The sequence below is a fragment of the Curtobacterium sp. MCBA15_008 genome (genome assembly GCF_001865065.1).
Taxonomy (GTDB): Bacteria; Actinomycetota; Actinomycetes; order Actinomycetales; family Microbacteriaceae; genus Curtobacterium.
This window is the reverse complement of sequence record NZ_MJGN01000010.1, coordinates 54,203-111,873: the sequence shown is the minus strand read 5'-3', so window position 1 is coordinate 111,873 and position 57,671 is coordinate 54,203. Positions and strand designations below refer to the sequence as shown.

The 57,671-nt window shown below is 71.3% G+C and carries 50 protein-coding genes and 4 tRNA genes (1 of these 54 cut by a window edge); 18 read left to right on the top strand and 36 right to left on the bottom strand.

The window, feature by feature from the left end:
* Both BIU96_RS04850 and BIU96_RS04845 read left to right on the top strand, forming a co-directional pair.
* Window positions 1-72, top strand: partial view of a hypothetical protein gene (locus BIU96_RS04850; protein ID WP_071291478.1) — the end only. 2,193 nt of this gene lie to the left of the window's left edge; the window shows 72 of its 2,265 coding nt (coding positions 2,194-2,265); its start codon lies beyond the left edge, outside the window; the stop codon is at window positions 70-72.
* Window positions 69-2,234, top strand: a complete 2,166-nt coding sequence (locus BIU96_RS04845; RefSeq protein ID WP_071291477.1) for a phosphocholine-specific phospholipase C — start codon at window positions 69-71, stop codon at window positions 2,232-2,234. Before BIU96_RS04850 ends, BIU96_RS04845 begins: the two co-directional genes overlap by 4 nt.
* A gap of 31 nt (window positions 2,235-2,265) precedes the next feature.
* Here BIU96_RS04845 and BIU96_RS04840 read toward each other — a convergent pair whose 3' ends face one another.
* The 6 genes from BIU96_RS04840 to BIU96_RS04815 all read right to left on the bottom strand — a co-directional run bounded on the left by BIU96_RS04840 (window position 2,266) and on the right by BIU96_RS04815 (window position 11,381).
* Complete coding sequence (locus tag BIU96_RS04840; protein WP_139199817.1) at window positions 2,266-3,180, bottom strand: hypothetical protein; 915 nt, start codon at window positions 3,178-3,180, stop codon at window positions 2,266-2,268.
* Between the two features lie 2 nt (window positions 3,181-3,182).
* On the bottom strand, window positions 3,183-4,289 hold the full coding sequence (locus BIU96_RS04835) for a zinc-binding dehydrogenase (protein ID WP_071291475.1): 1,107 nt from the start codon (window positions 4,287-4,289) through the stop codon (window positions 3,183-3,185).
* Between the two features lies 1 nt (window position 4,290).
* Window positions 4,291-5,337, bottom strand: a complete 1,047-nt coding sequence (locus BIU96_RS04830; protein WP_083402667.1) for an ABC transporter permease — start codon at window positions 5,335-5,337, stop codon at window positions 4,291-4,293.
* 10 nt (window positions 5,338-5,347) lie between these two features.
* The gene (locus BIU96_RS04825) at window positions 5,348-6,934 is read right to left on the bottom strand and encodes a sugar ABC transporter ATP-binding protein (protein WP_071291474.1); all 1,587 of its coding nucleotides are present in this window, start codon (window positions 6,932-6,934) and stop codon (window positions 5,348-5,350) included.
* Between the two features lie 71 nt (window positions 6,935-7,005).
* Complete coding sequence (locus BIU96_RS04820) at window positions 7,006-8,010, bottom strand: substrate-binding domain-containing protein (RefSeq protein WP_071291473.1); 1,005 nt, start codon at window positions 8,008-8,010, stop codon at window positions 7,006-7,008.
* A gap of 59 nt (window positions 8,011-8,069) precedes the next feature.
* Window positions 8,070-11,381, bottom strand: a complete 3,312-nt coding sequence (locus tag BIU96_RS04815; protein ID WP_071291472.1) for a DUF5107 domain-containing protein — start codon at window positions 11,379-11,381, stop codon at window positions 8,070-8,072.
* Window positions 11,382-11,473: 92 nt separating this feature from the next.
* Between BIU96_RS04815 and BIU96_RS04810 the strand changes: the two genes are divergently transcribed.
* Window positions 11,474-12,340 carry an AraC family transcriptional regulator gene (locus BIU96_RS04810; RefSeq protein WP_139199815.1) on the top strand — a complete coding sequence of 289 codons (867 nt, stop codon included), beginning with the start codon at window positions 11,474-11,476 and terminating at the stop codon, window positions 12,338-12,340.
* A 3-nt stretch (window positions 12,341-12,343) separates the two neighbouring features.
* Here the strand turns inward: BIU96_RS04810 and BIU96_RS04805 are convergent, their stop codons facing one another.
* From BIU96_RS04805 to BIU96_RS04795, 3 genes are all read right to left on the bottom strand, one after another.
* Window positions 12,344-12,946 (bottom strand): GNAT family N-acetyltransferase, encoded by a 603-nt coding sequence (locus BIU96_RS04805; RefSeq protein ID WP_071291470.1) that lies wholly within the window; start codon window positions 12,944-12,946, stop codon window positions 12,344-12,346.
* Window positions 12,947-13,117: 171 nt separating this feature from the next.
* Window positions 13,118-13,369, bottom strand: a complete 252-nt coding sequence (locus BIU96_RS04800) for a hypothetical protein (RefSeq protein WP_071291469.1) — start codon at window positions 13,367-13,369, stop codon at window positions 13,118-13,120.
* A gap of 363 nt (window positions 13,370-13,732) precedes the next feature.
* Window positions 13,733-14,227, bottom strand: coding sequence for a hypothetical protein (locus BIU96_RS04795; RefSeq protein WP_139199813.1), 495 nt, complete (start codon window positions 14,225-14,227; stop codon window positions 13,733-13,735).
* 97 nt (window positions 14,228-14,324) lie between these two features.
* Here BIU96_RS04795 and BIU96_RS04790 point away from each other — a divergent pair, with 97 nt between their 5' ends.
* On the top strand, window positions 14,325-15,314 hold the full coding sequence (locus BIU96_RS04790) for a hypothetical protein (protein WP_071291467.1): 990 nt from the start codon (window positions 14,325-14,327) through the stop codon (window positions 15,312-15,314).
* Here the strand turns inward: BIU96_RS04790 and BIU96_RS04785 are convergent.
* The 6 genes from BIU96_RS04785 to BIU96_RS04765 form a co-directional block, all read right to left on the bottom strand.
* Window positions 15,311-16,285 carry a hypothetical protein gene (locus tag BIU96_RS04785; protein ID WP_071291466.1) on the bottom strand — a complete coding sequence of 325 codons (975 nt, stop codon included), beginning with the start codon at window positions 16,283-16,285 and terminating at the stop codon, window positions 15,311-15,313. The two genes, BIU96_RS04790 and BIU96_RS04785, sit on opposite strands and share 4 nt — an antisense overlap.
* A gap of 127 nt (window positions 16,286-16,412) precedes the next feature.
* Window positions 16,413-17,558 (bottom strand): DUF1963 domain-containing protein, encoded by a 1,146-nt coding sequence (locus BIU96_RS18950; RefSeq protein ID WP_217642236.1) that lies wholly within the window; start codon window positions 17,556-17,558, stop codon window positions 16,413-16,415.
* Window positions 17,555-17,686 carry a hypothetical protein gene (locus tag BIU96_RS20370; protein ID WP_302847714.1) on the bottom strand — a complete coding sequence of 44 codons (132 nt, stop codon included), beginning with the start codon at window positions 17,684-17,686 and terminating at the stop codon, window positions 17,555-17,557. The genes BIU96_RS18950 and BIU96_RS20370 overlap by 4 nt, the downstream gene beginning before the upstream one ends.
* 325 nt (window positions 17,687-18,011) lie before the next feature.
* Window positions 18,012-18,086 (bottom strand) — tRNA-Val (locus BIU96_RS04775).
* A 48-nt stretch (window positions 18,087-18,134) separates the two neighbouring features.
* Window positions 18,135-18,208, bottom strand: a tRNA-Cys gene (locus tag BIU96_RS04770).
* An 82-nt stretch (window positions 18,209-18,290) separates the two neighbouring features.
* A tRNA-Gly gene (locus BIU96_RS04765) sits at window positions 18,291-18,362 on the bottom strand.
* Window positions 18,363-18,610: 248 nt separating this feature from the next.
* Here BIU96_RS04765 and BIU96_RS04760 point away from each other — a divergent pair.
* From BIU96_RS04760 to BIU96_RS04735, 6 genes are all read left to right on the top strand, one after another.
* Window positions 18,611-18,686, top strand: a tRNA-Val gene (locus BIU96_RS04760).
* A 134-nt stretch (window positions 18,687-18,820) separates the two neighbouring features.
* On the top strand, window positions 18,821-20,026 hold the full coding sequence (locus BIU96_RS04755) for a hypothetical protein (protein WP_071291465.1): 1,206 nt from the start codon (window positions 18,821-18,823) through the stop codon (window positions 20,024-20,026).
* Window positions 20,027-20,229: 203 nt separating this feature from the next.
* Complete coding sequence (locus tag BIU96_RS04750) at window positions 20,230-21,780, top strand: DUF3375 domain-containing protein (protein ID WP_071291464.1); 1,551 nt, start codon at window positions 20,230-20,232, stop codon at window positions 21,778-21,780.
* A complete protein-coding gene (locus BIU96_RS04745) occupies window positions 21,777-22,580 on the top strand; it encodes a DUF4194 domain-containing protein (RefSeq protein ID WP_071291463.1) in 804 nt (267 codons plus the stop codon). The genes BIU96_RS04750 and BIU96_RS04745 overlap by 4 nt, the downstream gene beginning before the upstream one ends.
* On the top strand, window positions 22,577-25,942 hold the full coding sequence (locus BIU96_RS04740; RefSeq protein WP_071291462.1) for an ATP-binding protein: 3,366 nt from the start codon (window positions 22,577-22,579) through the stop codon (window positions 25,940-25,942). Before BIU96_RS04745 ends, BIU96_RS04740 begins: the two co-directional genes overlap by 4 nt.
* Before the next feature lie 228 nt (window positions 25,943-26,170).
* On the top strand, window positions 26,171-26,455 hold the full coding sequence (locus BIU96_RS04735) for a hypothetical protein (RefSeq protein ID WP_071291461.1): 285 nt from the start codon (window positions 26,171-26,173) through the stop codon (window positions 26,453-26,455).
* Between the two features lie 154 nt (window positions 26,456-26,609).
* Here the strand turns inward: BIU96_RS04735 and BIU96_RS04730 are convergent, their stop codons facing one another.
* Window positions 26,610-28,067 (bottom strand): peptide MFS transporter, encoded by a 1,458-nt coding sequence (locus BIU96_RS04730; RefSeq protein ID WP_071291460.1) that lies wholly within the window; start codon window positions 28,065-28,067, stop codon window positions 26,610-26,612.
* 212 nt (window positions 28,068-28,279) lie between these two features.
* Between BIU96_RS04730 and BIU96_RS04725 the strand changes: the two genes are divergently transcribed.
* Window positions 28,280-30,370, top strand: a complete 2,091-nt coding sequence (locus BIU96_RS04725; protein WP_071291459.1) for an acyl-CoA dehydrogenase — start codon at window positions 28,280-28,282, stop codon at window positions 30,368-30,370.
* Window positions 30,371-30,497: 127 nt separating this feature from the next.
* On the opposite strand, the gene csrA is transcribed toward BIU96_RS04725, so the two are convergent.
* The 13 genes from csrA to BIU96_RS04660 all read right to left on the bottom strand — a co-directional run bounded on the left by csrA (window position 30,498) and on the right by BIU96_RS04660 (window position 41,046).
* The gene (gene csrA / locus BIU96_RS04720; protein WP_071291458.1) at window positions 30,498-30,770 is read right to left on the bottom strand and encodes a carbon storage regulator CsrA; all 273 of its coding nucleotides are present in this window, start codon (window positions 30,768-30,770) and stop codon (window positions 30,498-30,500) included.
* A 4-nt stretch (window positions 30,771-30,774) separates the two neighbouring features.
* Window positions 30,775-31,695, bottom strand: a complete 921-nt coding sequence (locus tag BIU96_RS04715; RefSeq protein WP_071291457.1) for a hypothetical protein — start codon at window positions 31,693-31,695, stop codon at window positions 30,775-30,777.
* Window positions 31,670-33,724 (bottom strand): flagellar biosynthesis protein FlhA, encoded by a 2,055-nt coding sequence (locus BIU96_RS04710; RefSeq protein WP_071291456.1) that lies wholly within the window; start codon window positions 33,722-33,724, stop codon window positions 31,670-31,672. Before BIU96_RS04710 ends, BIU96_RS04715 begins: the two co-directional genes overlap by 26 nt.
* Window positions 33,721-34,902 carry a flagellar biosynthesis protein FlhB gene (locus BIU96_RS04705; protein ID WP_071291455.1) on the bottom strand — a complete coding sequence of 394 codons (1,182 nt, stop codon included), beginning with the start codon at window positions 34,900-34,902 and terminating at the stop codon, window positions 33,721-33,723. Before BIU96_RS04705 ends, BIU96_RS04710 begins: the two co-directional genes overlap by 4 nt.
* 4 nt (window positions 34,903-34,906) lie before the next feature.
* Window positions 34,907-35,665 (bottom strand): flagellar biosynthetic protein FliR, encoded by a 759-nt coding sequence (locus tag BIU96_RS04700; RefSeq protein ID WP_071291454.1) that lies wholly within the window; start codon window positions 35,663-35,665, stop codon window positions 34,907-34,909.
* Entirely contained in the window at window positions 35,665-35,940 is a 276-nt protein-coding gene (gene fliQ / locus BIU96_RS04695) for a flagellar biosynthesis protein FliQ (protein WP_071291453.1), read from the bottom strand. The genes BIU96_RS04700 and fliQ overlap by 1 nt, the downstream gene beginning before the upstream one ends.
* A 24-nt stretch (window positions 35,941-35,964) precedes the next feature.
* Window positions 35,965-36,711, bottom strand: coding sequence for a flagellar type III secretion system pore protein FliP (gene fliP, locus BIU96_RS04690; RefSeq protein ID WP_254785971.1), 747 nt, complete (start codon window positions 36,709-36,711; stop codon window positions 35,965-35,967).
* Between the two features lie 68 nt (window positions 36,712-36,779).
* The gene (locus tag BIU96_RS04685) at window positions 36,780-37,313 is read right to left on the bottom strand and encodes a flagellar biosynthetic protein FliO (protein ID WP_071291451.1); all 534 of its coding nucleotides are present in this window, start codon (window positions 37,311-37,313) and stop codon (window positions 36,780-36,782) included.
* An 8-nt stretch (window positions 37,314-37,321) separates the two neighbouring features.
* Window positions 37,322-38,032 carry a flagellar motor switch protein FliN gene (fliN, locus tag BIU96_RS04680; protein WP_071291450.1) on the bottom strand — a complete coding sequence of 237 codons (711 nt, stop codon included), beginning with the start codon at window positions 38,030-38,032 and terminating at the stop codon, window positions 37,322-37,324.
* Window positions 38,029-38,907: a flagellar motor switch protein FliM gene (locus BIU96_RS04675; protein ID WP_083402663.1), complete on the bottom strand. Its 879-nt coding sequence runs from the start codon at window positions 38,905-38,907 to the stop codon at window positions 38,029-38,031. Before BIU96_RS04675 ends, fliN begins: the two co-directional genes overlap by 4 nt.
* Before the next feature lie 99 nt (window positions 38,908-39,006).
* Window positions 39,007-39,936, bottom strand: a complete 930-nt coding sequence (locus BIU96_RS04670) for a flagellar motor protein MotB (RefSeq protein WP_071291449.1) — start codon at window positions 39,934-39,936, stop codon at window positions 39,007-39,009.
* A gap of 2 nt (window positions 39,937-39,938) precedes the next feature.
* Entirely contained in the window at window positions 39,939-40,763 is an 825-nt protein-coding gene (locus BIU96_RS04665; RefSeq protein ID WP_071291448.1) for a motility protein A, read from the bottom strand.
* A 1-nt stretch (window position 40,764) separates the two neighbouring features.
* Window positions 40,765-41,046, bottom strand: coding sequence for a flagellar FlbD family protein (locus tag BIU96_RS04660; RefSeq protein ID WP_071291447.1), 282 nt, complete (start codon window positions 41,044-41,046; stop codon window positions 40,765-40,767).
* A 223-nt stretch (window positions 41,047-41,269) separates the two neighbouring features.
* Between BIU96_RS04660 and BIU96_RS04655 the strand changes: the two genes are divergently transcribed.
* The 5 genes from BIU96_RS04655 (at window position 41,270) to BIU96_RS04635 (ending at window position 45,926) form a co-directional block, all read left to right on the top strand.
* Complete coding sequence (locus BIU96_RS04655) at window positions 41,270-42,133, top strand: DUF4397 domain-containing protein (RefSeq protein ID WP_071291446.1); 864 nt, start codon at window positions 41,270-41,272, stop codon at window positions 42,131-42,133.
* A gap of 14 nt (window positions 42,134-42,147) precedes the next feature.
* A complete protein-coding gene (locus BIU96_RS19340; protein ID WP_175477459.1) occupies window positions 42,148-42,786 on the top strand; it encodes a class F sortase in 639 nt (212 codons plus the stop codon).
* 85 nt (window positions 42,787-42,871) lie between these two features.
* Window positions 42,872-43,417 (top strand): RNA polymerase sigma factor, encoded by a 546-nt coding sequence (locus BIU96_RS04645; protein ID WP_071291445.1) that lies wholly within the window; start codon window positions 42,872-42,874, stop codon window positions 43,415-43,417.
* Window positions 43,414-44,238: an anti-sigma factor gene (locus BIU96_RS04640; RefSeq protein ID WP_071291444.1), complete on the top strand. Its 825-nt coding sequence runs from the start codon at window positions 43,414-43,416 to the stop codon at window positions 44,236-44,238. Before BIU96_RS04645 ends, BIU96_RS04640 begins: the two co-directional genes overlap by 4 nt.
* 119 nt (window positions 44,239-44,357) lie before the next feature.
* Window positions 44,358-45,926, top strand: a complete 1,569-nt coding sequence (locus tag BIU96_RS04635) for a UDP-N-acetylglucosamine 1-carboxyvinyltransferase (protein WP_175477458.1) — start codon at window positions 44,358-44,360, stop codon at window positions 45,924-45,926.
* 168 nt (window positions 45,927-46,094) lie between these two features.
* Here BIU96_RS04635 and BIU96_RS04630 read toward each other — a convergent pair whose 3' ends face one another.
* From BIU96_RS04630 to BIU96_RS04600, 7 genes are read right to left on the bottom strand one after another with little or no spacing between them, the layout of a single operon-like run.
* Window positions 46,095-47,702, bottom strand: a complete 1,608-nt coding sequence (locus tag BIU96_RS04630; protein ID WP_071291443.1) for an ABC transporter ATP-binding protein — start codon at window positions 47,700-47,702, stop codon at window positions 46,095-46,097.
* Entirely contained in the window at window positions 47,699-48,589 is an 891-nt protein-coding gene (locus BIU96_RS04625; protein ID WP_071291442.1) for an ABC transporter permease, read from the bottom strand. The genes BIU96_RS04630 and BIU96_RS04625 overlap by 4 nt, the downstream gene beginning before the upstream one ends.
* Window positions 48,586-49,566 (bottom strand): ABC transporter permease, encoded by a 981-nt coding sequence (locus tag BIU96_RS04620; RefSeq protein ID WP_071291441.1) that lies wholly within the window; start codon window positions 49,564-49,566, stop codon window positions 48,586-48,588. Before BIU96_RS04620 ends, BIU96_RS04625 begins: the two co-directional genes overlap by 4 nt.
* Window positions 49,563-51,128: an ABC transporter substrate-binding protein gene (locus BIU96_RS04615; protein WP_071291440.1), complete on the bottom strand. Its 1,566-nt coding sequence runs from the start codon at window positions 51,126-51,128 to the stop codon at window positions 49,563-49,565. Before BIU96_RS04615 ends, BIU96_RS04620 begins: the two co-directional genes overlap by 4 nt.
* 39 nt (window positions 51,129-51,167) lie before the next feature.
* A complete protein-coding gene (locus BIU96_RS04610; RefSeq protein WP_071291439.1) occupies window positions 51,168-52,490 on the bottom strand; it encodes an NtaA/DmoA family FMN-dependent monooxygenase in 1,323 nt (440 codons plus the stop codon).
* Window positions 52,487-53,839 carry an LLM class flavin-dependent oxidoreductase gene (locus tag BIU96_RS04605; protein WP_071291438.1) on the bottom strand — a complete coding sequence of 451 codons (1,353 nt, stop codon included), beginning with the start codon at window positions 53,837-53,839 and terminating at the stop codon, window positions 52,487-52,489. Before BIU96_RS04605 ends, BIU96_RS04610 begins: the two co-directional genes overlap by 4 nt.
* Entirely contained in the window at window positions 53,836-54,909 is a 1,074-nt protein-coding gene (locus tag BIU96_RS04600) for an LLM class flavin-dependent oxidoreductase (RefSeq protein ID WP_139199807.1), read from the bottom strand. Before BIU96_RS04600 ends, BIU96_RS04605 begins: the two co-directional genes overlap by 4 nt.
* Before the next feature lie 135 nt (window positions 54,910-55,044).
* On the opposite strand from BIU96_RS04600, the gene BIU96_RS04595 reads away from it, so the two are divergent.
* Complete coding sequence (locus BIU96_RS04595) at window positions 55,045-55,854, top strand: DUF427 domain-containing protein (protein WP_071291436.1); 810 nt, start codon at window positions 55,045-55,047, stop codon at window positions 55,852-55,854.
* A gap of 188 nt (window positions 55,855-56,042) precedes the next feature.
* Complete coding sequence (locus tag BIU96_RS04590; RefSeq protein WP_071291545.1) at window positions 56,043-57,623, top strand: Na+/H+ antiporter; 1,581 nt, start codon at window positions 56,043-56,045, stop codon at window positions 57,621-57,623.
* Window positions 57,624-57,671: the final 48 nt, after the last annotated feature.

The window sequence follows — 57,671 nt, the reverse complement described above, 5'->3', positions numbered from 1 at the left end:
CGGCTGGACGGCGATGCGGTCGGCCCTGACGACACCACTCCCCACCACCTCGACCTGGAAGGCCCCCGATGAGCACGAGGAAGCCCGAGCGCGGCGCCCCCGACGTCACCCTGACCGGCGCACCGCCACTCACTCCCGACGCCAGGTACCCCACGACGGTCCGCTCCGGCGTCAGTCGGCGGGCGCTCCTCGTCGGCGGTGCCGCGGCGATCATGGCCGGTGTCGCCGCCGGCTCCGCGTTCGGTCGCGGTGCGGTCGCGAGCGCTGCGGCGTCCACGGCCTCGCGGAGCGGAACGATCAAGGACGTCCGACACGTCGTCGTGCTCATGCAGGAGAACCGGTCGTTCGACCACTACTACGGCACGATGCCCGGCGTCCGCGGGTTCTCGGACAAGCAGGCGCTCGAGCTGCCCACCGGCCAGGACGTCTTCCACCAGCCCGCGCCGGCGCGCACCGACGGTGGCGTCATGCTGCCGTTCCGCCTCGACACGACGAAGTACAACGCCCAGAACGCCGGCGGGCTGGACCACTCGTGGAGCGGCGGCCACACGGCGTGGAACGACGGCGCCTGGAACCAGTGGGTCGACGCCAAGAGCGCCCAGACGATGGGGTACTTCACCCAGGAGGACATCCCGTACCAGCGGGCGCTCGCCAAGGCGTTCACGATCTGCGACGACTACCACTGCTCGCTCAACGGCCCCACGACCCCGAACCGGCTCTACCAGTGGTCCGGGACCATCGACCCCACGGGCGGCCGCGGGGGTCCGGCGACGGACAACCCGGCAGACTACGACCCGGTGTACTCGTGGACGACGTACGCCGAACGACTGCAGGCGGCCGGTGTCTCCTGGAAGACGTACGCGAACGACGAGGTCGGGGACAGCGGCGCCGACCCGTACGTCGGCGACTACGGCGACAACCCGCTCTGGCTGTTCGGGCAGTACCACGAAGCCCTCGCGTCGTCCGACCCGGCGCGGCAGCAGCTCGCTGAACGGGCCGGACTGCACGACGGCTGGAAGCCGAACTCCGGCAAGGGTCTCGACGTCCACCACCTGCTCGGCCAGTTCGGGCACGACTGCGCCACGAACAGCCTGCCGACGGTCTCCTACGTCGTCGCGCCCTACGGCTGGTCCGAGCACCCCGCCGCGAGCCCGGACTACGGCGCCCACTACACGAACGCCGTCGTGCAAGCGCTCTTCAGCAACCCGGAGACCTGGGCCTCGACGGTCCTGCTGGTGAACTACGACGAGAACGACGGCTACTTCGACCACGTCGTCGCGCCGTTCCCGGAGCCCGGCACGCCCGACGAGTTCGTCGCAGGGTTGCCGATCGGGATGGGTGCCCGCGTCCCGATGACCGTCGTGTCTCCGTGGAGCCGTGGGGGGTGGGTCAACTCGCAGGTGTCCGACCACACGTCCGTCATCCGGTTCCTCGAGCAGGTCACCGGGGTACGCGAGCCGAACATCTCCGCCTGGCGGCGCACGGTCTCCGGCGATCTGACGAGCTGCTTCGACTTCACGACACCGGACACGAGCATCCCCGGGGCGGACGTCGTGCCGGGCCTCGACCAGACGCAGGCACTCGTCTCCGCCGCTGACGCCGATCACACCAAACCCCCGATCCAGCAACCCGCGGTCGGCGCCCAGCGCATGCCGGCGCAGGAAGCCGGAAGCGCCAAGCACCGGGCGCTGCCGTACCGGCAGCGCGCCGACGCCGCCGTCGACCGGCGGACCGGCCGGGTGACCCTGACGCTCGCGAACGACGGGACGCAGGGCATCAATCACCTGGTGTACCCGAACATCGCGCTGCCGTTCCGCGCCGAGCCGCGGACGATCGCCGCAGGCGCCTCGTCCGAGTGGGTGTGGGAGACCGCGGCGACGGACGGCCGTTACGACGTGAGCGTCTACGGACCCGACCGGTTCCTCCGCCGCTTCGCCGGTACCGTCGTGCCCGGCGACCGGACCGATGTGGGCCTCCCCCACGCCTCGGTCGTCGCGGACCACCGGGGTCGGCCTGCATTGCAGGTCGTGCTGGAGAACGACGGACACGCCGAGGTGCGGTTCGACCTCTCCTCGAACGACTTCGTCGAGCACACCGACACCGCCCACGTGCACGGGACGGGACGGGAGACCGTCCGGTGGCCGCTCGACCCCTGGGGGTACTACGACGTCGTCGTCACGGCGAACACCGGCACCGGCTTCCGGTACCGCTTCGCGGGGCGCGTGGATCGCTGAGCGACAGCGGATCGTCGGCGGCCCGGTGCGTTCAGGAGGCGGCGTGGCCGACGTCCCAGCGGACCGTGACGGTACGGTCGTCCCCCGGGTCGAGCGGCGTCCGCCGACCGAGCACCTCGAGCTCGACGAGGTGCGCGTCCGGTCGGAGGTCCTCGAGGTCGGCGATGGCGGCCGACACCGGGCGTTGTGCCCACAGTTCGAAGCGGCATCCGCCGTCCGGGAACACGGCGGATCGGTCCTCGCCGTCCTCCTCCGCCGCGTGCAGGCGGAGGACCGTGCCGGACGCGCGCCGGTACGTGATCGCGGTCCCGGCCCGGTACCCGCGCTTGGTGACACCCTCGCCGACCGGCAGGGCGACCCCCCGGGGCTGCTCCACCGACGGCGCGCTCCCCTCCCACGTGCCGAGGTCGACCTCGTCGGTCAGGGCTGCACCCTCGACCAGGACGGTCCCGCCGTCGTCGGTCCGGACCTGGCAGACCTCCCACGGAGCCCACCGGGAGGTGGTCGCGCCGCGGTTCTCGAACGTGATCCGTTCGGTGATGCGGCCGGCCCCCTCGAGGATGAACTCGCGGACGATCCGCAGACCCGTGGCACCGTCGTCCGGGCTGCGCAACGAGATCATGGTCGCGGTCTCGTCGAGGACCTCCCACCTGCCCGAGTCGAACGCACCGTCCGGCGGGCCGTGCCACTCGTCCGGCGTCGTCCATCCCTGGGGCGCCGGCCACGTCTTCGATCCGCCGGTGTTCGCCCAGGTGCTCATCCCGCCGGTTCCGTCCGGCCACTCCTCCAACGGCAGTACCGGCCGGAAGCGCGCGTCGAGCAGCTCGGGGTTCTGCCAGAGGACCTCTTCGTCGTCGACCCGGAGGGACAGCAACCGGCCGCCGAGCGACGGGGCGAAGACCGCCGTGAGACCGTCGCGCCGCAGCGTGTGGAGCGGGAGGTCCACGCTCACCGGACCGGAGCAGTCGGCGGGACGAGCACGACCTTGCCGGTCGCGCCCGCCGCGGCGATACGGTAGCCCTCGTCCGCGTCGAGGAGCCCGAGCCGGTGCGAGACCACGACCTCGGGGTGGAGCCCAGCGGCGGCCAGCATGCCGGTCACGTCCTCCATTCCCTGCAGGGACGTCACCCAGGACGCCGTGACGGTGAGCTGCTTGTGCAGCAGCGTGTCCGAGACCTCCGTCTCGAGCCGCCCGCCCTCCCCGATCAGACCCACCCGTCCCCACTCGGCGGCCGCGTCGACGGCCGTCGACCGACCGGGAGTCGAGCCCGAGCAGTCGACCGTGACCTGGCAGCCCACGCCGTCGGTGAGCTCCATGATCCGGTCGACGGCGTGCTCGTCCGCGAGGACGACGTCGTCGACGAGTCCGGTCGATTCGACGAAGGCGATCCGCTCCGGGCTGCGCTCGACGCCGATCACCCGGCGGGCGCCGAGCAGCCGGCCCAGCATCGCCGCCGCGAGACCGACCGGACCGAGTCCGACGACGAGCAGGTCCTCTCCGCCGTGGACCCTCGTCCGGACGAGTCCCTCGTACGCGGTGCCGAAGCCGCACGCGATGAGCGCACCGTCGACGTACGTCAGGTCACCGAGGAGCGGGACGAGGGTCGACTCGTCGGCGAGCACGTACTCGGCGTGCCCGCCGTCGCGCTGCCATCCGTAGGACGCCTTGTGTGCTTGATCCGTGCAACTGATGAAGTACCCGCTCCGGCAGTTCCGGCACCGGCCGCATCCCTGAATGTGGTAGACGATGACGTCGTCCCCCACGGCGAAGCGGGTCACGCCGGGGCCGGCTGAGACGATGCGTCCGGACGGCTCGTGCCCCGCGACGACGCCCTTGTAGGCCGGCGCTCCGTCCAGACCCTTGTGGGTCTTGTAGCCGCGGTAGATGAACCCGATGTCGCTGCCGCAGATGCCCGAGGCACCCACCTGCACGAGGACCTGCCCGGGCCCGGGTACGGGCACGGGAACCTGGCGGACCTCCGCCGTGGAGTCTCCGGGGAGGTAGACGCCGGGCATGGTCGTGGTGGTCGTGTGGGTCACGTCGGTGATGGTCATGTCAGTCGTCCTCTCGGGCCCCGCGACGGCGGGACAGGGTCACGTTCAGCAGGACCGCGAGGACGATGATGACGCCGCGGACCACGTTCTGCAGGAAGGAGTTCACGCCCAGCAGCACCAGGCCGTTGCCGATGAGCGTGATGAAGATCACCCCGAGGAACGTGCCGATGAGGCTGCCACGGCCGCCGGTCATCGCGGTGCCGCCGACGACGACCGCAGCGATGACGTCGAACTCGAGGCCGTTGGCGGCGGTCGAGTTGCCCGAACCGAGGCGTGCCGTGAGCAGCACGCCGGAGACCGCCCCGAGGAATCCCGTGATGGCGAAGAGCGCGACCCGTACCCGGCGCACCGGGATGCCGGCGAGGCGCGCCGCCGGCGCGTTGCCGCCGATGGCGAAGACGGAGCGGCCGAACGGGGTCTTCCGGGCGATGAACCCGAACACGAGGAACGCGACGATCATCACGATGGCCGGTGTCGGGATGCCGAGCACGTCGCCGTTGAGGAAGTCCATCACGGGGTCGGCGTCCGGGATCTGCACGGGCAGGGCGTTGGTGACGAACTGGGCCAGGCCGCGCAGGACGCTCCACAGACCGAGGGTCGCGATGAACGACGGGACGGCGAAGCGCGCCCGGAGGATGCCCGCGAGCGATCCCCACGCGGTGCCGATGGTCAGGGTGAGGATGATCGCCAACCACGTCGGGAGCCCCCACTGCGAGATGGCGGACGCGGCGACGACGCTGGAGAGGGCGACCGCAGGGCCGGTGGACACGTCGATCTCGCCGGCGATGATGACGAGCGTCATGCCGGTCGCGGCCACCCCGATGAGCGCAGCGTCTCGGAGCAGCCCACTCTGGTTCGCAGCGGTGAAGAACCCGACTGCGTTGAAGGTCAGGTACACGTAGAGCAGGACGATCGCGACGAGCAGCCCGACGATGTTGACGAGGGTGGTGTTGCCGCCGATGGCGCGTCGGGCGCGCGTGAACGGGCCCGGCCGGGCGTCGGCGACACCGGTGGTGGTCTCGGGAGTGTTCTCCACGGTGGTGGTCATGTCGGTTCCTTCACTCGGCACGGACGTCGACGTCCGTCGGGTCGGTGGGTTGTGCGGGTGTCGTCGCCGGGTGGTCGCCGGGATCGGAGGCGACCCCCATCGAAGCGGCGAGGACGTCGGGCACGGTGATGTCGGGCGCGCGGAACTCCTCGCGGATCCGGCCGCCACGGAGCACGAGGACCCGGTCGCACGCGAGCGGGAGCTCTTCGGCCTCGCTGGAGACGAAGACGACGAGCTTCCCGCTGTCGGCGACCTGGCGCATGATGTCGTAGATCTGCGCCTTGGCTTGCACGTCGACGCCCCGGGTGGGTTCGTCCAGCAGCAGGACGTCGCTGTCGGCGTGCAACCACCGCGCGATGACGGCCTTCTGCTGGTTGCCTCCGGACAGGGTGTTGATCGGTCGGGTCATGTCGTCCGCCTTGATCGCGAGCCGCCCGGCGAGGGCCCTCGTCGCCTCGCGGATCTTGCCCGACGCGAGGACACCGCCCGAGGACACCCGCCTCCAGTCGGACATGACGATGTTCTCGTCGATGCCGAGCCCCGGGATGATCCCGGTCCCCTTCCGGTCCTCGGGTGTCATGCCGACACCGAGTTGCCGCATCCTGCGGGGGGTGGGGTGTTGCTCGAGCCGGCCCCGGACGGAGACGGCTCCCGAGCGGATCCGGTCGTACCCGGCGATGGCTCGGAGCAGTTCGGTCCGCCCGGTGCCGAGGAGCCCAGCGATGCCGAGCACTTCACCGGCGCGGCCCTCGAACGAGACGCCGTCGAGCTTCGGGGCGAGGACGACGTCGTCGACGCGGAGCAGGACCTCGCCGTCCGTCCGTGCCGTGCGGACGGCAACCGTCGACTCGAGCGCTTCCCCGAGCATCAGGTGGATGATCCGGTTGGTGTCCGCACCGCTGATCGAGACGGTCTCGATGACGCGCCCGTTCCGCATCACCGTCGCCGTGTCGGCGATCTGTCGGATCTCGTCCATCCGGTGGCTCACGTACAGCACGGCCACTCCCTCGGCGGAGAGACGCTGGACGGTGCCGAGGACGACGTCGACCTCGGCCGAGGCGAGTGCGGACGTCGGCTCGTCCAGGATCAGGAGCTTCGGCTCCTCCTGGACGGCGCGGGCGATCTCGACGATCTGCTGCTGGGCGAGGGTGAGCGTCCCGACGACCGCGTCCGGGTCGATGTCCGCTCCGAGGCGCTCGAGCGTCGCTCGGGTCGATGCGGTCATCCGTCGTCGATCGATCCCGAACCCGCTCATCGGCCACTTCCCGAGACTCAGGTTCTCGGCCACCGTGACCTCGCGGATGAGGCTCAGCTCCTGGTAACAGGTGGCGACGCCACGGCGACCGGCCTCGTTCACCCCGCCGTCCAGGGGCTCGCCGTCGATGCGCACCTCGCCGGTGTCCGGGCGTTCGACGCCGGAGAGCAGACGGATGAGCGTGGACTTGCCTGCACCGTTCTGCCCGAGCAGGGCTCGGACCTCGCCGGGCTGGATCGTGAAGTCGACGTCGTCGAGCGCGACGACCCCGGGGTACTGCTTCCTCGCTCCCCGGACCTCCGCGATCGCGGGACGGGTGCTGCGTTCTGGTGCTGTCGTCATCGACGGACCTCTCTCGGTGTGGGTGGCGGCGGGCCGGAGGATGCCGGACCGCCGCCCTGGTCGGTCTGCGCTCAGGGCAGGCCGTCCTTGTGGGTCTCCAGCCACTTCGCAGCGTCGTCCGGCTGGTAGAGGTCGATCGGAGCGTCGACGACGTCGCCCTTCTTGCCCTTCCCGTCGATGGCCTTGGCGGCGGCGTCGTACGCGAGCTTCCCCGCCTGGATCCCGGAGATGTCGACGACAGCCTTGAGCGTCGTGCCCTTCTGCAGCTCACTCGCGATGTCACTCGTCATGTCCGACCCGAAGACCGCGACCTTGCCCACCAGCCCGCGGTTCTCGACGGCCTTGTACGCACCGACGGTCGCACCGCCGGCTTCGCCGTACATGCCGTCCAGGTCGGGGTGCGCGCTGAGCATCTGCTCGGCAGTGGGGACGGCTTGGTCGACCTCCGCTCCCTCCTGGTTCGCGACGAACTGCGCGCCGGGGAGCGCCTTGGTGAGCGCGTCCTTGAAGCCGGCGAAGCGTTCCTTGCAGACCTCGTACTGCTCGCAGTTGATCACGCCCATCTTGGGAGCGTCGATGCCCTTGCCCCTGAAGTACTCGGCGGCCTTGTCGCCGAGCATGGACCCGAACTTCGCCGGGTCGCCGAGGACGTACGCGGAGACGTACTTCTGCACGGCGGCGTCGGAGACGCAGGTGTTGTAGCAGACGACCGGGATGCCGGCCTTCGACGCCTGCTTCACGGCGGGCAGGCTGCCGTCGGTGGACACCGCCGACATGATGATGGCGTTCACGTTCGACGAGACCAACGTGTTCATGAAGGAGCTCTCCTTCGAGACGTCCCCGGCGGACGTCGACTCGAGGAACTTCACCTTCGTGTCCGACGCGTCCGCCGCGTCCTCGACGCCCTTCTTGACGCCGCCGTAGAAGCCCTGGGAGTCGAGGTACATGGCACCGATGCGGAGGTTGGACCCCTTGCCGGTGCCGGCGGAGGGGACGGAGCACGCGCTGAGGGCGAGTGCCACGGCGGCGACGCCCGCGGCGATGGCTGCGGCTCGTCGGAGGTGGGTTCGGGTCATGGTTGATCGTTCCTTTCTGGATCCGGCGACACTGCCGGTTCGGGCGAAGGGCCCGGGAGTCAGTCGAGGACGGCGTCCGCGACGTGGAGCGTGCGGGACGCGGAGAGTTCCGCGTGCAGGGCCCGGAGCCGGGCGACGAGCGAGTCGCGCTGCTCCGCGGGGTCGGTGTGGAACAGGAGCATGGTCGGCAGCGAGGTCGCGAAGTAGTCGATGTCCGTCGGCGCCGCGGCGAGCTCGTCGATGAACGCAGCCAACTCGTCGAGCCGCTGTCGGGCTGCGGGTCGTCGGCCGAGTCGATCGAGCGCGGCGACGGACCAGACGCTCCGCTCGGTGAAGGGCGCGGTCGCCATGTCGGAGAAGTCGCCGTGTGCGTCGGCTGCGGTCCGCCAGGCCTCCTCCGCGCTCGCGGACCGGCCGAGCTCGGAGAGCGCGTCACCGAGCGCCAGGTGCAGGTCGGCGGTCGTGGCCAACGGGTGCCTGGCTTCTCCCAACGACGCCGGCGGGTGCAGTGCCGTCTGGACGGCGTCCGCCGCGGCCACCGCGTCCCCGGCTGCCAGCGCAGCACGACTGCGTGCCAATGCCGCCCGGTCCCAGGCCGCCAACACCCGGCCTTCCCCGCCCTCCCACGGTTGGAACGCCCGACCGGACAGGACGATCGCGGCGTCCTCGGGACGACCGAGCTCGAGCAGGAGGTTCACGCGGCTCAAAGTGAGGTCGTCGCGCTCCGCCACCAGATCGGCTTGCTCGTCGAGCACCCGGAGTCGTTCCTCCGCGCTCGTCCCGGTACGGGCGGCGAGTTCGTCCGCCTCGTACAGCAGGCGGGCATCGTCCGGCAGCGCTCGCCGAGCCGCGGCGTAGTGTTCGCGGGCCGCTGCGAGGTCACCGTGTACGTTGACGGCCGCGACACCGAGGTTGCGGTGCAGCACGGCGGCGTCGAGGCCCGTCGCCCCGGCGGCCAGACCCCGTAGCCAGCTGTCGCCCGCTTCCTCCACACGGCCTCGGTCGTAGAGCCACGAGCCGAGCATGGACCAGAGCACCGGAACCCCGGCATCGAAGGCGACGACCCGGCGCAGTGCATCGACGTCGTCGAGTCGTGACGGCAGCGCGTTCGTGTGGTCGGTCGCTGCCGCGTAGACCACGGCGCGATGGGCGTCGTCGAGTCGACCGGCCTGGAGCGCGAGGTCGGCGACGTGCACGGCGACCAACGGCCGCACGTTCACCTGCCCGAGTGCCTGACGGCCGGCTCGGGCCTCGGCGAGGGCCAGCAGCTGCTGCGACTCCGTGAACCCGTCGACCGAGCGGTACTCGAGTGCGACGTCGAGCAGGGTGGTGGCATCGTCGCTGACCGGGCGTCCGGCGAGGTGGCGTGCCCACTGGTCGAGCGGGTCGAGACGGAGCGTCTCGGCGAGGAGTGTCTCCGCTTCCCCGGTCCGTCCGAGTCGGCGGAGCACCACCACGGCGATGTCGCGCGCCTGGAGGTGCTCCCGATCGTGTCGCAGGACGGCCTCCACGTGCTCGAGCGCCGCGGACGGGTCTTCGCCGGCGATCGAACGTGCCAGCGCCAGGTGCGCCGGGGCCGCTTGCGCTGCGTTCCACGTCGCCTTCCCCAGGGCGCGCCGACCGTCGTCGCGACGGCCGGACCGGAGCAACGCCAGGCCGAGCCGGTAGTGCGCCTCGCCGTCGGACGGGTTCGGTGCCCAGGCGGTGAGACGGTCGACGGCGCTCTGCAGGTGCTCGACGGCGCCGGCGTAGTCCGCCGCGGCGTACCGGCGATTGCCCAGCGCGATGTGCGCGCGGACGTCCCCGGGGTCGCGGCGCAGCGCTTCTTCCCAGTACGGCTCCGGCGATCGGGTCGCATGCCGGTACTGCTCGAGGTAGCCGCCGATGAGCACGAGTTCCTCGACGGTCGCCACCGATGCCGGTGCTGGCGGTGCGATCGCTGCCGCCGGTGTGTCGACGGGTCCCTCCGGGATCGGTCGTCGGGAGAACCGCACGAGCTCCCGCTCCCCGGCGCAGACCGCGACCCGCACATCGGACGGGGCGACGTCGGCCGGCACGGTCCAGTCGACGATCACCGGTTCGCCCGGGGCGAGAGCCGCTGCCAGCTCGTCGAGCACGCTGCCGGACCGATCTTCGATCCGCAGCACCGCGTCGTCCGCCACCACGCTCGACGAGACACCGATCCGCAACGTTGCGACGGCCGACACGTCGACCCGGATCGCCGCGTCACGTGTCGCCTGCATCGCCGGTCCGATTCCGCTGATCGGGTACCAGTACTGGGAGAAGCTCTTGGTCTCTCCGGGCTCCAGGTACGAGAAGTCCGGCTGGTTGTCGGTGTACACGCCGGCCATCAGCTCGACGTAGGGGCCGTCCGTGTCGGTGAGCATCGCGTCCCACGTGTGACCGAAGGGTGCGTTGCCCCACGTCCACTGCTTCTTCCCCGGCGAGATGGTCCGGTCCGCCCAGTGCACGAACCCGGCCTCCCGCCCGTGGTCGTAGCCGCCGAAGAACGCGTCCTCGGTGTCGGTGACCATGTAGGACGTCGGTACGGGGATGTTCCGGTACCAGTCGAGTCGGTCGGCGTCGGGGTGGTCGGCATCGACCCGCGCCGGGTAGTCGACGCCGTAGTAGGTCGCGTCGACGGCCGGGAACGTCGCCACCGCTCGCTTGGCGTGGTCGGCGACGTGGTGCACGTCCGTCGGGAAGAAGCTCTGGTAGTCGTCGTTCACCGCGGCTGCCACGTTCGCCCACCACAGGAACGTCTCGGTGCGTTCGCTTCGGTTGTAGAGGCGCACGCGAGCCTCGATCGCGGAGGAGTCCGGACGGAGCCGGATCCCGTGCATGCCCTTCATGCGGGCGAACGGGTCGTGGTCGGAGCACCAGACGGTCACCGATCCGTCGGCCTCGCGTTCGATCGACACATCGGTCGGCAGGTACGTCGCCGGCCGGTGGTGCTGCGGCCAGTTGAACTCGACGCCACCGGAGATCCACGGTCCGGCCAGCCCGACCAGCGCGGGCTTGATGACGTTGTTCCGGTAGAAGAAGTCGTGGTCGGTCGTCTTGTCGTACCCCACGTGGATGCGACCGCCGAGCTCCGGCAGGACGACGACGCGCACCCAGCGGTTCTCGAGATGCACGGCCTGCCACGGGTGCGGCTGCTTGTCCTGTGCGATGCGCTCGTGGAACGGCAGCGGGAACACCCGCCCGGACGATCCTTGGTACACCCGACGGTCCAGGAACTGCGGGAACCGATCCGGGTCGAGTGGCTCGTACGTGTCGATGACGAGCGGTTCGGACCAGGCCGCGACGGGGAGACCCGCCTGGTCGGCGGGGATCGGAGGGAGATCGAGCCTCGACTCTTCGTTGAGCATGCAGCGATCGTACGGAGGCGTTCGGGTGCCACGGAACGGTCTATCCGACGGAATACCTGGACGATACGACGATCGTCGCGCACGATGGGAGCGTGCTGATCGAAGACGGCTTCCCCGGACAACGCCTCCGCGTCCTACCCGCTCGACGAGTCCGCCAGGCGATGACCCAACCCGGGATCGCACACCTGGTGGTCACCGACGCCGGCTACTTCCCCACGGCACAGGCGCACGGCAAGGAGCGCCCGGTCGGGACCTCGCAGTGCGTCGTCCTGGTCTGCGTGCTCGGCGGCGGCCAGGTGCGCGTCAGCGGGGTCCGGCACGACGTCCGCCGTGGCCAGGTCGTCGTCCTGCCGCCCAACGTCGCGCACTCCTACGAGGCGGACGCCGACGATCCGTGGACGCTGTGGTGGGTGCACCTGACCGGCCGCGACCTCGAGGAGTTCCTGCACAGCAGCGGGATGACGGCGGCTCAGCCGGTACGGCACCTGCGGGACGTCTACCGACCGGTGTCCCTCATCGAGGAGATCGTCGCCGCCATGGAGCGCGGTGACACCGACGCGAGCCTGCTCGCCGCGTCCGGCGCTGCGTGGCACCTGATGGCACAGCTGTGCGCCGAACAGGTCGCCGGCGCGTCCGCTCTCCCGGTGGTGGACGCTGCCCGCGACTACATCGTCGCCAACCCGGCGGAGCCGATCAGCGTGGCCGGACTCGCCGCCATGGCACGGATGAGTCCGTCGCACTTCGCTTCGCAGTTCCGACAGCGGGTCGGCACGAGCCCGGTGCGGTTCCAGACGCAGGTGCGCATGGGTCGAGCGCGGGAGCTCCTGGACACGACGACGAGCAGCATCGAGTCCATCGCACGGGCGGTCGGCTACGGGGATCCGTTCTACTTCAGCCGTGTCTTCAAGTCCGTGCACGACGTCGCTCCGACCGTGTACCGCTCAACGCCCAGGGGGTGAGAATCACTCGCCGGTGGGCTCCGACGATCCCGGCCGGACGGTCAGCCGCATGACGGTCTTGCTCTTCCCGATGTGGCGCTCGAACGTGAAGCCCGCCCGCTCGAACATCGCTCGTGTGCCGTTGTGCAAGAAGGACGAGGACGTCCGCTTGCCCGGGGTGAGCTCGTTCGGGAACGAGACGACCTCGCCGCCACCCGCCCGGGCGATGAGGTCGAGCGCCCCGCTGAGCGCCTCGTACGCCACCCCGGAACGGCGGTGGTCCCGGTCGACGAAGAAGCAGGTGATCCGCCACGGTGCCGGGCGGGACTCCCCCGCTTCGTACTGCTTGCGGTGGTAGATGTTCGGCAGTTCGACGGGGCTGCCGTACTGGCACCAGGCGATCGCGTCGTCGCCGTCGAACACGAGGGCGGCGTGCGCGACACCCTCGCGGATCAACCGCTCCTTGAACGTCGGGCCGTCGTGCTCGCGCTTCTCGGTGTCGGCGGTGTCACCGTGGAAGTACGAACACCAGCAGCCGCCCCAGACGCCGTTGTGCTTCGCGGCGAGGGCCTTCCACGCGGGGAACGTCTCCGGCGTCAGGGGCTTGATCACGTGCGAGGTCACCATGCGCGGTCATCCTGCCACCGTGGCCGACCGGTGTCACCAGCAGTGGTCGGTGTAGCGAGACGACGTCGAGGCTGCCGTCCTGACTCTGAGCCAGTACCTGGCTGCGACGATCGGCGCTCAGGAAAGCGTCAACGCGATCGGTAGGCGATCGCTCGCAGAGACGGCTGAGGCTCAGCGAGCGGCGGTGTCGAAATCGGCTCCCGGAGCTCGACTCCGCTCCTGCTTGCGGGCGTAGTGATTGGCGCTGAGCTGGAGTGCGGCGAGGATCGACCAGGTGATGGCCATGAACGTGTGGAATCCAGAAGGATCGACGATGGCCAGGATGATCCAGATGACGGCCAGAGCGGCCCACGTCCAAGCGATCCACGGGAGGGGCTTCCCGACGAGTCGTTCGAGGACGCTGCGCCGCTTCATCTCGGTCATCTGCGCGATCCTACGCGGAGGGTTTCAGGTGGCCGAGGCGTCGCTGACGACACGTCCCATGCCGACGACGCTCCCCTCCGCGTAGAGGACGTGCCGAACCGTCCAGGAACCGGACAGGGCACCGGCTCCTGCTGTTGGCTCTTGGGCGACGACCCGCTCTCGAGCCGCATGCGCAGGTAGTCCGAAACGGACGGTGGACCGTCCACGAGGCGGTAGTCGCGGTGCAGGGGCATGCAGCGATTCTGTCGGCGGTCGAGTCTGAACGGTCGAAGGCGGCCTCCGGCGGGCCGGGGCTGCCGGCCAGGACGTCGTATCCCTCCTTCCGGCCGACCCCTGAAGCGGTGCCTACGGCGACTGTCTCCCTCAGAGCTGGATCGCCCAATCGATGGTCGGTGGAGTGCCGCCGTCGTGCCGCGCGGCGTAGTCGGCCAGGAGCTCGGTGCGGACGTCCTGACCGCCGGCGAACCGGTCGAGGTGTGGCAGGAGCCAGGCCGCTGGTTCCTCGTCGATGCGCTCGCGCCACTCGTGCGCGACGACCTCGTCCGGAAGGCGTACGGCGGCGTGAGTGTCCTTGCCGTCGAATTCGTAGACGGCCACTCGACGCTCGTCGAAGGCGACCCAGACGCCCCGCTCGATGACGTCCCGTTGTCCGCGGTCGTCTCGACGCCACTCGCAGGCCTTGTGGAAGCGCACCGGCACGGTACCGTCACCGTTCTTCGCCGATTCGCGCCGGTCGAGTTCGGTGAGCATCGACGCCGCGTTGCGCAGGACCTTCGGCGTCTGCACGAGGCTGACGACGAGCATCACCAGGAAGAACGCCGCGGCGAACCAGAACAGGGGCCGACCCGTGACGGCCACCGACACATGTCGCGGCACCGCCGTCGGGGGTGTGCGCGCCGGTACCGGTCGTCCGATGTGGCGACAGCCGCTTCCGAACGGTCGATAGGGTCGGTTCGTGGGGAACTCCGTGACGCTGAACGTGCTGACCGCTTCGTCGCCGATGGTGCGAGCCGACCCGGCTGTCCGCGCCGGCGAGGTCGACCTGGATGCGGTCACCGGTGAGTGGGAGGTGCAGTGGCTGCTCCCGTTCCTGTGGATCGGACTCGTGCCGGTTGCGTGGTTCGAAGCGCACGGCGACCGGCTCCTCGCAGCGCTCGCCGCCGGTGAGGACGAGAGCCCGGACCTCACCGATGTCGTCGTGCCCTGGTCCACTGCTGCTGAGGCGTTCCGGACGCGGCTGCCAGCGGTGGTCGCTGTCTGGCCGGAGTTCGCTGAGCCCGCGAGTCGGTTCCTCTCCGACGTCTCCTCGGTGGCGGAGCGGACGACGAACCCTGTGGTCCGGCTGCAGCTCGACGAGCTGGTGACGGCGTGGTGGGGCGATGAGACGGAACTCAGCCGGTACGTCGCCGACGTCCTCGCGGATGCTGACCAGTGGGATGACCCCCGGCGGACCGCTGAGGGGCGGGTGTCCGACTTCCACCGGGCAGCGACAGCAGACGAGCCAGCCCGGTCGTTCCTGCTGGGTGGTGAGTGGACCTACGGCGGTTCGTCGTTGCCGCGTGACGAACCGTCGCCGTTGCCAGCTCCGACCCGGGCGTCACCATCAGCTCCGCACGATGCGCGCGCTGATCGCCATGCGGAGACGCCTCGGGTGTCGAGACCTTCGTGGATCAACGAGCGGCAATGGGCGGGACGGTACGGCCAGCACGGCGAGGACCTCTGGCAGATCGCTGCTACTGCCGCAGCCCGGAAAGCGCGCGCGCAGGCCGACGTGTGGCCGTGGCACTGGATGGTGGCGATCGCGGTGACGTTCGCAATCGTGACCTGGCTCATCGTCGGCATGTTCTCCGACAGCATGCTGTGGGCAACCATCGCCGGCGCAGTCGTCCTCGTCTGCGTTGCTGCGCTGTGGGGTCGCGCTGCAGCTCGAGCGCGCCGCAGCTAACGCAGCGGACGTCGCTGGTTCGACCGGGCGATGCTGATGAACCGGTCGAGCGCATGGCCGACGTCGTCGTGCCAGGAGCCGTCGGACCAGGCGCCGGCTTTCTCGTCGGTTGCCCAGACGTGCCAGCGGCCGTCCTCTTCGTCAAGCGCTGTCGCGTCGGCGGTTCCCCGCTCTCCGGGCCAGAGGACTCGCAGGCGTTCGTTGGCGACGACCGCGCGGGCTTCTTCGAGGTCGGTGAACGGCAGCGGTTTCCGCCAATGGTCGATGACGACGCCGATGCGCATGCTGGGGGTGCCGTCCCAGTGGATGTCGAACCCTCGGTCGGCGAGGACGCTGGCGACTCGTTCCCCGGCGGTCAGCTGGGACCGTTCGTTGATGGCTGCTTCACCGCGGGTGGAGAGCATCGACCTCGCGACCAGGTCGGGGTCGATGTCAGGTGCCGGTCGGAACGACCCGTACGCGAGGCGGAGAACGCACCGGTCCAGGGCGAGCCCGTCCGTGTCCTGCTCGTGGAAGTACACGTACGCCCACTCTCGGTGTCCGTCGGGTGCGGTCTCGTCCGGAGTTCGCCGGTCACGTGCTTCGAGGAACCCGTCGCTCTGGTCGACGCCGAGGTTCATCCCGGTGACGAAGCCGTCGCGGGCGAGCTCCGCGAAGGCGAACTGCAGACGGTCGTACTGGCTGCTGCGCCCGTCCCGGGTTGCTTCCTCCTGCCGACGGGCATCCCAGATGAGACGGGTGCGCTCGAGGACAGTGCGGCGGAGCTCGTCAACGTCCGGTGCGTCGTCCTCGTACCACTCGACGACTGTTTCGACGACGTCGTCGAAGCGGCGGAACCCGGGCAGCATCTGCTCGGTGACCGTTTCGTCGATCATCTGCTCGTCGGGTTCGACCTCGTCGAGGATGTCGTACTCGGTCTGGTCGATGCTGTCGTCCGGCTTCCGCCGCCGCCACTTGTCGAAGATCCCCACGGGCGGATCCTATGCGGCGCGGGTGTCACGCCGCCTGCCGTACTGCTGCGGGCGCGGACTCGCCCGGCCGGCCCCTGATCCCTGCCGCTCGGGATGCGTCGACCGGAGCGGAACCTCGCGGTTCGGTCTACGTCTGCGTGAGGACCTTCGCGTGACCGTGGCCGTCGGCGAAGACGTACGCGGAGCCGCCGCCGAAGTTCACGCCGAGGGGGTCCTCGTCGAGCATCGCGACGAACCGGTATCCGCCCGGCGTCTCGTCGTTCTGGATCCACGCCGGGTTCCCGCCCCACTGGCCGGCGACCGAGACACCGTCGGAGCGCGCTTCGGCCAACGCGTCGTAGTAGTCGTCCGCGGCTGCCTGGTGCACGCCGAGGAGCCACGGTTCACCCGTCAGCACGGCGGTGCCGGACGGTGATGCCGGTCGTCCGGCCGGGTGCAGGTCGCGTCCACCGACGACGACGGCAGCGTTGGACCCGGCGTCCGGGTCCCAGGACGGGCAGGAGCCCGGGTCTGCCTGGCAGATGAAGACGAGGATGAGGCTGCCCTCGTGCTCGAGCTGCGCGGTGAACTGCATCGGCTCGTGGTGTTCGGCACAGGTCGGCCAGTCGAATCCGTCGGGAACGGTGGGCAGCCCGCCGAGGCGTGAGGACACCGACACTGCGGTGAGGTCCGACCGGTACGCACCGAGGAGCCGAACGCCGGATCGGGCTCGGTGCGCTGCGGCAGCGTCGTGACTCCGGTTCGACGACGACGCGGCGCTGAGGCGGATGCTCTCCGGTGTGCCGCCGCGGATCGCGGTGACGACGAACGACGGATCGTCGGTGGGGAGGTCCCATCGCCGGAGGGACTGGTGCGGCTCCTTGCCCGTCCCGGTGAACGGGGCGGGACCGTTGTCCTCCGCGAGGAGCATCCGCTCTACCTGCCGGGCATCGAGGGGCGGGTACCCGGCGCGAGTTGCCTCGGCGACGATCTGGGTTGCGGTCCGCCGAGCGGTCGCCTGCCGGCGCTGGCGGCTGCTCCGGTACAGGACGAAGTGGAGCAGGTGCGCGACGATGGGGAACGGGAGCACCCACGCGGCCGCGAGCAGGAACGACTCACCCTGACTGCGGTGGTCGAACGCGTCGTAGTAGACGGAGACGGCGATGTAGGCGATGACGCCGAAGGTGTACACGAGTGTGTACACGGCGCCGAACACCCGCAGCCCCGGCGGGGTGCGTACCGCGGCAGCAGCACTTGTGTCGATGATGACGTCCGGCCGCGTTTCCGCTGTCAACGGCGGAGACCGAGCGTGAGGTACGAGACGACGACGGTGCCCGCCCCGCCGACCAGCAGTGCGGCGGTGACTGCGTCGATGAGGACATCGGCGGACGGACGGTGTCCGTGTGGACAGTACGTGCTCATGCTGCTCCCCCGAGAGTGCTGTGCCTTCACGGTACCGCCAGACGCGGCGGGGTCAGGCGGGGTTCCCCGTCCCAAGTCCGTCAACACACCGTACCGAGGTCGTCCCGGCCGCTGGGCGCTGCCGAAGAGGCGCGGCGCGTCCGTGGCACGGCGACTGCCCACGCTGGTCGGTTGTCGGGAAACCACGGGCCGACCAATCGGGACCGACGCAGGGAACACAGCCGCGGGAACCGCCGTGCCGAGTCCGCGGATCCGTCCGTGCGGCCACCCCCGTGAACGACGAAAGCCCCCGGCCGGACCTGGTGGTCCCGCCGGGGGCTTTCTGTGGTGGGCGATACTGGGATCGAACCAGTGACCTCTTCCGTGTCAGGGAAGCGCGCTACCGCTGCGCCAATCGCCCAAGTCCCTGTCTGAACCGGAGTCCGTGCAGGGTCTTGGAGGGTGGAACTGGAGGTGGGGACGGGATTCGAACCCGCGTGGACGGCTTTGCAGGCCGCTGCCTAGCCTCTCGGCCACCCCACCATCGAGGTTCACGTCTCCGTGAGTACCCGAACGGTGGGATACCCTCTGGTGAGTCGTAGGACTCCGAGGAGCCCCACACTCGAGCGGATGACGAGATTCGAACTCGCGACCCTCACCTTGGCAAGGTGATGCGCTACCACTGCGCCACATCCGCAAGACGTGACCAGAGTCACGTCCGTCCGTCGGCCCGCTCTCGCGGCGACGTCGTAAACTCTATACGAACCCGCGCCGTTCCACCAAAATCGTTCCCGTTCACCGGGCGTGTCCCCCGTGTTCATGCGGATCGAGCCGCGGTGATGCGCGGCAGTCGGGGCGTCGGGCGGTCTCGCCACACCCGGGAGGCGCGCCGCGTTCGATCCACCTCGCGACATCCGCTAGTATCGATCCGCACGCAAGTGCATGGGGCGATTGGCGCAGTTGGTAGCGCGCTTCGTTCACACCGAAGAGGTCATCAGTTCGAGTCTGGTATCGCCCACCACCAAGAAACCCCCCGACAACGAGTCGGGGGGTTTCTTCGTGTACAGCGATCCGGCGAGTCGCTTTTGACATATGAAATGTCACACCTGATCCTGGTGGTGCTCACTCTCCGAGCATCGACCAGCAAGGAATGACATGGCACGGAAGAAGAAGATCACGATCGCGTCCGCGGTCTGCGCGGCGGGACTCGTCGCCCTGCTCGCGACGCCCGCTCAGGCCTTCGGTGAGAACGGCGTCAGCGGGTTCGGCCCGATCACGGGCGCGAACGGCCGGGTGCCGACGACTCCGGTCCCTGAGCCCTCACCGCAGCGCGACAGCGACGGCGATGGACTCCTCGACGACTGGGAGTCGAACGGGTACGACGCCGACGGGGACGGCAAGGTGGACGTCGACCTCCCGGCGATGGGTGCTGATCCTCGGCACAAGGACATGTTCGTCGAGACGGACTACCTGCCCGGGATGCTCCCGTCGACGGCGGTGTACGACAAGGCCGTCGCGATGTTCGCCAAGGCGCCGGTCTCCAACCCGGACGGCCGCGACGGCATCGTCCTCCACCTCGACGCGGGAGACGCCGGTGGGGCGAAGTACGACCTCGGAGGCGGGAGCGAAGTGCACCGCACCGATCCGATCGACGTCGTCGATGATGTGGAAGCCGCCCGAGACGACAACAGCGACCCCGACCGGCGCGGCATCTTCCGGTACATGTGGTGGGCCGACTCCTACGGCGACACCGACAGCAGCGGGCAGGCGTACATGAGCGGGGACGTCTTCCTGGTCACGATGGGGCCGACCCACTGGGCGAACGCCTCCGACGACGCCAAGATGGGGACGTTCGTCCACGAGCTCGGCCACACCCTCGGGCTCGGCCACGGGGGAGGTGACGCTTGGGTCAACTACAAGCCGAACTACCTGAGCGTGATGAACTACACCTTCCAGATCGACGGCCTGGAGACCGCCGACGGCAAGGCCTTCTGGGACTACTCCGACCGCAAGCTGCCCTCCCTCGACGAGCGGGCGCTCGACGAGCGGAAGGGTCTCGGTCCGGACGCCGCCGACTTCGCGACGTACTGGATCACGCCCTCGGGCTACTTCAAGGGTTCGTCGGGGACCGCGGACAAGCCGCTCGACTGGAACGATGACAAGTCGATCGGAACCGCAGTCGAGTACGACATGAGCTGGGATGACGAGTTCCAGGTCCTGGAGGGCTACGACGACTGGGCGAACATCAGCATCCCGGTCGAGAAGGCGGAGCGGGCGAAGCCGCACGTCGTCTCGGAGCTCACGGCGAGCGAAGCAGCCGATCTCTCCAAGGGGCGTGAGCGCGCCGCGCACGCACACTGAGCAGGTCGAGTCGGTGCTGCGCCCCGGGCGCAGCACCGACTCGCCACGCCACGGGATTTGGCCGGTCGCGCTCCCACCGTGCAGGATCGACACCGCGCGGCACCGCACGCGCACCCACGCGGACATCGCCGGCGGCCATCGCGGCCACCCCAGACCAGGAGGACCGCTCTGAGCCAGGGCACCGACACACCGGGCGTGCCCGCATGACCGACGTCGACCTCGAGTTCGCCCGGGTCCGAGCGGTCCTCGACCGTCCGACCCTGCGGCTGATGTCCCGCCCCACGAGCGCCACGGTCCTCGCGGTGTTCCGCACGGTGTTCGACCGCGACGTGCAGTACGTCCCCGCGGACCGGATGCACCTGCAGGTCGAGGAGCACGTCGCACGCCTGCAGGCCACCGGCGCCCGCGTGCCCGCGAGCGAGCAGGCACCGAACGAGCAGCAGGGGCAGCCCGGCGAACCGGACGCACGCCCGAACGGCCGTGCGCTCTGCCGTGAGTGGGTCGCGGCGCAGTGGCTCGTCCGGTCCAACTCCCCCGACGGCGACGAGCAGTACTCCCTGACGAGCCACGCGCTCGAGGCGCTGTCCCTCGTCGACGCGCTGTCCTCCGACCGTGCACTCATCAGCGAGAGCCGGCTCGCGATGATCGTCGACGCGGTGCACCGCTGGGCCGCCCGCGCCGAGCCGGACCCCGACGTGCAGATCCGTCGCATCGACGCGCAGATCGCCGAGCTGCAGGCCGAGCGCGAGCGGCTCGAGCGGGGCGACGTGGACACGGTGGACGACGCTCGGATGCGCGACGGCTACACGAACATCTCCGACCTCATCCGGCAGCTCCCGAGCGACTTCAAGCGCGTCGAGGAAGCGGTGGCGACGATGCACCGCTCGATCGTCGAGGACTTCCGGCAAGAGGTCCGTCCGATCGGCGAGATCCTCGACGACTACCTCGCCCGCACCGACAACCTGATGGAGGCGACGCCGGAGGGCCGCGCCTTCGAAGGGGCCTTCGAGCTGCTGCGCGACGACGCCCTGCTCCTGCGGCTCCGTGAGGACATCGCCACGATCCTCGCCCACCCGTTCGCCGACTCCCTCGGGGCGGCGGAGCGCCGGGCCTTCCGGAACACGGTGAGCATCCTCCGCCAGGGCATCGAGGACGTCCTCGCCCAGCGCCGGCAGCTCACTGCGACGCTCCGCGACCAGATCGTGGCGCACGACGTCGTCCGCGACCGTGAGCTCGACGCCGTCATCCGGTCGATCAACCGCGGCCTGGCGACCTGGATGGACGAGGGGTCTGCCCGCGATCGGCTCCCGCTCGGGCTGCTCCCGGCGACCGCCGAGGTCGGCACCCTCCGCGAACGCTTCTACGACCCGGACGCCGAATCGGTACCGCCGCCCATCGAGGAGCCGGACGACGACGTGTTCGAGGACCTCGACGTCGAGACGCTCCGCCGCCACGGCGGCCCGCTCCTCACCGAGCTCCGGGCAGCCCTGCGGTTCGCCGAGGCGGACACGAGCGTCGAGGCCTTCCACGGCCTGCCGCCCGAGCAGCGCCGGCCGGTCGAGCTGTTCGGCCTGGCGCACCTGCTGACCGGGCACGAGGACTTCGAGGCCGCCGCGAGCGTCGCCCTGCACCACACGGTGCGGCCGGACGGCAGCGCGGTCGCCTTCCGGATGCCGACCGCGGCGCTCGACGACGAACACCGAGCGGTCACCCCCGACACGACCGACGACCAGAACGGACAGGAGGCACGGTGAGCGACACGACGCCGGCACCGGTGGACGAGACCGTCCCCTTCGAGGACCCCACGACCGTCCTGCAGGACGACGACCGTGACGAGACGAGCTTCGCCCTCTTCGAGGGCGACGAGGGCCGGCTCGACGACCGGCAGCGCCGTGCGCTCGTCGCGCTCCTCCGCAACGCGTACGTGAGCGCGCGAACGCACGCCGACGAGTGGCGTGCGGTGCTCGACGCGGAGCACCAGCTGCGGTCGCGCCTCAACGACCTGTTCCTCGAACTGCACGTGGACCGCGACCGCGAGGTCGCGTGGAAGCGCCAGGCCCGCTCGGAGAGCCAGCGCCGCGGGTTCCCGACGCTGCTCCGCGACGTGCCGTACACCCGCGAGGAGACGATCGTCCTCGTCTACCTGCGGATGCGCCTGCGGGCGGACACACGACCGGGCCCGGACCAGGTCGTCGTCGACCGCTCCGAGATCCTCGGCCACGTCGCCGGGTTCCGTCCGGCGACCGCCACGGACCGCACGCGCGACGAGGGTCGGGTGGCCAAGGCGATCGAGCGCCTCGTCACCGCGCGGATCCTGGTGAAGACCACCGACCCGGACCGCTTCCGGGTGGCGAGCGTCGTCGAGGTGCTGCTCCCCCTCGACCGGCTGCTCGAACTCGACACCTGGCTGCGGACGAACGCAGCGCGGCCGGATGCGACGACCGCCGACGCGACGTCCGCCGACGCGACCACCCCGGATGGTGAGCCGATCGACGGGGACGACCCGCGCCTCCAGGCCGACGACACCGACGACGAAGGCGAGACGGACGCATGACCGACACCGTGACCGACGCCTACGGGATGGCCGCGCTCTTCGACACCGTCGCGCAGTGGCGCGCCGAGTCGATGCAGGTCGTGAACTGGGGTGGTTTCCACGGCCACCGTCAGGTCGAGCTCTCCGGCACCGCCACCCTGATCTCGGGGGCGTCCGGTACCGGCAAGTCCACCCTGATGGACGCCTACCTGGCCGTGATGATGCCGTCCGACGTGCCGTTCAACGGCGCCTCGAACGACGCGACGACCGGGCGCGCGCGCAGTGCTGACCAGCGCAACCTGCTGACCTACCTGCGCGGCAAGGTGGACACGCGGCGCGACCCGGAGTCCGGCGCGCTGCGCGACGTGAACCTGCGCGGCGACGACCAGACGACGTGGGGCGCGGCCGCGGTGACGTTCCGGAACGACGACGAGCGCCGCTTCACGGTGCTGCGGGCGTACATCGTGCCGAAGCGTGCGCGGGGCGTCGGCGACATCCAGATGACCATGGCGACGGTCGACGACACGTTCGACCTGCGGCGGCTCGAGGAGTTCGTGCCGTCCCGGTTCCACCACCTCGAGCTGACCGGCCGCGTGCCCGGGCTCGTCATCCGCGACACCTACCAGGAGCTCGCGTACACGCTGCAGACGCGGCTCGGCATCGGCGACTCCGGCGGCGGGAACCGGGCAATGCGCCTGCTCGCCCGGATCCAAGCCGGACAGCACCTGCCCACCGTCGACGCGCTCTACAAGTCGCTCGTGCTCGAGACCCCCGGCACCTACGAGGCCGCCGACCGTGCCCTCGCGCACTTCTCCGCGCTCGACGAGGCGTACGAGGCGATGGACACCGAGGAGCGCAAGGTCCGCATCCTCTCCCCCATCGTCGAGCTGCACGACGAGATCGCCCGCGCCACGGCGGCCGCCGAAGCCCTCGACGGCATCGCGACCGGCGCCGAGGTCTCCCCGTTCGCGCACTGGACCGCCTCGCGGAAGCGGGCCCTGCTCGACGCCGAGGTCGCGCGCAACGGACGCGAGCGCACGGCGTCGCGGGCCGAGGTCGCCGCGGCCGAGGCCCGGCACGCCGCCGTCGAGGTGGAGCTGCGGGACGCCGAGGCACGCCTCCGCGACCAGGGCGGCAACGCCCTCGGCCAGCTCGAGGACCGCATCGATCGACTCACCCGGGAACGCGACGCGGTCGTCCGCACCCGCACCGTCTTCGAGGAGCGCACCGCGGTCCTCGGGTCGCCCGTGTCGTCGGAGCGGTCGTTCACCGCGATCCAACGCGCCGCGCACGAGTTCCTCGGGGCGTACGCCGCCGCGCGTTCGGACCTGGACGACCGCCGCGACGCCCTGACGCGCGAGGAGTACCCGCTCCTCGACCGCGAGCGCTCCCTGCGCCAGGAACGGCAGTCGCTCGAACACCGGCAGGGCGCCATGCCGCTGCCGATGCACGAGGCCCGGCTGCAGATGGCCCGCGCGGCCGGCATCGACCCCTCGGAGCTGCCGTTCGTCGCGGAGCTCCTCGACGTGCTGCCCGGCGAGGAGCGCTGGCGCACCGCGATCGAGTCCGTGCTCGCGCCCGTCGCCCGCACACTGCTCGTCGACCAGGACCGCCTCGCTGCCTTCAGCGAGGCCATCGACGCGCTCCGGCTGCCGGTCCGCATCCAGTTCGAGGGCGTTCCGACCGGGCCGCACATCGACCTCGACGGCGATCCGTCGATGGTGTCCGGCAAGCTCGCGATCAAGTCGTCGCCGTTCAGCACCTGGGTGCGGGAGCGGATCGAGTCCGACCGCACCGACGCCCGCTGCGTCGCCGATGCTTCCGAGCTCGGCGGCGGCGGCCGTCGGGTCACCGAGTCCGGACAGCTCCGCGATGGCCGACGTGGTGCGCACGGCGACCGCCGGCAGGCCAACGTCATCGGCTTCACGAACGAGGCCCGGGTGGCGTCGGTCGAGCAGGAGCTCGCGTCGATCGCCGAGGACCTCGCCACGCTCGAGGCCCGGCGCACCGACGTCGCGCAGGACCTCGCAGCGCTCGACACGATCCGCGCCGCGCACCAGCACGTCGTGGACGTCACGTGGCAGGCGATCGACGTCGACGGCCTCGAGGGCTCGCTCGCCCGCCTCGATCAGGAGCGGCACGCGCTGCTCGCCGCCGACGACGGACTCCGCACGCTGCGCGAGTCGGTCGCGCGGCTCCGGAAGGCACTCGACGAGGCAGCGGACCGCCGCTCGGCTGCGCGGCTCACCGTCGCGCGACTCGACGAACGGCACGCCGTCCTCGTCGACGGACAGGACGCCGCGGCCGAGATCCTGTCGCGCTTCGACGACACCCCGGAGTCGCTGCCGGACGCCGCGCAGTCGCGTCTCCTGGAGGAGACCTTCGAAGAGGTCGGCGCCCCGGACGGCATCGACGGCTTCGACGACGCCACACGGCGGCTCCGGCGACGCCTCGAGGAACGGCTGTCGCAGGCGCTCGACGGTGCCGCCTCGGCCTCGACGGCCCTCACCCTCACGTTCCAGCGCTACCAGGACGCCTGGCCGGACCCGAACCTCGGGACCGGGGTCGCCTCGTACCCGGACTACCACGCGATCCTCGACCAGATCGTCGCGACCGGCCTGCACGCCCGACGGAGCGAGTGGCGCCGACGGCTGTCGCAGTGGAGCGGTGAGGACCTCGTCCCGCTCGCCGGCGCGTTCGACCGTGCCGTCGTCGAGATCGAGGAGCGTCTCGAGCCCGTCAACGAGATCCTCCGCGAACTGCCCTTCGGCGCGAACCGCGACCGGCTGAAGATCCAGATCCGCCGCGTCACGCGCGAGGACGTCACCCAGTTCCGCCGGGAGCTCCGAGCCCTGTCCGCCTCGGTCGAGACCGAACTGACCGACGACGTGCTGGAGACCCGGTTCCGCCGGCTCCGGCGCTTCATGGCCGTGATCCGCCCCGACACGGACGCACCCCGCGGTCGCACGACCCAGCGCGACGCGGTGCTCGACGTCCGTCGGCACATGGAGATCACCGCCGTCCGGTACGACACCGACGGCAACGACCTCGGCGTGTACTCGTCCCTCGGCGACAAGTCCGGTGGCGAGACGCAGGAGCTCGTGGCGTTCATCGTCGGGGCGGCACTCCGTTACCAGCTCGGTGACGAGACCCGTCCGCGGCCCCGGTTCGCGCCGGTGTTCCTCGACGAGGCGTTCATCAAGGCGGACTCGGAGTTCGCGGGGCGTGCGGTCACCGCGTGGCTCCGGCTCGGGTTCCAGCTCGTGGTGAGTGCGCCACTCGACAAGGTCACCGCGCTCGAGCCGTCGATGGAGCGCCTGCTGTCGATGCGGAAGCACCCGGACACCGGCCACTCGTCGATCACCGAGATCGCGCGGGTCTGACGCGCGCGGGCGTCTGGCGCGTCGTCGCCCGCGTCGTCGCCCCGCGCCCGCCGAGGTCGCACGAAGTGCCGCTCGGAGGCCTCTGAAGCGGCACGTTGCGCGACCTCAGCGCGATGCAGGCGGCGTGTCGTGCGACCTCGGCGACGCCGAATCACTCGCGGGACACGAGCGCGGCGCGTTGCGCTCGCTCGGCGCGGGGCGTCCGGGCGGGCACGCTACGGTGGGGCCGTGTTCGGACGCCGCTCCCCCAGTCCCCGCCCCGACGACTCCGCCGGTCTCGGCATCGGCGCCCTCGTGCGCGTGGTCGGCATCGACCGTGGTGGCGAGCAGTGGGCCGACGAACCCATCGGGGTGATCGTCGCGGCCGCGGGCGCCCAGCTCGGCGGCACGCAGCGGGCGTGGAACGTCGCGTTCGACGAGCCCGCCTACACGACGGACGGCCGCGGCCCCTTCGAGCGCGCGACCGTCCTGAGTCGTCAGTTGGTGCCGGTCGAACCGGCAGCGGCCGAGTAGCGGCCTAGTACTCTTCCGAGCCGCTCTTCATCATGGCGGCGGCGGCCATGCACGTGCCGACACCACCGAGCACACCGACGCCGATGATGATGCCTGCGATGAGTTCGAGCATTGGTGACTCCTTGGTTGCGGGGCCGGTCTGGCTGACCCCAGGTTAGCGGATGCCGCGCATGAGCTTCAGCACCGGCTTGACGAGGACGAGCAGCACGACGCCGACCGCCACGGCGACGAGACCGAGGATCGCGAAGTACGGTGCCTCGTTGGCGGGGTCGTAGTACCGCGACAGGACGCCGGTCACCGCGGTGCCGAGCGACACCGACAGGAAGAACAGCGCGACCATCTGCGTCTGGAACTTCGGCGGGGCGAGCTTCGTCGCGACGGACTGACCGACGGGCGAGAGCAGGAGCTCCGCGATCGTGAAGACGAGCAGGATGCCGACGAGGGCGAGGAGCGGCGTGCCGTTCTGGCCGCTGTTCACGAACGGCAGGAACAGCAGGAACGCGACGCCCATGATGCCGGTGCCGAACGCGAACTTGGTCGGCGTCGACGGCTGGCGCGGCCCGAGCTTGGTCCAGATCGCGGCGAACACCCCGGAGAGCACGATGATGAACACCGGGTTGATCGACTGCACCCACGAGACGGGCATGTCCCAGCCGAACAGCGACCGGTTGAGCCGCTCGTCGGAGTAGACCGTGACGACGGTGAACTGCTGCTGGTAGAGCGACCAGAAGACCGCGCTGCCGATGAACAGCGGGATGAAGGCGAGGACCCGCGAGCGTTCCTGCGGCGTGATGCCGCTCGTCAGGATCACGACGAAGTAGCCGATGGTCGCCAGGATCACGATCGAGACCACCACGGTCGGCAGGTTCCCGACGTTCAGCAGTCCGGTGAGGACGGCGACGAGGATGACCACGAGGGCCACGACGACGAGCACGCCGACGAGCGGGAGCCGGCGGCGGTCGACGGGGTTCGCGACGTGGCGCACCGACTCGGGGAGCTTCTTGCGTCGGATCGCGTACTGCACGAGGCCGGCCGCCATGCCGACCGCGGCCAGGCCGAAGCCGTAGTGGAAGCCGAGCGAGGTCTGCAGCAGCCCCGTGAGGAGCGGGCCGAAGAACGCGCCGAGGTTGACGCCGAGGTAGTAGAGGGAGAATCCCGCGTCGCGGCGTGGGTCCTCGCGGCTGTAGAGCCCGCCGACGATCGTCGTCGCCGTGGCCTTGAGCCCGCCGGAGCCGAGCGCGATGAGCACCAGGCCGACGCCGACGCCGGCGACACCGGGGATGAGGGCGAGGGCGATGTGCCCGAGCATCACGACGATCGCGCTGCCGAACAGGGTGCGGTCGGCCCCGATCAGCCGGTCGGCGATCCACGCGCCGATGATCGTGAAGAGGTACACGGCGCCGCCGTAGGCACCCATGATGCCGCTCGCGATGCCCTTGTCGATCCCCAGGCCGCCCTGCGAGACCGTGTAGTACATGTAGATGAGGACGATGCCCTGCATCCCGTAGAACGAGAACCGCTCCCAGAGCTCGACCGCGAACGGTGTGGACAGTTCGAACGGCTGCCCGAAGAAGGTTCGCGTGCGTTCCGGTGGTGCGGTGGTGCCTGACATGCCCGACAGTCTGCCCCTCGGCGGAGGGCCGCGCCCAATCGTCGAAGCTCCCTCACGAATCGCTCACGCGCGTCTTTGGAGGGTTCCCACCACCGGGCAGCGCGCGAGACCACGGCGGGTTGTGCGCGCCGACCGCGTTCGGGCGGCTCGCAGCGCCGTCGGTAGCGTGGCTTCTGCAACACCGGACACCGCAGTTCAGGAAGGCTCCGCCCATGGTCGACACCGCACCCGTCCACAGCACGAACACGCCGAAGGCCGACGCCGCCGGCGACCCCGCCGCCGGCACGCCGACGGGTGGCACGGACACCGACGTCCGGATCGACGTCGACCTGCTCGCCGAGCTGCTGCTCGGCCGCTGGGCCGAGGACCGCCGCATCTCGCGCCGACTCGCGCTCGACCCGGCGCTGCACAAGATCGAAGGCCAGCCGATCCCCGAACACCGGGCGCGTGCCCTCGACCAGCTGCGGGTCCTCGTCGACGCCGGCGCGATCCAGCGCCCCTACCCGGCGGAGTTCGGCGGTCAGAGCAACCACGGCGGCAACCTCGCCGCCTTCGAGGAACTCGTCACCGCCGACCCCTCGATGCAGATCAAGGCCGGGGTGCAGTGGGGCCTGTTCGGCTCGGCCGTGCACCACCTCGGCACCGAGCGGAACCACCGCGAGTTCCTGCCCGGGATCGTCTCGTTCGACGTCCCCGGGTGCTTCGCGATGACGGAGACCGGGCACGGGTCGGACGTCCAGAGCATCGCCACCACGGCCACGTACGACCCGGCGACCGAGGAGTTCGTCGTGCACACGCCGTTCCGCGGCGCGTGGAAGGACTACATCGGCAACGCGGCGCTGCACGGCAAGGCCGCCGTCGTGTTCGCGAAGCTCGTCACCGACGGCGTCGACCACGGCGTGCACGCGTTCTACGTCCCCCTCCGCGACGACGAGGGCGCCTTCCTGCCCGGCGTCGGCGGCGAGGACGACGGCGTCAAGGGCGGCCTCAACGGCATCGACAACGGCCGGCTGTGGTTCGACCACGTCCGGGTCCCCCGCACGAACCTGCTGAACCGCTACGGCGACGTCGCCGCTGACGGCACCTACTCGTCCCCGATCGCCTCCCCCGGTCGCCGGTTCTTCACGATGCTCGGTACGCTCGTGCAGGGTCGTGTGTCGCTCGACGGCGCCGCGGTGGTGGCGCAGAAGATCGGGCTGCAGATCGCCCTCACCTACGCGGCACAGCGCCGTCAGTTCCCCACCGGCGACGGGACCGAGGGCGTCCTGCTCGACTACGGGCGGCACCAGCGCCGGCTGATCCCCCGACTGGCGACGGTGTTCGCGCAGTCGTTCGCCCACGAGAAGCTCCTCCGCACGTTCGACGACGTGTTCAGCGGCCGCGAGGACACCCCGCAGCGCCGCGAGGACCTCGAGACCCAGGCAGCGGCGTTCAAGTCGATGTCGACCTGGTCGGCGCTCGACACCCTGCAGGAAGCGCGCGAAGCCTGCGGCGGCGCCGGCTTCCTGGCCGAGAACCGCCTGACCGGGCTCCGTGCGGACCTCGACGTCTACGTGACGTTCGAGGGCGACAACACCGTGCTGCTGCAGCTGGTCGGCAAGCGGCTGCTCACCGACTTCCGCGCGAAGGCACCGAAGGACCCGGCGTCCACCGCGAAGTTCGTCGCGGCCCAGGCGGCCGCGAAGCTCGCCGACGCCACCGGGCTCCGTCGCATCGGGCAGACCGTCGCCGACCGCGGCTCGCTCGCCGCCTCGGTGACCGACCTGCAGGACGCTCGGACGCAGCGCGACCTGCTCGCCGGCCGTGTCGACACGATGGTGACCGAGATCGGGATCCGGCTCGCCTCCGCCGGCAGGGACCGTGCGCGCGGAGCACTCCTGCTCAACCGCTCGCAGCACGAGCTCATCGAGGCCGCCAAGGCGCACGCCGAGCTCATGCAGTGGGACGCCTTCACCGAGGCGATCGACGAGGTCCCCGAGGGTGACACCCGGCGCGTCCTGGTCTGGCTGCGCGACCTGTTCGCGCTCGGCCTGCTCGAGCAGCACCTCGACTGGTACCTGCTGCACGGCCGCCTCACCGCGCAGCGTGCCCGTGCGGTGTCGGCCTACATCGACCGGCTCGTCGCTCGCGTGCGCCCGGTCGTCCCGCAGCTGCTCGACTCGTTCGGCTACGAGCCCGGGCACGTCCGCGCGCCCATCGCCCTCGGTGCCGAGCAAGCTCGGCAGGACGAAGCGCGGGCGTGGTTCGCCGCCGAAGCCGCTGCCGGGCGCCTGCCCGAGCAGGAGAAGAAGCCCCGCCCCTAGCGGCGCGCGTCGATCGCACCCCCGTGCAGACCTCGCACCCCGTCACACGGGGGCGCGACGTCCGTACGGGGGTGCAACACCGCCCGCGCCCAGCACACGCCCGCGCCCAGCAGACGCCCGCCCCTGATCAGCCCCGCGGGTCCGCCCCGTCGGCCCCCGGCGCGCCGAGCTCCCCGAGCGCCCGGCGCAGCCGCGCCTCGGCGTCGTCGTCGGCAGCCGTCGCGGACGCCGACGCGTTCGCCTCGGTGACGGCCCGCACGACCTCTTCGCGCTGGATCTTCACCCCGCGCGGTGCGTCGATGCCGATGCGGACGCCGTCCCCGCGGCTGTCGAGCACCGTGATGACGATGTCGTCACCGACGAGGATCCGCTCGCCGACCTTCCGCGTGAGTACCAGCACCCGTTCAGCCTAGCGACAGGACGGGCACCCCCAACAGGTGGACCGACTCCGGCGTGGCGGTCTCACCCGCGCCGATGGCCACGACCCCGGCCACGACGGCCCGTCCGGCCACCGCGGACAGCATGGCGGCGGAGTCCGACGGCTTCCGCCCGACGTCCACGACGACCCACACCTGGTCCGGGGCGAGACCGTCGACGGTCGCCGCGTCGTCCCACGCCGCGACGGCGAGGAGCGCAGCCCCGTCGCGCACGCCCTCGGCCCGGGCGAGGATGCCGCTCCGTCGGTCCGCGGCGTCCGTGGGGCGGAGCGCGTACCGCGTCGCGAAGATGCCCGCGGCCGCGTCGACGTCGTTGGGGCGGCCGACGAGCAGCACGAGGTCGCCGTCGGCGGACCGCACCGACGGTGCGGACGCTGCGGGGGCGGGAGCAGCGGCCACGCGCGTGGCCGGACGGTCGTCGAGGGTGCGGTCCGCGCCTCCCGGCAGCAACACGTCCTGGAGGCGTGACACGGCATCGGCAGGCCGGCCCGGCTCGGCGACCGGTCCGGTCGGGCGCGGGGCGCTCCCCGTGATCCCGTCCGCCACGAAGCCGTCCAGCACCGACGCGAACGCGTCGGCCCGCGTGATCGCGGTGCCGTCGCCGCCGGCGATGCGCGCCTCGGCCTCCTCGGCGTCGGCGAGGAGCGCCGCGATGCCGACGCGCTTGACGACGCCGTCGGCGATGGCCACCCGCGCGGTCGGGACCTCGTCGGGTGCGGGGACCTCCACGGTCGCCTCGACGTGCGCCTTGCGGAACAGACCGCCGATGCCCGGCGTGGTGACGCGCTCGGCCGCGACGATGCGGGCACCCGCGCCGAACTCGGCCCGGACGGCGTCGCGGACCTCGTCGAGCGTGGCGCCGTTACGCTGCAATCGGGTCGGCGGCACGGACCACTCCCACGGTCTCGATGGTGGAGCCCGCGGCGGTGGCCTCCTGGTAGGAGAGCACCGGCAGGCCGTTCGACTGCGCGGACACCATGCGGTGCACGGCCGGGCGGAGCTGCGGGGCACAGACCAGGACGGCGGAGATCCCCTGGTCCTCGACGGCACGGACGGCGTCGCGGAGGGAGCCGAGGACCTGCTCGATGCGGTGCGCGTCGAGCACGATCTGGGTGCCCTGCTCGGACGGTCGGAGGCCCTCGAGCATCGACTGTTCGAGGAGCGGGTCGATCATGATGACCCGGAGCGTGCCGGCGTCGAGGTACCGGGCGGGCAGCGCGGGGCCGAGCGAGGCACGGGCGGCCTCGACGAGTCCCTCGGGGTCGGTCGACACCTTCGCGCGGAGCGTGAGCGCCTCGCAGATCCGACCGAGGTCGTTGATCGGGACGCGCTCGGCGAGGAGTCCCTGCAGCACGCGCTGCAGCTCGGCGAGGGACAGCATGCCGGGGACGAGCTCCTCGACCGCGGCGGGGTTGACCTGCTTGACGCCCTCGGTGAGGACCTTGACGTCCTCGCGGGTGAGGAGCCGCGCCGCGTTGTCGCCGATGATCGCCTGCAGGTGCGTGACGAGCACGGAGACGCGGTCGATGACGGTGGCGCCGGTCATCTCGGCGGCGTGGCGGAGCTCGGCGGGGACCCACTTGCCGGCGAGGCCGAACACCGGCTCGACGGTCGTCTCCCCTGGCAGCCCCTCGAGGTGGTCGCCGAGCGCGAGGACGCTCCGCGACGGGGCGGTGCCGCGGCCGGCCTCGACGCCGGCGATCCGGATGGCGTAGGTCGACGGCGGCAGCTCGATGCTGTCCCGTGTGCGGACCGGCGGCACGACGATGCCCATGTCGACCGCGATCTTGCGGCGGAGCGCACGCACGCGGCCGAGCAGGTCGTCGGAGGAGCCGGACACCATGTCGACGAGGTCCGGTGCGAGGAGGATCTCGAGCGCGTGGACGCGCATCTGCTCGATGAGGTCCTCGGGGGTGTCCGCCGTCGGCGCGGCGGCGGCCAGCGCCTCCTGCTCGGCACTCGCGGCGGCGGCACGGTTGGCGTTCTGACCGATGCGCCAGCCGGTGAACAGCAGCGTCGCGCCGACGAGCAGGAACGGCAGGATCGGCATGCCCGGGATGAAGCCCATCGCGATCGCGGCGACCCCGGCGATCACCAGCGCGTTCTTGGACTGCCCGAGCTGGTTCGCGGCCGACGAGCCCATCTCGGACTCGGCGCCCGACCGGGTCACGATCATGCCCGTGGACACCGCCATCAGGAGGGCCGGGATCTGGGTGACGAGGCCGTCGCCGATCGTCAGGATGCCGTACTTCGACAGCGCGTCGGTGACGCTCAGCCCGTTCTGCAGCATGCCGATCGCGATGCCGCCGACCAGGTTGATCACGATGATCAGGATGCCGGCGATCGCGTCGCCCTTGACGAACTTCGACGCGCCGTCCATCGCGCCGTAGAAGTCGGCCTCGGCGGACACGGACGCGCGGCGTTCCTTCGCCTGCTCGTCGGTGATGAGTCCGGCGTTCAGGTCGGCGTCGATGGCCATCTGCTTGCCGGGCATCGCGTCGAGGGTGAAGCGGGCCCCGACCTCGGCGACGCGCTCGGCGCCCTTCGTCACGACGACGAACTGGATGACGATGAGGATGAGGAAGATGACCGCGCCGATGATGATCGAGCCGGAGACCGCGACGTGCCCGAACGCCTGGATGACGTCGCCGGCGAAGCCCTCGCCGAGCACGAGGCGCGTCGACGCGACGTTGAGCCCGAGCCGGAACAGGGTCGCGACGAGGAGCAGTGACGGGAACACCGAGAAGTCGAGCGGCTTCTTCACGAACAGCGTCGTGAGGAGGATCACGAGCGCCAGCAGGATGTTGCAGATGATCAGGAAGTCGAGCAGGAACGACGGCACCGGCAGGATCAGCAGCAGGATGATGCCGACGATGAAGACCGGGACGGCGAGCTTCGGCAGGTCCTTGCGGTTCATGCGGGCACCCCTTCAGGAGACGTGGTCGGGCGGAGCTTGCGGGGTCGGAGGTCACCCGTGAGCGAAGCGGGGTCGATGACCGCGGCGACCTCGTCGGGCGTGGTCGGCCGGGGTGCGGCGTGCGTGCCGGCCGCGGCGCCCCGGGCCTTGAGCGCCATCACGAACGACAGCACCCGGGCCACGGGCGTGTAGAGGTCGACGGGGACCTCCTGCCCGAGCTCGCACGCGGCGTGCAGTGCACGGGTCAGGGGCACGTCGCGGACGATCGGCACGCGCTCCTGCTCGGCGCGGTCGCGGATCATGCTCGCGACCGGCCCGGCACCCTTCGCGACGACCCGCGGCGCGGACTTGCCCGGCTCGTACTTGAGGGCGACGGCGTAGTGCGTCGGGTTGGTCATCACGACGTCGGCCGTGCCGATGGCCTGCACCATGCGGTTCCGGCTCATCGCGAGCTGGCGGGACCGGCGCTGGGACTTCACGAGCGGGTCGCCCTCGCTGTGCTTGTTCTCGTCCTTGACCTCGCGCTTGGTCATCATGGTGCGCTTCCGGTTCCGACGGATCACGACGAACACGTCGAGGGCGGCGAGCACGAGTCCGGCGGCGATCGCGGCACGCATCAGGGTGCCGGTGCCCGCGGCGGCGGCGTCGAGCACGGCCGAGAGCGGCAACGACCCGCTCGTCATCAGGACGGGGACGAGCGCCTGCACCGCGAACCAGAGGACGAGGCCGACCACCACGGTCTTGAGGAGCGCCTTGACGCCGTTCCAGAGCGCCTGGGTGCCGAAGACGCGCTTCAGGCCGGCGACGGGATCGAAGTGGTCGGGCTGCGGCGCCATCTTCCGGAAGTGCACCCCGCCCTGCGCCACCGCCGCGGCGACGACCGCGACCAGGACGACACCGAGCATCGGGCCGAGCGTGGCGCCGATCGAGCCGAGGGCGCCGTGGAAGACCTCGTTCATCGTGCCGATCGTGGGGTCGGCGATGACGCGCTGCACGGCCCGGAGCTGGTCGGACCCGGCTGCGGCGGCGTTGCCCACGGCGGCGGGCATCATCACGGCCGCGGCGGCGATGCCGATCCACGCGCCGAGGTCCTGCGAGCGTCCGATCTGGCCCTTCTGGTGGACCTCGCGCATCCGCTTCTGAGTGGCCTGTTCGGACCGTTCTCCGCTGTCGGACACCGGGTCACCCCCGTCCCGTGATCGCGGCCACCGCGTCGCCGGTCAGGGACGACACGACGGACGGCAGGGCCATGAAGAGCGCGCCGGCGAAGACGACGGTCAGGCCGATCTTGATCGGGAAGCCCATCTGGAAGGCGTTGAGGGCCGGTGCGACGCGGGTGAGCAGGCCCAGGCCGACGTCGGCGAGGAACAGCACGACGACGAGGGGGCCGGCGATCTGCAGCGTCGCGAGGAACATCTGCGACAGGGCGGTGACGAGGAGCGACGCCATCCCGCCGAGCTCGAACGTGCCGGTGAGCGGCACGGCGTCGAACGACCGGACGAGTCCGCCGACGATGAGCTGGTAGCCGCCCGAGGCGAACAGCAGCGCGAGCGACGCCATCTGGAACAGCCGGGTGAACTGCGCACCGTTCACCTGCGACTGCGGGTCGAACGCCTGCGCCAGGGTGAAGCCGCCGAACAGGTCGATGAGGGCACCCGCGGACTGCACGGCCGCGAAGACCAGGAACACGAGGAACCCGAGGGCGAGCCCGACGACGAGCTGCGTGACGAGGGCGAGCAGGAACGGCCCGGTGTCGAGCGAGTGGTACCCCTCGGCGACCTTCGGGGCGACGCCGATCGCCAGGCCGATGCCGAGGATCACCTTCACGGTGCCGGGGAACGCACGGTACGAGAACGGCGGCGCGATGACGAAGAACGCGACGAGCCGGACACCGGCGAGCATCGTCGCCTCGAGGCGGTCGCCGTTGATCGCGAGCTCCATCAGCCGGCCCCGAGCAGCTTCGGGATCATGTCGAAGGCGACGTGGGTGAACGCGACCATCTCCGAGATCATCCAGTTGCCGCAGACGACCAGGGCGATCGCGACGGCGACGGCCTTCGGGACGAACGAGAGCGTGACCTCCTGGATCTGCGTGACCGACTGGAAGAGCGAGATCGCGAAGCCCACGACGAGCGACGTCACGAGGACGGGGGCTGCGAGCTTCGCCGAGACGAGGAGCGCCTGCAGCACGAGGTCGATGACGGCCTGCTGGTTCATGCGTGCCCCCCTGACGCGACGGCGCTAGACAACGTGGTAGCTCTCGATGAGCGACTTGATGATGAGGCCCCACCCGTCGACGAGGACGAACAGCAGGATCTTGAACGGCAGCGAGATCATCACCGGCGGGAGCATCATCATGCCCATCGACATGAGCGCGGCGGAGACGACGAGGTCGATGACGAGGAACGGGATGAAGATGACGAACCCGATGATGAACGCGCTCCGCAGCTCGGAGATCACGAACGCCGGGATCACCGTCGTCATCGGCACGTCGGCCATCGTCCTCGGGTTGCCCTGTCCGGCGGCGCGGGTGATGAGGGCGACGTCCTCCTCGCGCGTCTGGTGCAGCATGAAGGTCCGCAGGGGTTTCGTGCCGACCTCGACCGCCTTCGCGAAGTCGATGTGGCCGGCGAGGTAGGGCTGCAGGGCGTCGTCGTTGATGTGCCCGAGCACCGGTGCCATCACGAACAGCGACAGGAACAGCGCGAGACCGGCGATGACCTGGTTCGGCGGGATGGACTGCAGCCCGAGCGCGTTCCGGGTCATCGCGAGCACCACGAAGATCTTCGTGAACGACGTCATCATGAGCAGCAGCGCCGGCGCGACGCTGAGGAGCGTGATGCCGATGAGGGTCACGACCGCCGACGACGGCGTGCCGTCCGGGCCGTTCACGCTGACGCTGAAGTCACCGTTCGCGGGCGGCGTCGGCGATGCCGGCGCGGTCGGCGGGACGACGCCCGCCGCGTGGGCGCCGGTCGTGGTGAGCATGAGGAAGCCGGCGACGACCGTCACCCCCAGCAGGACGAGGGCGAGGACGCGTCCGGTGCGCGCCGCGGTCACCCGGCCCGCCGGTTCCGGAGCGCCGCAGCGGCCTGCCGCCAGGTCTCGGCCGACAGGATCGAGCCCTGCAGCTGCGCCGAGGTCGGCACGACGGTCCGCTGCGCGCGGCGGTTCCGCGGGCGCATGGGCAGCGGCTCCGCCGCGTCGGCCGGGAGGCGCGGCTCGGCTGCCGTCTGCTGTGCCAGTTCCTGACGGAACTGCTCGGCCGACGGTGTCGGACGCACCGGCAGCTGGACGGGGCCCGTCACGATGGTCAGTTCCGGCGCGGGCGCCTGCCCGCTGGTGAGCAGCGCGACGCCGTGCTCGGAGACGCCGAGCACGAGCCGCTCCCCCTCGACGTCGACCACGACGACGCTCGCCTTGCCGCCGATGCCCTGCCGGGCGACGACCTCGACCGAGGCCGAACGACGACCCCGGGCCTTGCCCGCGCCGAACTGGCCCTTCGCCATGCGTCGGTGCAGCACCCACATGAGGGCGAGCACGACGCCGAGCGAGAGCGCGACGCGGAGGGCGATGACGAGGGTGTCCACGGCCGGGCTCAGAGGGATTCGGCGACGTCGAGGATCTTCGTGATGCGCACCGCGTAGTCCTGGTCGACGACGACGACCTCGCCGTGCGCGATGAGCCGACCGTTGAGCAGCACGTCGGCGGGGGCACCGGCGCTGCGGTCCAGCTCGACGACCGCTCCTGGCTCCATGCCGAGGACGTCGCGGACGGACATCCGGGTGCGCCCGATCTCGACCGTCAGGGTCATCTCGACGTTGTTGATGCGGCCGAGGTTGCCGGTCGGGATCGTCGTCGCCGCCGCGCTGGGCGCCGACACGGTGCCGTTCTCGCGGACGCGCAGGGCGAACCAGCCGCCGGGGACGCCGCCGGCCGTGAGCTCGAACACCACCGTGTCCGGGTCGGCCAGGAGCGCCGTCGCCGACTCGCGGCGGGCGTCACCGAAGACCCCGACGCCGAGCACGCCCGCGGCGGCCTCGAGCGACGGACGGAGGACGTCGGTCACGTCGACGATCCCGTGCTCGGTACCGCCCGCGGCCGCGACGGCCTCGAGGTCGGTGAGCACGAGCACCAGGTCGGCCGACAGGCCGCCGACGAACGACGCGACCACGGCGTCACCGGCCGCTTCGAGGGCGACGGGAGCCGCGCCTCCAGGCTGGAGCACCGCACTCAACGGAGCCGCAGTCGGGAGCTGTGCGACGAGCGACTCGGCCGCCTGCGTGTGGAGGGTGGTGGTGACGGTCATGCGCTGGGCTCCGATGTGGTGGTGACGACGATGCCGGCGAGGCGCGAGCCGTTCGCGCCGACCGCGGCCGTGCCGACGGGCTCGCCGTCGACCGTGATGGTGAGGGGACGGTGCTGCGGGTGCGGCAGCGGCAGGACGTCGCCGACGGCGAGCCGGAGCACCTGCGAGGGCAGGACCGGCGCCGACGCGAAGCGGAGGCTGACGCCGACCGGCACCCCGGCGAGCTGCGCGTCGAGCAGGGCACGGGCGTCGGCGGGCGACACGTGGGTGGCGGCCTCGCCGAGCTGCGGCAGCACGGCGTCGGCGGGCAGCGCGAGCGTCCCCGGCGAGACCCGGTCGCCGACGCGGATCGTGAACGAGGCGACGATCATCAGGTCGCCCTTCTGGGCCGCCTGGGCGAACTGCGAGTTGAACTGGAACCCGCCGGCCGTGACGTCGTGCGCGAGCAGGCCGCCGAACGAGTAGCGGAGGTCGTCGAGGGCGTCCTCGACGATGCGCCGGACGAGCGCCTGCTCGATGGGCGTGAACGTGCGGTCGGGCGTCGGCAGCGGCTTCGAGGCGCCGAGCGCGTGCGACACCCAGGTCAGCGCGGCGTCGAGCGGGACCTGCAGCACGCCCTTCGGGATCACGTCCGCGATCGGCAGCAGCACCATGCCGGTGAGCGCGGGCAGTGACGCGGCGTACTCGTCGTACGTCGTCATCTGCACCTGCTCGCAGGTGACCTGGCTCACCGCGCGGACCTTCGCGGTCAGCTGGGTGCCCCACTGGCGCGCGAAGGTCTCGAAAGCGAGCTCGAGGACCCGGGCGTGCTCGCGGGCGAGCGTCGACGGGCGCGCGAAGTCGTACACCTCGGGCGCTGGCAGGGTCTCGGTCACGGGTGCGTCTATCGGTCCGCCCTGCGGCACCCGTCAGTGCTGTGCCCCCTTCTGGGGCGGTGGGCCGGACGGCGGCGGGCTGGCGGCCGGCCCGCGGTGTCAGCCCTGGTTCGCTCCGTCCTGCGCCTTCGCCAGCGCCGGCATGAGCGCGCTGACGTCCTGGTCCTGGTTCGACAGGACCACGATGTCGACGCGGCGGTTCAGGGTGAGGTCGGCGTCGGTGCCGCCCTTCGCGAGGGGACGACTCGACCCGAAGCCGACGCTCTGGATGTGTTCCGCCGGCATCCCGCCCCGCTCGACGAGGTCGCGCAGGACCCCCGTCGCCCGTGCGGAGCTGAGCTCCCAGTTCGTCGCGTACGGGGCGGTCGAGTTCCGCTGGTCGGCGTGGCCCTCCACGCTGACGTCGTGGCTGCTCGTCCTGAGCACCGGCGCGATCGCGTCCATGATCCGCTTCGCCTGGTCGGACAGGTCCGCGCTGTTCGTCGTGAAGTAGGTCTCGCTGCCGACCAGCCGCACCGTGAGGCCGCGGGCGTCGACCGTGAACTGCACGTTCGAGGTCTGTCCGGCCTTCGCCAGGTTGCCCTTGATGGCCGCTTCGATGGCCTGCAGGTCGTCGAGCTCCTTCTGGGCGGCGGCGACGTCCGCCTTCGTCGCGGTCGTCGGCACGACGGTGGACGCCGGGTCGACGTTCGTGTCCTTCGCGCCGGACGACGCCGTCGAGTGATCCGCCTGCGACTTGTCCTCGGAGTAGCCGGAGCCGTCCTTCACCTGGTCCTTCGTGACCACGGTGCCCGAGGCGGTGTCGATCTTCTGCGACTTGACCTCGCCGAAGCCCGTCGCGAGCGAGTTCTTCAGCTGGATGTACTTCTGCTGGTCGACCGTCGACATCGCGAAGAGCACGAGGAACATGCACATCAGCACGGTGATCATGTCCATGTAGGACGCCATCCACCGCTCGTCGGGGTGCTCGGCGTCGTCGTGGCCCTTCTTCGCGCGACCGCGACCGCGGCCCCGGGGGTTGGCGCTCATCGTCAGGCCGCCAGCTGCTGGTCGTCGACGCCGGCGTCGCCCTTGCCGGCCTTGGTCTTGCCGGCCTTCGCGTCACCGCGGGCGGACGGCGGCACCATCGCGGTGAGGCGCTCACCGAGGAGGCGCGGCTGGCTGCCGGCCTGCACGGCGAGGAGCCCCTCCATCAGGAGCGTCTGGCGGTCGGCCTCGAGCTGCGCGAGCTTCCGGAGCTTGCCACCGATCGGCAACCACATGAAGTTCGCGGTGAGGAGACCCCAGAGCGTCGCGACGAAGGCGCTGGCGATGAGCGGCCCGAGCTCGTCCGGCTTGCCGAGGTTCGCGAGCACGTGGGTCAGCGACACCACGGTGCCGATGATGCCGACGGTCGGGGCGAACCCGCCGAGGCCCATGAAGAACGCGCTCGCGCTCCGCACCGGTGCCGCGTTCGACTCGATCTCGTCCTCGAGCAGGATCCGCAGCTCGTCACCGTCGGTGCCGTCCGCGATGTTCTGCAGCGCCTTCTTCATGAACGGGTCGTCGTGCTTGTCGGCCTCCTGCTCGAGGGCGAGCAGCCCGTTCGCACGGGCCGTCTCGGCGAGCCCGACCACGTCGTCGATGACCGCCTGCGGCGGGGTGACCTTGCCGGTGAACGCCTTCGGCACGGCCTTGAAGCTGGCGATCGCGTCCCTCAGCGTGGTGCTCGCGATGCCGCAGCCGATGGTGGCGCCGAAGACGAGCAGCATCGGCGCGGGGAGGAACAGTCCGGCGAGCTCGACGTGCTCCATCTCCACCATGCCGAAGAGGGCGCCGAAGGCCAACAGGATCCCGATGATCGTCGCGATGTCCATCTCAGCGACCCCCGTCCTGCGTGCGGAGCGGTGCGACCGCGGCGAGCGTCGGCTGCGGTCCGGTGGCGTTCCGCGTGTTCGGCAGGTCGGTGCCGTACGCCATGGTGACGATCCGGGCGCGGTACGCGGCGATCCGGTCGATGACCTCGGCCATGGACTCGCGCACGATGTACTTCGCGCCGTCGACCATGATGAGGGTCGTGTCCGGCGTCTCCTGGATGCGCTCCACGAGGTCCGGGTTGACAGCGAATCCGCTGCCGTTGAGTCGTGTGACGACGATCATGGCCCGTCCTGGTTCTCGATCGTCCCGCCGCCGTCCGTGGGGCGGGATGCGGCCCGTCCGTGGGCCTGCACGGAGGACTATCGGCGGCCGGGCGGGTGCCGTTAGCGGCCGCACGTCGTGCCGCGCCCGGAATCCGTCGCGTCGGGGTGCATCCGATCGGGGTCCCCGGCCGGTAGTGGGGGTACGACGTCGACGACGACGTCGTGGGAGAAGGAGACCAACCATGCGCAAGACCCTCGCCACCGGCCTCAGTGCCGGCGTCCTGCTTGCTGCGGCTGCGGCCGTGATGCCCGCGACCGCTGCGACCGCCGCCACCGGCGACGCGACGCTCTCCGTCCTGCACGCCGTGCCCGCCGTCACCGTCGACGTGTACCTCGACGGCAAGCGCGCCCTCGACGACTTCAAGCCCGGCTCGCTCGCCGGCCCGATGATGGTTCCGGCCGGTGCCCACCAGCTCGCGATCACGGCGTCCGACGCCGCGGACGCGTCGAAGCCGATCATCGGACCGGTCGACGTGACGCTCGACGGCGGGGCGAACTACACCGCCGTTGCCCACGACAAGACGGACGGCTCCCCGACCGCCACGCTGTTCACGAACGACACCTCGGCGGTCCCCGCCGGTCAGGGCCGCCTGATCGTCCGGCACGTCGCCGCCGCACCGGCCGTCGACGTCCTCGCCGGGGGCAAGGCCGTAGTCACGAACCTCGCGAACCCGGACGAGCAGGCGCTCGAGCTGCCGGCGGGCACCGTCTCGGCCTCGGTCGCGGCGACCGGCACCACCGACCCGGTGATCGGCCCGGCGGACGTCGCGGTGACGGCCGGCACCGACACCGTCGTCTACGCGTGGGGCAGCCTCGACGACGGCAACCTCGCCCTCGCCACGCAGACGATCGAGGGCCTGGGTGGCACCCCGAACGGCGTGCCGGCGGGCAACGCCGGACTCGTCGCGACGAACACCGCGCCGCTCGCGGGTGGTGCAGCCGGGATCGCCGCGGCCGCGATCGCCGCAGCGGTGGCCGTCGGCGCCGTCGTGCTCCGTCGCCGCCACCTGACGGCGTCCGCCGAGCGTGCGGACTCGGGGCGCTGAACACGCCCCGGACGGTGCGGTCCGCCGCGACGACGCTCGTCGTCGCCGCGGCGGCCGTCGCCGTGCTGACCGGGTGCTCGCCGGCCGGGACCCCCACCCCCGGCGGGCACCCCTCGCTCACCCCGACGGCGACACCGACCCCGGCACCGTCGGCGTTCTCCACCGCGGTGCCCCGGGCCGCGGCGACGCTCCCGCCCGTCCGGCAGCGCCCCGCCCCGACACGGATCGACGTGGACTGGGCCGGGGTCACCGCCCCCGTCCGGCCCGAGGGTGTCGACGACGCGGGCGCGATGGCGTTGCCGCCGGACCCGGCCGTCGCCGGCTGGTACCGGCTCGGCGCTGCTCCGTCCTCCCCCGAGGGCACCGTCGTGATCGCGGCGCACGTCGACGCGGTCGGCTACGGCACCGGACCGTTCGCCCACCTGCAGGACGTACCCGACGGCACGACAGTGACCCTCACCGATGCTGCGGGCGCCGCGACGCGGTGGCGGATCACCTCGGTCAGCATGCTCGAGAAGCAGGGGCTGCCCTGGGCCTCGGTCTTCCGCGACCACGGGCCGCGTCAGCTGGTGCTCGTGACCTGCGGCGGCGCGTTCGACACGACCACCCGCCACTACGAGAGCAACCTCGTGATCACCGCCGACCCGGCGTGAGGAGACCGGGACCATGGGCGACACGCCGGACCGAGCCGTACCATCAGCGTGTGGTCGACGAGGACCACAGCAGCGACAGGACGACGTGACGACCACCCTCCCGGACGACGGCGAACTCTCCGACGCGTTCAGCGCCGGGAGCGAGCACGCGCTCCGCGCGGTGTACGACAGGTGGTCATCGCTCGTGTACTCGCTCGCACTGCGGGCGCTGGCCGACCCGAGCGCCGCCGAGGACGTCACCCAGCAGGTGTTCGTGAAGGCCTGGCAGCGGAGCGCCAGCTACGACCCGTCCCGGGCCCCGCTCGGCGCGTGGCTGGTCGGCATCACCCGGAACTGCATCGCCGATGCCCTGACCGAGCGCCGCCGACACGCCAGCGCGGCCGACCCGGACGTCGTCGAGGAGACGACGGCGGCGCCGGAACCGACGTTCGACATCGCCGAGCGGGCGCTCGTCGCCGGGGAGCTCGACCGGCTCGGCGAGGTCCCGCGACGCGTCATGCGACTGGCGTTCTACGACGACCTCAGCCATCGTGAGATCGCCGAACGTCTCGACCTGCCACTCGGCACCGTCAAGAGTCACATCCACCGAAGTCTGGCTCGGCTCCGAACACGCTTGGAGGTGATCGAATGAAGCACGTCGACGACGAGACGCTGGCGATGCTCGCGGTCTCCGACGAGGTGGCGGACAACGCCGTCGCCGAGCACCTGGCGTCCTGCCAGCTCTGCCGAGACGAGGTCGCGGCGCTGCAACGCGTCGCGGCGGTGACCCGGTCGTCGGCGGACGTCGGACTGACCGCGCCGCCGGAGCGGGTGTGGGACCGGATCGCGGCGGAGATCGCCGACGCCGAGCGGGCGCCGGCCGACACCGTCGACACGGTCGACACGGTCGACACCTTCGACACCGTCGACACGCAGCGTCCGGCGGCGGGGACGGAGCCGCGCGTAGACACCGCACCCCACCGCCGCAGCCCGCGCAGCCGCCGCCCGCGCAGCCGCCGTCGCGTCCTCGCCGCCGTGCTCGCCGGCGTCGGCGTCCTGGCGGTCCTCGTCGGCATCGGCGTCGTCACCGGCGTGGTGCCCGGACTCCCCCGCGGCGGCTCCGAGACCGTCCTGGCCAGCGCCGAACTCGACGCCCTGCCGTCCTGGAAGGGCTCCAGCGGAACCGCCGAACTCGAACGCGACCGCGACGGCCGGACCACCCTCGTCGTCGACCTGCGCGGTGCCCGCGACGAACCGGACGCCGGAGGGCTCCGCGAGGTCTGGATGATGCGCGCCGACCTCAAGGGCCTGGTGAGCGTCGGTTTCCTCGACGGCGACCGCGGCCGCTTCACGGTGCCCGCGGCGATGGACACCGCGGCCTTCCCGGTCGTCGACGTGTCGGCCGAGGCGGACGACGGCGACCCGACGCACTCCGGTGACTCGATCGTGCGCGGGACCCTGTCACGGTCCTGACCCTCGCGGGCCCCTCGCGTCCCCCGAATTCTCAGATACGACGTATTCAACCTGGAAAACGCGTGAACCGGGCGTTCCGTGCTGCCGCTTTATCTCACCAGCGTGTTAGCGTGACGCCCATGTCCGACACCACCACCGTCGTCAGTCCCGCCGTCACCGCGACGACGGCGCCCCTCCGCGAGGTCGGGGCCCTCATCCGTGGCGCCCGCAAGGGACGCAGCATGACCCAGGCGCAACTCGCCGAACGGGTCGGCACCAGCCAGAGCGCGATCAACCGCATCGAGCAGGGCGGGCAGAACCTGTCGCTCGAGATGCTCACCCGCATCAGCGACGCCCTCGACCAGCAGATCGTCTCGATCGGCGGCGCACCCCAGCGCGCGCACCTCCGCGTGCAGGGCGGCCGGAAGCTCAGCGGCTCCATCGCCGTGAACTCGAGCAAGAACGCCGCCGTGGCACTCCTCTGCGCATCGCTCCTCAACCGCGGCGTCACCCGTCTGCACCGGGTCGCGCGGATCGTCGAGGTCGACCGCATCATCGACGTGCTCCGCAGCCTCGGCGCGACCGTCACCTGGTCGGAGGACGGCGAGACCCTCGAGATCGTCGCCCCCGCCGATCTCCGCCTCGACGCCATCGACGCCGACGCCGCCCGACGCACCCGCAGCGTCCTCATGTTCCTCGGCCCGCTGAGCGGCCGGTACGAGTCCTTCCGTCTGCCCTACGCCGGCGGCTGCGACCTCGGCACGCGCACGGTCGAGCCGCACCTCATCGCCCTGCGCCCGTTCGGCGTCGACGTCGAGGCGACCTCCGGCTGGTACGAGGTCGGCGTGGCGAACACCGCCGTCCCGACGAAGTCCGTCGTCCTCACCGAGCGCGGCGACACCGTGACCGAGAACGCGATCCTCGCCGCGGCCGCCCGCGACGGCGAGACGATCATCCGGAACGCCAGCCCCAACTACATGGTGCAGGACCTCTGCTTCTTCCTCGAGCTGCTCGGGGTGCGCATCGAGGGCATCGGCACGACCACCCTCCGCATCACCGGCAAGAGCCGCATCGACGAGGTCGTGGACTACTGGCCGAGCGAGGACCCGGTCGAGGCGATGAGCCTGCTGACCGCGGGCATCGTCACCGCGTCGACGCTCACGGTCACGCGCGCGCCGATCGAGTTCCTCGAGATCGAGCTCGCGACCCTCGCCGAGATGGGCCTGCGCTTCGACGTGTCGGAGGAGTACCCCGCCGCCAACCGTCGCACCCGCCTGGTCGACATCACGGTGCACCCGTCCGAACTGCACGCCCCGATCGACAAGATCCACGCGATGCCGTTCCCGGGCCTGAACATCGACAACCTGCCGTTCTTCGTCGTCATCGCCGCGATGGCCGAGGGCACCACGCTCGTGCACGACTGGGTCTACGAGGGCCGGGCGATCCACCTGCTCGACCTCACCCGACTCGGCGCGAGCGTCACGCTCCGCGACCCGCACCGGCTCGACGTGACCGGTCCGACGCACTTCTCCGGCGCCGAGGTCAGCTGCCCGCCGGCCCTCCGGCCCGCGGTCGTCATCCTGCTCGCGATGCTCGCGGCGAAGGGCGAGAGCGTCCTGCGCAACGTGGGCATCATCGCCCGCGGCTACGAGCAGCTGCAGGAGCGCCTCAACTCGCTCGGCGCGTCCATCGAGACCTTCCACGACTGAGGCCCGGCTTGTCCGTTCCGCAAAACGCAACCTCGGCGGTTGCTCGCAGTGCTCCAGCGCTGCGCGCAACCGCCGTCGTTGCGTGTTGCGGGGGCGGGTGCGGTTGCGGGTGACCAGCTGACGGCTCGGAGGCGCGTGGCGGCACCGCTCCGCGCCTCCAGGCCGCTGTCACGCCGTCGCGACCCTCCCCGTCAGCCCGGCCCGTCGGCGCAGGTCGAAGGCCGCCTCGACGAGCGCCCGCGTCCTCGGGTGGGTGCCGTCGTCGAAGACCCGCTCGGCGGGCGCGAGGTCCACGATGCGGCCGGCCTCGAACACCGCGATCCGGTCGGCCACCCGGCGAACCACCGCCAGGTCGTGCGAGATGAACACGCACGTCGTGCCGGTGGTGCGCTGCAGGTCGAGCACGAGGTCGAGGATCCGCGCCTGGACCGACACGTCGAGCGCGGACGTCGGCTCGTCGCAGACCACGAGCGGGACCGGTCCTGCGAAGGCCCGCGCGATGGCGACGCGTTGCTTCTGCCCGCCGGAGAGCTGCGCGGGCCGGCGGTCGAGGACGTCGGCGGCCAGCCCGACCCGGGCGGCGAGCTCCTCGGCGGAGCCCGCACCGTGGAGCAGGCGGATCGCGCGGCCGAGCACCTGACGGACCGTGCGCCGCGGGTTGAGGGAGGCGTCCGCGTTCTGGAAGACGACCTGGACCGGCGGGGTCCTCCGGGGGTCGCGGCCGACGCCGTGGCCGGCGCCGCCGGCCACGGCGATCGTGCCGTCGTACCCGACGAGCCCTGCGAGGGCGCGGCCGAACGTCGTCTTCCCGGACCCGGACTCGCCGACGACGCCGAGGACCTCGCCGCGGTGCAGGTCGAGGTCGACACCGTCCAGGGCGGCCTGACCCTCGTACTCCTTGCGCAGCCCACGCACCGTGACGAGGACGTCCGGGGCTCGCTGTGCGGCGGGTTCGTCAGCGGCGGCTTCGTCAGCGGCTGGCCGGGCAGCCGGCTTCCCGGCGGTGATGTCCGGCAGCGCCTCGACGAGCTGCACCGTGTACGGATCGCTCGGAGCGAGGAGCACCCGGGTCGCGGAGCCCTCCTCGACGAGGACACCCCGACGGAGGACACCGACGCGGTCGCAGTGCGCGGCGACGAGCGGCAGGTTGTGGCTGATGAGGAGGGTGGCGAACCCGAGCTCGGTCCGGAGCTCGTCGATGAGCGCCATGATCCCCGCCTCGACCGTGCTGTCGAGTCCCGTGGTCGGTTCGTCGAGGACGAGCAGACGGGGCCGGGCGACGAGCGCCATCGCGATGGCGACGCGCTGCTGCTGCCCGCCGGACAGTTCGTGCGGGTACCGGACGCCGACCGTCTCCGGTGTCGGCAGCCCCACCCGGGTGAACGCCTGCACGGTGGCGGCCTCGGCGTCGGCGCGTCCGGAACCGCGGGCGCGGAGCACCTCGGCGACCTGCCGTCCCACCGTCATCGTCGGGTTGAGCGCGAGACCGGGTTCCTGGTGCACGACCGCGACGACGTCCCGCCGGAAGCGCCGGAGGGCCTCGCGGCGGAGCGCGACGACGTCCGATCCGTCGACCGTGATCGTCGTCGCCGAGACGGTGGCGTCCGGGTCGAGTGACGCCGTCAGCGTCCCGGCGACCGTGCTCTTGCCGGAGCCGGACTCGCCGACGAGGCCGTACGAGCCGCCGGGTTCGATCGTGAACGAGACGCCGTCGACGACGCGCACGCCGCGGTACGCGACGGTGAGCCCCTCGACCCGGACCAGTGGCTCGGTCATCCGGTGACCTCCTTGAGGTTGTCCGCGATGAGGTTCGCGGAGACGACGATCGAGGCGACGGCCACGCCGGGGAACACGACGGTCCACCAGGCGGCCTGCAGGTACGCGCGGTTCGCGTTGATGTCGAGGCCCCAGTCGGCGGCAGGTGGTTGCGATCCGAGTCCGAGGAACGAGAGCGACGCGGTGATGAAGATCGCGGCACCGAGACTCAGGACGGCCTGGATGACGAACACCCCGACCACGTTCGGCAGGAGTTCGGTCAGCATCGCCCGGAACGCGCTCTCCCCCTGCAGCCGGGCCGCCTGCACGTACGACTTCCCCATCTCCACGAGCACCGTCGCACGGACGATGCGGGCGATGCCGGGCGCGAACAACACCCCGACGATGAGGATCAGCGCCGGCGTCGACACCCCGAATGCCCCGACGAGCACGACCAGGAAGATGAGGCTCGGCAGGGCGAGGAGAACGTCGAAGAACCGCATGAGCGCGGTGTCGACCCACCCGCGGTGGTAGCCGGCCAGGAGGCCGAGGGTGCCGCCGAGCACGGTGGCGAGGGCGGCCCCGAACGGACCGATCAGGAGCGCCGGCCGCGATCCGGCCGCCACCCGGGCGAACACGTCGCGTCCGAGCGAGTCGGTGCCGAACCAGTGCGCACCGCTCGGCGGCTGGAGGAGCCCGCCCGTCTTCGCGAACGGCTGCAGGCCGAACGCGTGCCAGCCGACCGCGAGGGCAACCCACCCCAGCAGGATCGCGACCGAGACGAGGAAGGTCGGGCGTCGGAGGAGCGCGCGCCGACCGCGACGAGCGGCGCGGACGGTGCGCGCCCCGACGGCGTCCGGGGCGGGGCGGGTGTCGGTGTCCAGGGCACCGGGGACGACGGCGGTCATGCGGTGGCCCGCCGTTCGAAGCGGATGCGGGGGTCGACCACGACGAACAGCAGGTCGGTGAGCAGGAGCGCGCCGAGCGACATCGCGCCGGCGAGCATCACGCCGCTCTCCAACAGCAGGGCGTCCTTCCGCTCGGCCGCGGTGACGAGGAGCGCACCGAGCCCCGGGTAGGAGAACAGCGTCTCGACGATGACGCTGCCGCCGAGCAGGGTGCCGAGGTAGATGCCGAGCACTGAGAACGTCGGGATGAGGGCGTTCCGGATCACGTGCCGTCGGACGATCTGCCCGTTCGTCAGGCCCTTCAGCACGGCGGTCCGGTGGAACTGCGACCGGATCGTCTCGATCGTGCCGGCGCGCACCATCCGGGTGAGGACGGCGAGGTACGCCAGCGCGAGGACCACCGCCGGCAGCGTCAGGACGCGGAGCCGCTCCCCGAAGCCGGCGTCGAGCGCGCCCGACGCCTGCACCGGCACGATCCGCAGCCAGACGGCGAAGACCAGGAGCAGCACGATGCCGACGACGAACTCCGGGACCGCCGAGACGGTGAGGAGCCCCACCGTGATCGCTCGGTCGGAGCGCCGGCCCTGCCGGTAGGCCTGCAGCGCCCCGAGTGCGATCGCGACCGGCACCATGATCACGAACGCGTAGGCGCCGAGCAGGAGCGAGTTCCCGAGCCGTCCGAGCACGAGGTCGCGGACCGGTTCGGAGAAGACGAAGCTCGTGCCCCAGTCCCCCGTCACGAAGCCGCCGATCCAGTGCAGGTACCGGGTGACGAGCGACCCGTCGACGCCGTGGTCGACGTTCCAGGCGCGCACCTGCGCCGCCGTCGCGTACTGGCCGAGGGCGTTCCGACCCGGGTCACCGGGGACGACCTGGACGAGCCAGAACGTGGTGATCGAGACCACGACCAGGACGAGCGGGATCTGGACGACCCGCTGCCCGGCGAGGGCCAGCAGACGACGGCGCGCGGTGCTCATGACGCGGTGACCCCGATGCCCCGGAAGTCGAAGCCGCCCGGGAAGTCCTGGCCGGACCGGAACGTGCCCGTGACCCGCTGCTGCAGGACGATCTTGCTCGACGCGAAGGCGGGCACGATCACCGGCAGGTCCGTCCACTCGATCGTCGCGATCCGGTCCGCGAGGTCCTGTCGCTCCGACTGCGACGTGGTCGACTCGTACTGGTCGGCGAGGTCCTCGAGTTCCGGGCTCGAGTACTTCGACGCGTTCCACACGGCGCCGTCGCGGTAGATCAGGTCGATGTACTGCGCCGGCAGCCGCTGCGCCCAGTTGGTGATCGTCACCGGGGCGTTGAGCCACGGGGTGTCGGCGCCGTCGGCGTAGTACTGGGCGCTCGTGAGCACCTTCAGCGTCACCGTGAAGCCGCCGACCGCCTCGAGCTGCTGCTGCACGACCTGCGCGAGCGTCTTCTCGGAGTCGAGCGTGGTGATCGTGAAGGAGACCTTCTTCCCGCCGAGCAAGTCCTTCACCTTCGCCACGTCCTGCTCGCGCTGCTCGAGGCCCTTCGGCTGGATCGCCGAGCCGGGGAAGAACGTCGTGTCGTTGCCGACCGCGGCGTCGCCGCCGTAGACCGTCGCGACGATCTCCTTCCGGTCGAGTGCCAGGGCGAACGCCTCCCGCACCTTCGCGTCGTCGAAGGGCGCCTTCGTGACGTCGAGGAAGATGCCGTCGAACTTGTTGTAGTAGGGCTCGGTCTCCTTGTGGTCGGAGCCCTTCAAGGTGGAGGTGACCGTGGGGCTCGACGCGATCTGGTCGATCTCACCGCTCTGGAACGCCAGGAGCTGCGCCTGGTCGTCGGCGAAGAACTTCACGTCGACCTGCGACAGGTCGACGTCCTTCGCGTCCCAGTACTTCGGGTTCTTCCGGAAGGTCACGCCCTGACCGGCGGAGTACTTCGTGAGGACGAACTGGCCGGCGCCGACGGGCTGCTTCGCCCAGTTGGTGGCGGCTGAGAACCCGGCGGGTTGGATCGTCGTGTTCGATCCCGTGAGCAGGTACGGGAAGTCGGCGTACGGCTTCGCGAGACTGAAGGTGACGGACGAGTCCCCGTCGGCGGCGACCGCCTGCAGGATCCCGTCGAAGCTCGACCTGCCGGGCGACTGACTGTCCTCAGCGATGATCGAGTCGAACGTCGCGACGACGTCCTTGCTCGTCAGCGGGGAGCCGTCGGAGAACTCGAGGCCGTCGCGGAGCGTCACGGTCCAGCTGCGGCCGTCGGACGAGGCCTTCCACGAGTCGGCGAGCCGGCCCTCGAGCTTGCCCTTCGCGTCTTGGCTGAGGAGTCCCTCGGATGCGAGCCCGACGAGGAACATCGCGTTGTAGTCGGAGGTGGTAAGCGGGTTGATGGTGCTGTCGGGCTCCTGCAGCCCGAGCGTGTAGACGCCGGCGTCGGAGGAACCCTTCGCGGGGGACGCGGTCCCGCCGGAAGAGCAGGCGGCGAGTGTGAGGGCGAGGGCGGCTGCGGTGGCGGCGAGGGCGAGACGCTTGAGGCGACGCCGTCGCGACGTGAGGTCGACGGTCACGGTGGACTCCTGTGGGTGAGGGAGGCGGGTGGGCTTCGGTCAGCGGTGCGCGCGGTCGGGCACGCGAGCGTGGCCGAACCGTTCGCGCAGGGTGAGGTCGTCGTACGTCGTCGCGGTCCGGCCACGGCGCTGCAGTTCCGGGACCACGTGGTCGACGAAGCGGTCGATGCCGCCGGGCAGGTACGGGAACTGCACGATGAAGCCGTCCGCACCGCCGTCGTCGCTGAGTTCCTCGAGCCGGTCTGCGATCTGCGGACCGGTGCCGGTCAGCAGCTGCCGCCGGTAGGACCACGAGTAGACGTCCCGCGGTGTGGCGGGGCCGTCCGCGATGAGGCGCTCGACCGCGGGCTTCGGCGATCGCGTCTCGTTCGACGTGTCGAACTCCTCGGCGTAGTCGAACGGCACGTCGACGTCGCGCCCGGAGAGGTCCTGCCCGATCTGGTGGGAAACGTCCTCGAGGATCAGGGCGTCCGGCGTGCGGGCCAGGATCGCGTCTGCTTCGGCACGGGCGTCGGCAGCGGTCTCCCCCACGACCGGCATCACCGACGGCATGATCTTCACCGCGTCGGCGGCCCGGCCGTGCCGGACCGCTCGGGCGCGGAGGTCGTCGACGAACCGGCGCACCTCGCTCGCGGATCCCCCGCGGGTGAAGACCGCGTCGGCGGTGTCCGCGGCGAGTTCGAGTCCGGACTCCGAGCCGCCGGCCTGGAACAACAGCGGGTGGCCCTGGGGCGGACGGGCGATGTTGAGCGGCCCGCGCACCCGGAAGAACTCGCCCTCGTGGTCGAGACGGTGCAGGCCGGCACGGTCGGCGAAGACCCCCGAGGCCGCGTCGGCACGGATGGCATCGTCGTCCCAGCTGTCGAGCAGACCGTTCACCACGTCGACGAACTCACGCCCGCGTTCGTACCGACGCGCGTGGTCGATGTGGCTGTCGCCGCCGAAGTTGCGCGCCTCCTCGTCGTACCGGCTCGTGACGAGGTTCCACGCCGCACGCCCCCGGCTGAGGTGGTCGAGCGAGGCGATCGTGCGGGCCACGTGGTACGGCTCGTTGTAGGTCGTCGAGACGGTGGCGGCCAGGCCGATCCGTGACGTCACCTGGGACAGCGCGGCGAGGAGCGTGAACGGCTCCGGCCGCAGTGCGCCGTAGTGGTCGACACCGGACGGGTAGCGGTCCCAGAAGTACAGGCCGTCGGCGAGGAACAGGGTGTCGAAGAACCCGCGCTCGGCGGCCTGCGCGATGTGCCGGTGGTGCCCGATGGTGACGTGCTCCGCGGGACGGGACGACGGGTGCCGCCAGCCCGTGACGTGCGCGCCGCCGGGGTGGAAGGCGAAGGCGCCGAGCAGGATGCGGTCGCTCATGCGGACACCTCCGTCGCCACGGTGTCGGCGAGCCGGCTCGTCGGTCGGTCGAGCCCGAGATGCTCGCGCAGCGTCGTCCCGCGGTACTCGCGGTCGTACACGCCGCGTCGCTCGAGCTCGGGCACGACCTGGTCGACGAACCGGTCGACGCTCACCGGGATCGACGAGAACGCCAGCATGAAGCCGTCGGCGGCGTCCTGCTCGTACCGCTCGGTCAGGTGGTCGGCGATCTGCTCGGGCGTGCCCGGCAGGAAGCGACGGCGCAGGATCGTCCGGTAGACCTCGCGCAACGTCGTGGCCTCGGCGGCGATGCGGCGGATCGACTCGTGGACGGACTTCGATTGGTTGATCGCCGTCTCGTCGAAGACGTGCTCGAACGGGGCGTCGAGCGGCCGGTCGGACAGGTCGGTCTGCAAGTAGTGGGACAGCAGGTCGAGCGAGACGCGGTCCGGTGTCAGCTCCTCGATCTCGTCGAGCTGCCGCAGCGCGTCGGCCTCGGTGTCGCCGATCACCGGCGAGACCGCGGGCAGGACGAGGATCGACGACGGGTCACGACCGTGCTCCACGGCGCGGCGCTTGTAGTCGGCGTAGAGCGTCTGCGCCTCGGCGAGGCCGTCCTGCCAGAGCGTGAACACCCCCTCGGCCTTCGCCCCGGCGAGGGCGCGTCCGGCCTCGGATGCGCCGGCTTGGAACAGCACGGGGTGGGCCTGCGGCGGCCGGGCGATGTTGAGCGGCCCGCGCACCCGAAAGAACTCGCCTCGGTGGTCGAGGACGTGCAGTCCCTCACGCTTGGCGAAGTACCCGGACTGCTGGTCGTACAGGAAGGCGTCGTCGTCCCAGCTGTCCCAGAGGCCCTGCACGACGTCGACGAACTCGGCGCCACGGCGGTACCGGACGGCGTGGTCGAGGTTGGCGTCGCGACCGAAGTTCCAGGCCTCCTCGTCGGAGGCGCTCGTGACGAGGTTCCACGCGGCTCGGCCCTCGCTGAGGTGGTCGATCGAGGCGAGCTTGCGGGCGACGTGGTATGGCTCGTTGTAGGTCGTCGAAACCGTCGCGGCGAGCCCGATGTGCTCGGTCCGCTGCGACAGTGCGCCGAGCAACGTGAAGGGTTCGGTACGGATGTTCACGACGTGGTCGATGCCGGACTCGAACCGGTCCCACACGTACAGCTCGTCGGCGATGAAGAGCGTGGCGAACCCACCGCGCTCGAGCGTCTGCGCGAACCGGGCGTAGTACTCCACGTCGAGGTACGCGTCCGGTTCGCTGCCGGGGAGCCGCCAGCTCGTCACGTGCTCGCCGCCGGGGTAGAAGACCATGCCCCCGAGGACGAGGCCACCGTCGCGGGTCATGCGGACACCGCCGACAGCCCGGACACCGCGGACACTGCGGACACTGCGGACACCACGGTCGCCCCGATCAGCGGTGCCACGTCCTCGGCGAACAGCGCCAACGCGTCGCGCCGTCGCCCGTAGTCCGGGTAGCCGTGCTCGACCTGCACGTTGAGCTGCGTCGCGAACCGGGTCGACGGTGCCGCCGCGATCGACGCGGCGATGTCCTCGGCGGTGCCGTAGTGCAACTGCAGCGAGGCGGCCTTCTCGGCGAGCGTCGTCGCGGGCGGCAGGAAGGACTGCCCCCAGGCGTACTTCGCCTCGATGCCGTCGCGTGCTTCACGCAGTGCGGTGTCCCGGTCCCGCCCCGGGTAGATCGCGGTCGACAGTGCGACCCGTGGCGCCGCACCGTCCGGCAGCGCGTCGAAGTACGCGGCCGCGGTGACCTCGGCCGGAACGGTCTGCGTGGTGCCGATGAGCACACCGTGCCCGCGGGCCGCGGCGATCGCCGCGCTCTCCGCGGTGAGCGTGGCGTCCCAGATGCGGTCGAGCAGTGCACTGCCGTCCGGGTTGAGCCGTGCGGCACCGGTGCCGAGTGTCTCGCCGCGGAGCGCCCCGAGCAGTCGTGCGAGCTGCTCGTCGAACGCCGAGCGACGCGTGTCGTGGTCGGCCCGGGCGAGTGCCGGCGCGAAGACGTCGAGCGTCTCCGGACTCCCGCCGTTGGCCACGCCGAGCTCGACCCGGCCGTCGCTCAACGCGTCGAGCACGGCGGCGTCCTCGGCGACGCGCACCGGGTCCTCGTGCGGCAGGGTCACCGCGCCGACGCCGAGCCGGAGCGTGGTCGTCCGCTCGGCCAGGGCCGCGAAGAAGACGAACGGTGACGGCAGCCCGCCGTGGGCCGGGGCCTCGTCGTGCCGGAGGTGGAACTGCCGGACCCAGGCACCGTCGTAGCCGAGGCCCTCCGCGGCGGCGAACAGCTCGAGCTCGTCGCGGTAGGCGCGGCTGGCCGGCGGGGCCTCGGTCCCGTGTGAGAACACCGCGATCCGCAGCGGCTCGGTTGCCGCGCGGGCGATCCGGTCGACGTGTGTCATGAACACTCCCTCGTCAGTGCAGCGATGCAAACACGCTCCACCGACGATGACGAGTGCTCGTGTAACGCGACGAAGCAGTTCGTCACGGGACGTCAAGAACGGCGCGATCGGCGGACGAGGAGCAGGATCACCGGCGTGTCACACCCCGTCGAGTCCCCCACCCTCCGCCGCCGCCACCCGCCACTCCCCGACCACCTGACCTGGGAGCCCAGCACGCGCTGGGTGCGCGCCGTCGCCGGCGAGGTCACCGTCGTCGACACGCGGGCGCCGATCCTCGTCTGGGAGGCCGGCCACAAGGTCCCCGAGTACGGGATCCCCGTCGACGACGTCCGGACCGACCTGCTCCGGATCGCCGACGACGCTCCCCCGCCCGGCCGCTCCTGGCGCCCGGTACGCCCCGCCCGGCACTGGTACCACCTGGTGCTGCCGGACCGCGTGGTCCCGCACGTCGCGTGGGCGTGGGACGACGACGGTCTCGACGGGCACCTCGGCGTCACCTGGACACCGGGGGTGCTCGACGCCTGGTACGAGGAGGACGAACGCGTCATCACGCACCCCCGCGACCCGCACAACCGCGTGGACGCGTTGCCGAGCAGCCGCCACGTCGTCGTCCGCGACGGCGACCGGGTCCTCGCCGACACGACGGCACCGGTCGCGGTGTACGAGACCGGGCTGCCGACACGCTGGTACGTCCCGCGCGCCGACGTCCGGTTCGACGCGCTCGTCGCGACCGACACCGTCAGCGAGTGCCCGTACAAGGGGCACGCGACCGACTACTGGGGCGTTCGCCGGTCGGACGGGTCGGTCGAGGACGTCGCGTGGTCCTACCCCGCGCCGGTCCCGGCGGTGGCCGCGGTCCGCGACCTGGTCGCGTTCTGGGGCGAACGCGTCACCGTCGAGGTCGACGGTGCGCCCGAGCTCCCGCTGACGGATCGGCGGATCTGACCCGGCGCGCCGCCCCGCGGCCCGGAGCGACCAGGGGACGGCCGGGAGGCGCGGTGCCGGCCCGCCCCGCGCCTCCAGGCCGCCGTCGGGAGCGTCTCCGGCCCCTTTCCGGTCCGCAGGACGCGACCGGGTGGGCGCGCACAGCGCACGGCGCGTTGACTGGAGTGTCGGTCGAACGAGGAGTGCGTGTGCTGGGACCTGAACTGGTGGTCGTACTCGGCCTCGCCATCGCGGTGACGGCGGGGATCGCCGACCGCATCCGGGTCGCGCCGCCGGTGCTGCTCCTGGTGTTCGGGGCCGGACTGGCGCTCGTGCCGCAGTTCACGCACGTGCAGCTGCCCGCCGACGCCGTCCTGCTGCTGTTCCTGCCGGCGCTGCTCTACTGGGAGAGCCTGACGACGTCGCTGCGGGAGATCCGCAAGAACCTGCGCGGCATCGTCCTGATGGGGACGCTGCTCGTCGTGGTGACCGCCGGTGCGGTAGCGGTGCTGCTCCACCTGCTCGGACTGCCGTGGGGTCCGGCCTGGGTGCTCGGTGCCGCGGTGGCGCCGACCGACGCGACCGCCGTCGGCGTGCTCACCAAGATGCTCCCGCGGCGGAACGTCACCGTGTTGCGTGCCGAGAGCCTGGTCAACGACGGCACCACGCTCGTCGTCTACGGCATCGCCGTCGCGGTGACCGTCGGCACGCAGGAACTCACCTTCTGGGGCGTGTCCGGCATGCTCGTGCTGTCCTACCTCGGCGGGGTCGCGGCCGGGCTCGCGGCGGCGTGGCTCGGCACGCTCGTCCTCCGTCGGGTCGACACCGTGGTGCTCGAGAACATGGTGACCCTGCTCGTGCCGTTCGCCGCGTTCCTCGCCGCCGAGGCCATCGGCGCCTCCGGGGTGCTCGCGGTCGTCGCCGCCGGGATCGTGGTGAGCCAGGTCGCGCCGAAGCTCGACCGTGCCGAGACCCGGCAGCAGGTCCGCGCGTTCTGGTCCTTCCTGACGTTCCTGCTGAACGGGTCCCTGTTCGTGCTCGTCGGCATCGAGGCGATGGTCGCGGCGCGTGCCCTCGACACGTCCGAACTCGTGCGCGCCACCGGGATCATCGCCGCGGTGGCCGTCGCGCTCGTGCTCGTGCGGTTCGCGTTCCTGAACGCCGCCGGGGGCACGATCTGGGTCGTCACCCGGCGGACCGGTGGTGCCCCGCGGGAGGGCCACCGCGACCGGCTCGTGAGCGGATTCGCCGGGTTCCGCGGAGCGGTGTCGCTCGCGATGGCGGTCGCCGTGCCGCGCACGCTGGAGTCCGGCGCGGCGTTCCCAGACCGCGACCTGATCGTCTTCGTCACCGCCGGCGTCGTCGTGGTGACGATCGTCGGCCAGGCGCTCGTGCTGCCGGCCGTGCTGCGGTACGCCGCGCTGCCCGAGGACGAGTCCGTCGGAGAAGAACGGCGGTACGCCGAACGGACCGCGATCCAGGAGGCGCTCGACGCCCTCCCCCGGCTGGCGCGGTCGACCGGCGCCGACCGGGCCACCGTCGAGCGGGTGCGGAAGGACTACGAGGCGCACCTCGACGTCATCCAGGCCCGCGAGGAGGACGACGACGACCATCCGGCCCTGCAGCGGCACGACAACGCGGTCGCCCTCGAACTCGCGCTCGTCCAGCACAAGGCCGCCACGCTGCTGCGGCTGCGGGACGCCGACGAGATCGACGACCTGGTGCTGCGGCAGGTGCGCGCGGGGTACGACGCCGAAGAGGCGCGGTTGGACGGGTCGACGCCGGTCTGAGCCGTGCCGTGCGCGTGACCGCTCCGTCGGCCGCGGGCGTGGCGCCGT

Coding starts and splice junctions, on each gene's coding strand:
- BIU96_RS04845 (WP_071291477.1), top strand. CDS start 69: ATGAGCACGAGGAAGCCCGAGCGCGGCGCCCCCGACGTCACCCTGACC.
- BIU96_RS04835 (WP_071291475.1), bottom strand. CDS start 4,289: ATGACCATCACCGACGTGACCCACACGACCACCACGACCATGCCCGGC.
- BIU96_RS04830 (WP_083402667.1), bottom strand. CDS start 5,337: ATGACCACCACCGTGGAGAACACTCCCGAGACCACCACCGGTGTCGCC.
- BIU96_RS04825 (WP_071291474.1), bottom strand. CDS start 6,934: ATGACGACAGCACCAGAACGCAGCACCCGTCCCGCGATCGCGGAGGTC.
- BIU96_RS04820 (WP_071291473.1), bottom strand. CDS start 8,010: ATGACCCGAACCCACCTCCGACGAGCCGCAGCCATCGCCGCGGGCGTC.
- BIU96_RS04815 (WP_071291472.1), bottom strand. CDS start 11,381: ATGCTCAACGAAGAGTCGAGGCTCGATCTCCCTCCGATCCCCGCCGAC.
- BIU96_RS04805 (WP_071291470.1), bottom strand. CDS start 12,946: ATGGTGACCTCGCACGTGATCAAGCCCCTGACGCCGGAGACGTTCCCC.
- BIU96_RS04800 (WP_071291469.1), bottom strand. CDS start 13,369: ATGACCGAGATGAAGCGGCGCAGCGTCCTCGAACGACTCGTCGGGAAG.
- BIU96_RS20370 (WP_302847714.1), bottom strand. CDS start 17,686: ATGAGCACGTACTGTCCACACGGACACCGTCCGTCCGCCGATGTCCTC.
- BIU96_RS04755 (WP_071291465.1), top strand. CDS start 18,821: ATGGCACGGAAGAAGAAGATCACGATCGCGTCCGCGGTCTGCGCGGCG.
- BIU96_RS04750 (WP_071291464.1), top strand. CDS start 20,230: ATGACCGACGTCGACCTCGAGTTCGCCCGGGTCCGAGCGGTCCTCGAC.
- BIU96_RS04740 (WP_071291462.1), top strand. CDS start 22,577: ATGACCGACACCGTGACCGACGCCTACGGGATGGCCGCGCTCTTCGAC.
- BIU96_RS04730 (WP_071291460.1), bottom strand. CDS start 28,067: ATGTCAGGCACCACCGCACCACCGGAACGCACGCGAACCTTCTTCGGG.
- BIU96_RS04725 (WP_071291459.1), top strand. CDS start 28,280: ATGGTCGACACCGCACCCGTCCACAGCACGAACACGCCGAAGGCCGAC.
- BIU96_RS04710 (WP_071291456.1), bottom strand. CDS start 33,724: ATGAACCGCAAGGACCTGCCGAAGCTCGCCGTCCCGGTCTTCATCGTC.
- BIU96_RS04700 (WP_071291454.1), bottom strand. CDS start 35,665: ATGGAGCTCGCGATCAACGGCGACCGCCTCGAGGCGACGATGCTCGCC.
- fliQ (WP_071291453.1), bottom strand. CDS start 35,940: ATGAACCAGCAGGCCGTCATCGACCTCGTGCTGCAGGCGCTCCTCGTC.
- fliP (WP_254785971.1), bottom strand. CDS start 36,711: ATGCTCACCACGACCGGCGCCCACGCGGCGGGCGTCGTCCCGCCGACC.
- fliN (WP_071291450.1), bottom strand. CDS start 38,032: ATGACCGTCACCACCACCCTCCACACGCAGGCGGCCGAGTCGCTCGTC.
- BIU96_RS04670 (WP_071291449.1), bottom strand. CDS start 39,936: ATGAGCGCCAACCCCCGGGGCCGCGGTCGCGGTCGCGCGAAGAAGGGC.
- BIU96_RS04665 (WP_071291448.1), bottom strand. CDS start 40,763: ATGGACATCGCGACGATCATCGGGATCCTGTTGGCCTTCGGCGCCCTC.
- BIU96_RS04660 (WP_071291447.1), bottom strand. CDS start 41,046: ATGATCGTCGTCACACGACTCAACGGCAGCGGATTCGCTGTCAACCCG.
- BIU96_RS04655 (WP_071291446.1), top strand. CDS start 41,270: ATGCGCAAGACCCTCGCCACCGGCCTCAGTGCCGGCGTCCTGCTTGCT.
- BIU96_RS04640 (WP_071291444.1), top strand. CDS start 43,414: ATGAAGCACGTCGACGACGAGACGCTGGCGATGCTCGCGGTCTCCGAC.
- BIU96_RS04635 (WP_175477458.1), top strand. CDS start 44,358: ATGTCCGACACCACCACCGTCGTCAGTCCCGCCGTCACCGCGACGACG.
- BIU96_RS04630 (WP_071291443.1), bottom strand. CDS start 47,702: ATGACCGAGCCACTGGTCCGGGTCGAGGGGCTCACCGTCGCGTACCGC.
- BIU96_RS04625 (WP_071291442.1), bottom strand. CDS start 48,589: ATGACCGCCGTCGTCCCCGGTGCCCTGGACACCGACACCCGCCCCGCC.
- BIU96_RS04620 (WP_071291441.1), bottom strand. CDS start 49,566: ATGAGCACCGCGCGCCGTCGTCTGCTGGCCCTCGCCGGGCAGCGGGTC.
- BIU96_RS04610 (WP_071291439.1), bottom strand. CDS start 52,490: ATGAGCGACCGCATCCTGCTCGGCGCCTTCGCCTTCCACCCCGGCGGC.
- BIU96_RS04605 (WP_071291438.1), bottom strand. CDS start 53,839: ATGACCCGCGACGGTGGCCTCGTCCTCGGGGGCATGGTCTTCTACCCC.
- BIU96_RS04600 (WP_139199807.1), bottom strand. CDS start 54,909: ATGACACACGTCGACCGGATCGCCCGCGCGGCAACCGAGCCGCTGCGG.